This is a genomic window from Actinomyces naeslundii (genome assembly GCF_001956585.1).
In the GTDB taxonomy this organism is placed as follows: Bacteria; Actinomycetota; Actinomycetes; order Actinomycetales; family Actinomycetaceae; genus Actinomyces; species Actinomyces naeslundii.
The window spans coordinates 1-57,671 of sequence record NZ_MSRR01000001.1 but is presented as its reverse complement, the minus strand read 5'-3'; the positions used below and the strand labels follow the sequence as shown (position 1 = coordinate 57,671).

Sequence of the window (57,671 nt, the reverse complement as noted above, 5' to 3'; positions counted from 1 at the left end):
CAGGATGGTCCTTTTCGTACGAAATGGCGTCCGAAAATAGAATTGGAGAATATCAAGGCGTTTTTAATGCATTACAGGATGCGGGACAGTTTGCATCTTCGACAGTATTTGGTTTTGTAGTTGGGATGAACAATCCAAGTGGCTGGCTCATGATAGCGGTTTTATTCTTTGTGACCGGGATTGCTTTCGATTTCATTAGAGCACATTTACTTATTCCGGGAACCGGCAAGGCTGTCAGTTAGTACTGCATCGAACTCTGCTATAGTTTTCTTGGACACTGCCTGTTTAGCTCTACCCGGGTGCGGGGTGAAGGTCCCGGCCCGGTCCCGAGGCACCACAGGCCTCAAAGGGGCCTATCCAGGCGGGTTCACCGTCTTGGACGTGTTCCCGTTCCTAGTACTGCCGTGTGCTTAGGTGATCGGCTCGCCCTTGTCGTAGCCCAGATGGTCGCTCAAGCCAAGCGGCCAGGTCCTTCTCCAGGGTCTCCCTTGGTGCAGGGCCGGCAGCAGGCCATCAGCCCCGATCATCCTCACCTGCCCGGCACCAGGTCTGCTCGAACAAGCCGTCCTGAGCCCCAGCCGAGCGCACCTGGTAGACCACATCCCGCCCACCAGCAGAAGCCCTGTCGTCATCACCGGTAGCAGCCATCAGTGCCAGTCCCTCCACAAGGGCTCACGAACCATTGAACACGCTCGTTAGAGGCTGAGAGCATGCCGGCGTCGGCGACAATGATGAGCTCCTCATGCCGTGACCAGCCTGGAAGGCCTCCACGACGGGGATGATCGCGGTAGTCTCGGCCCGGTTGCTCTTCCAGCAGCCGACCTGGAGGGGGAACCCGTGGCGGTCGCCCAGCAGGCCCACGATGCTCTGCGGATCGACCCTCCTCTCCTTGGACTAACCCGCCTGCCGCAGGTCGTCCTCACGCTCAGCCTCGAAGTAGAGCGTGGTCACTCCTGCAGGCATCGGGCCAGTACCCTGGTGGCAATGACGTGATCAAACAGGGCCTGAGAGATCGCCTCCCGGTAGCCCCGCTCGACACAACGTCCCAGGGAAAGGTCCGTACGCTGACCGCATCCAGGCCCAGATCACCCAGGACACGGGGGACCTGGTCCCTGGAGGACGGCTCAATCAAACGCGCCAGCACCATCTGCTCAAAAGCCCGATCACCCCGACCGCCTCGCCCAGCCCCAGGTAGGTGCAGGCCCCGTGCAGGACCTCCCACAGCAGAGCCAAGCGCTTGGCCTCCACGTGGTACCCACAAGGCCGGTACGTCCGGTGACGGTTCTAGGGACTCCAGGTCCAGCAGCCCCTGGCCCTGCCAGGCAGCAATCTTCTGCCGCCCAGCCTCCATCAGGGCGGCCAGCCCGGCCTCGTCGTGGGCAGAGCCCCAGGTGCTCCACAATCCGGCGTACGCCGTTCTCCTTGACCGCGATTTGCATCGCCATGGTCCCCGAAGCAGTCCTGACCTTGCGCAGAAACGGGCTCACACCAGCACACCATACGGCCTCTTAGTGCTCCACCCCCCCCCAACACCGCAATACCAACGAAAACTCACACCGACCTCCCCGAAAACCACCAAGGTATCATGAGTCAAGGTAGGCGGCGATGATGCGTGAGGCGGTGGCCTGCGAGACGTCGTAGGCCACGGCGAGCAACGCCTGGGGCAGGTTGTGCCCCAGTTAGGTCAGAGCCAGACACACACAGGAACAGGCCCAGCACCCGGGCCCCGACCACCGGCAAATCGGGGTTCTCTGTGTAAATCCTCTCGCACAGGTCCACAACCTCGCTGCAAGTGATCCTCGTGCCACTACGTTGAGTCGACTTAGACACCAAAACTCTCCCAAGAGCAACGCCACCTTACTTAGCGACACACCCCTTTAAAACATTCTAAACACCCCCATGAATAAACCCCCTTTACCCCACTTTCAGCATCCCAACAATTAAAACTCAATATCTCTCAAGACATGCGCATTTTTAAACAATCGACACCGAAGAGAATGGGTCATCGTCAGCGTCATTACATGGGAGGTATTCAATCTCGTCCACGACTTTCTTAACCCGATCTTGTCCGTAGAGTTCCACAAGCAACGCCACAGTCATATCCAGGCCAGCCATCACCCCAGATGAAGTCCATCGATTTCCATCATGTACCCATCTAGCACGAGAAACCCAGGTCACATCATAACCAAATTGTTTAACCCAGGAAAATGCCCGCTTATTTGATGTAGCTCTACACCCGTCGAGCAGGCCAGCCGATGCAAGTATCGCCGCTCCAGTACAGACGGAGGCGATGACACTGGCCCCCTCACCCCATCTCCGGAGGCGGGAAAGGAATACTTTGTCATGAACGATTCTCCGAGCCCCCCTCCCTCCAGGGACGAGAATGATGTCGCTTTCGATCACATCATCATATGCTCTTGTTGCCGCAACACTTACACCTCGATAACTTCGCACACCACCGACGTGCGCCCCCACCATAGTGATACCAAGTTCAGGGAAACGCGACATCAGTCCGACCGGACAGCAGGCGTCGAGCAGTTCGAAATCTTCAAACAGAACTACAGTCACACTGAATTGCTTTTTTATAGACATAAAGAAACCTCGAAGATGCGAAGACTATTGAACGACGGAGCGACATCTACCGGAAGAGAATCAACCACTTTCCCGACAAGATCTGCACCACCTAGTTAACTAGATCCTCAATCAGTAGATAACTGATTTAAGGAGTCTAATAACTGCGTGAGGCTATGGTGTTCGTGACGCGGGTTGAGCGGCATGTGTTTGGTCATGATAGGCAGAAGCGTAGGAGCGATGGCAGTTGTAGTAGGAGGTCCGTGCTGCGACGGCATCGTCACGACACTGTCGCTGGAGAGCAGTAGGTGCTGACGTAGAGGCGCTTCCTGACTAGGATACGACTGCGGCGCTCGTCTTCGCCATCTTGGCGGGTTAAGAAGGGAAGGATCCTCCGACACTTCGAGGTGAAGGAGCTAGCGACCGCGGTGGAAACCTTGACCCGGTAACTGGCCTCGTTGCCGGTGACGACGCGCATGTACGAGCCTGGCGATGAAGAAGGCGAGGGCGTTACCTGGGAAAGGACGATTGTATCGGAACCTTCTCATCTCATCATCGACGGCCTCGGCGCAGACCAGCTGGGAAAGGTTGTCAATTGCGGCGGTCAACTGGTCCGATCGACCATCATTCTTAGAACCTATTGCGAACAGGCAGGGTCGGCGGCAGAGGCGGATGAGGTTGAAAGCCAGGTTAAACAGCGCAGCCATAGTCTCGGGATAGTTTGCGGTGCGCAGTTGGTGTCGATCCTCGTAAAACGACATCTCGGACCCAGCGGGGCCATTTCTCTATTCGCCAGTGGCACCGGACCAGACTGCGCTCTGCTAGGGCTGAGCATCGATCACAAGCAGGGAACAGATCAGGTGAACCACCTCCACTGACCTCCGCTTGCTGCCGCTGTTTTGCCCATATTCTTAGGGAATTTGTTGTCTTGGCGTGTCTAATATGGAGTTTTATTCATGGGGTTTAGACGAATATGATTTCGAGGACTGCTAACGGTTATCTGGAAAGTTTCCGATGATCTTCTGTGGCCGGTATGCAGGATCCTCCAGGTCCTTGGGTGTTCGCGATGACCCTTTCGATCTCGTATCTGATCTGCTTAACGGTTCGGTTATATTTCTTGTCGTCGGGGGTGAAGGGGCAGTTTCACGGGTTTTCTCCTCAGGGTGATCATGCCTCAGGGGATCGGCAAGGTTGGTGGGTGAGGGTGTGTGAGCCGTTTTGATGGGGGTGGTGTGTCGCTGGGACGGGGGCGCGGGCCCCGTAGGGACGATGAGATGAGTGGTGTCTAGTCATCTCCTCGTCCTGGGAGCTCGCGCTGATGTCATCCTCCACCACGTCTGCCCTGTCGCGCCAGCCCCTGGCCCAGGTTCTTTAGGAACATCACCGCCCCCCCCCCGGGATCGGCGGGGCGTGCGCCACAGCCTGTTCACGGTCCTGTCCCTGGCCGTGACGGGAGTGCTCGCAGGCTGCCGGAGCCTGACGGCCATCTGGGAGCACACCACCGACCTGACCCCGTCTGATCTGCGGTCCCTGGGCTTGGAGGCGGGGCAGGCCCTGCCGTCGGAGTCGACCATCCGGCGGGTGCTGCAGGACCTGGACCCCACCGACCTCAATACCCGTCTGAGGTCGTGGTTGTGCACTCGTACCGGCACCGTCGAGGGAAGAACAGTCATCGCGATGGACGGCAAGACCGTGCGCGGGGCCCGCCTGGGGCAGGCCTCGGCGCCGCACCTCCTGTCGGCCCTGGACCACGCCATGGGCGCTGTGCTGAGCCAGGTCCGGGTAGCGGACAAGTCCATCCAGAGGTCCCCGCCATCAGAGAGCTTCTCGAGCCCCTCGACCTCGACGGGGTAGTGGTCATCGCAGATGCCATGCACACACAGGTGGACACCGCCCAGTGGATCCGCGATCAGGGCGGCCGCTACGTGCTCACCGTCAAAGGCAACCAGAAGACTCTGCGCAGGACGCTCAAGGCCCTGCCCTGGAAGCAGGTCCCGTCCGTCTCGAGCGTCGACACCGGCCATGGGCGGCGGGTGCGGCGCTCCGCCCGAGGCCGTCCAGGCACCCAAGTGGGTGGACTTCCCCGCAGCGGCTCAGGTTCTCCAGGTCCAACGTACCAGGACCATCAAGGGCAGGAAGCACGTTGAGGTGGCATACCTGATCTGCTCACTGCCCATGGAGCAGGCCCAGCCTGAGCAGGTTGCCGCCTGGGTCCAAGGGCACTGGGGAATCGAGAACCGGCTCCACGTCGGTCCGTGACGTCGTCTTCGATGAGGACCGCCACCAGCTGCGCACCCGCAACGGCCCCGAGATCATGGCCGCCCTGCGCAACCTGACCACCCGGCATCATCCGTCTGGCCCACGGCGCCCAAGCCGCTATCGCCTCCACCACCAGATCCCTGTCACGACAACCAAAACGCGCCATCAAGCTCATCACCCAACCAACCACCTGACCCGACTTTGCCGACCCCCTGCGTATGGGACGGCTTTGGCGACGAGCCGGTCGAGAGCCATTGGCATCTATACAGGTCAGAGCGTTACGGGCCGGCTCCACATGCGAAAAGCGGTTTCAAAGTCGTCCCATGTGGACAAAGTCCGGCTCTTCTGAGCCGCCGTCTAGGCTGGGGGTGTGCGCACCTATCTCGATCACGCCGCCACATCCCCGGTCCGCCCCGAGGTCGCCCGGCAGGTCGCCGAGGACCTGACCAGTGGGCTCGATGGCTGGGCGAATCCGAGCGCGCAGCACACCGCTGGCCGACGGGTGGGGGCGCTGCTGGCGGAGGCGCGTGCCCGCCTGGCGGTCGCTCTGAGGGTGGATGCGCACGAGGTGCTGCTGACCTCCGGCGGTACGGAGGCCGATGCCCTGGTGGTCTCGGGCCGGGCACGAGCGCTGCCGGGCGGGCGTCTGGTGGTCTCTCCGATCGAGCACCCGGCGGTCTTGGACTCGGCGCGCACCGCCGTGGCCGAGCTGGGCGCGGGGCTGAGCCTGCTGGAGGTCGACGGCGCGGGGAGAGTCGAGCTCGACTCTCTGGCCCGGGCGGTGGCGCCGGCAGCCGATACCGGCCGCTCCCCCGCGTCCCTGGTCTCGGTCATGGCGGCGAACAATGAGACCGGCGTGGTTCAGGACATGGCGGCGCTGGTGGCGCGCGTGCGGGGGGCGAGCGGTACCGGGCACCCCGACGAGGCCGGCTACGTACCCGTCCACTCCGACGCCGTCGCGGCCCTGGGGAAGGTTCCCGTGGACTTCCACGGCTGGGGGCTGGACGCGATGAGCCTGACAGGGCACAAGCTGGGGGCGCCGGTGGGAGTGGGAGCGCTGGTGCTTCGCCGCGACCTGGCGTTGACGCCGGCTACGGGCGGGGGCCGTCAGGAGCGAGGGATTCGCTCGGGCACGCAGGACGTGGTGGCGGCCCGGGCGCTGGCCCTGGCGGTAGAGCTGGCGGTCGCCGAGCAGCAGGAGCAGGAGTCCCGGCTGGCGGTGCTGCGGCGCCGGATTCTGGAGGGTGCCGGGACGCTTCCGGGTGTTCACGCCACGCTGCCCGAGGATGCCGATCATGTGGCCTCTACGGCGCACCTGTGGTTCGAGGAGGCCGATGTCGAGGCACTGCTCATGGCCCTGGACCTGGCCGGGATCGATGCGTCCGCGGGCTCGGCCTGCCACGCCGGGGTCGCCCAGCCGAGCCATGTGCTCCTGGCGATGGGCTTTCAGGAGGGGCCGGCCCGCTCCACACTGCGCTGCTCCCTGGGCCGGGAGACGAGCCCCGACGACGTCGAGCGCCTACTCGCCGCTCTTCCCGCCGCCCTGGAGGGAGCCAGGCGGGCCTGGAAGGTGACGCACAAGACGGCAAGGACGCGCATTTAGCAGTATCTAGTCCGACACAGCAACCGAGGAGCACCGCATGCCAACCGCCTCGAACAAGATGATCGGCGACTTCAGCGGCAAGCCGGCAACGGCCGCCATGTACGCGGCAATCGAGTCCTCTGTCCTCTCGCTCGGCTCTGTCACGAAGCACCTGACGGCCCAGGTGAGCTTCTCCGTCAACCGGAAGTTCCTGTGGGTCTGGGCCTATGAGAAGACGGGCGACGGCACACTGTTCCTGAACGTGAGGCTCGACCGTCCCCTGGAGGATCCGCGCTTCCACCGCGTCGATCAGGTCAGTGCGAACAGGTGGAACCACCACGTCGTCGTCAAGACGATGGAGGCTGCGCAGAGCGACTGGCTCAGGGACCTCATTCGCGCCGGCCACGAGTTCGCTGCCCGTTGATCAGTCCTCAACAGCAGCGCAACAGCGCTCTGCACCCGACTATCCGCTCTTGAGCCCGATCTCTTCGTGATCGGGAACGTACTTGTCGATCGAGGACTGCGTTGTCCCGCAAACGACTGGTGCCCGCCAGCAGTCGTTTGCGGGAAAAGTACGTCCTGGACGGAAAACGCAGTTCGCGATCCTCCAGCGCCGCCTCTCACACGCGATCGACGAACTGGGCGGCGATCTCCCGAGGAACGGGGTCCCATTCTCGTACGTACCTGATGGCTCGCACACGCCCGTCTCTTCTCCCGGAGTCACGCAGTCGCCGCACCTCGGCACGATCCAGCGGGCTCTCCGAGAGCATGCGATCGATCGACAGGTGGTAGGTCTGCCGGAAGAACATTCGTTCCTGCTCGCTCTTCGTCATCGGACGCTCTCGACCGTCTGCTATCCGCCAGATCGCCAGCAGCATGGCGAAAATAACCAAGAAGGCCAACCACGCATCAGACATTGAGGCTCCTTTCGTGAACGATGAGACATGAGCACACCGACATGGACTGCCGCCCCCTTGTCGAGTCGAGCACGACGACCGGCATGATGCCGTTGTCCAGACGCTGCTGGAACGTGCTCAGGCGCAACCGTCGCATGCTCGCCCACCACGCTGAGAACGCGCTTGTACTCCCCCGACGGAAAACGAAGAACACCGAGCATCAGCACTGATCGCGCAGGGGCTGGCAGAAACCGCGGGCGCCGACGGCGTACTCGTCAGGCATGACATCTCCTCCCTCAGCGCCATCTATGCCGGGCGCCACGAGGTCCTCTGGGTTCTTCCGGTTGCCCCGTCGCGGTCGACCTGCGGTAGCCTGCCACGGCCGTAGCAACGGCTACCCGCTTGCCTGAAGGAGATCCTCGTGCGCGTCCTGGCCGCCCTGTCCGGCGGAGTCGACTCCGCCGTGGCCGCCGCGCGCGCCGTCGACGCCGGTCACGAGGTCGTGGGCGTCCACATGGCCCTGACCCGCAACCGCGCCCAGACCCGCTCGGGCTCGCGCGGCTGCTGCTCCATCGAGGACTCCGCCGACGCCCGTTGGGCCGCCCAGATCCTGGGGATCCCCTTCTACGTGTGGGACCTGTCCGAGGAGTTCGAGGAGCGCGTCGTGGCCGACTTCCTCGACGAGTACCGTGCCGGTCGCACCCCCAACCCGTGCGTGCGCTGCAACGAGCGCGTCAAGTTCGACGCCCTCCTCGAGCGCGGGCTTGCCCTGGGATTCGACGCCGTCGCCACCGGCCACTACGCGCGCCTGAGCGGCGGCGCCTCCTCCGGCCGCCCCGGCGACACCACGGGCCTGACGCTGCGCCGCGCCGTCGACACCGCCAAGGACCAGTCCTACGTCCTGGCGGTCTCCGGCCGCGAGGGCCTGGCCCGGGCCCTCTTCCCGCTTGGCGACGCGCTCTCCAAGGCGCAGGTGCGCGCCGAGGCCGAGGACCGCGGCCTTCCGGTGGCCTCCAAGCCGGACTCCTACGACATCTGCTTCGTGGCCGACGGCGACACCCGCGGCTTCCTGACCCGCTCGCTCGGCGCCAGACAGGGCGCCATGGTCTCCCCCGACGGCGAGGTCCTGGGAACCCACCAGGGCTACTTCGGCTTCACCGTCGGCCAGCGCAAGGGCCTGGGCCTGTCCCGCCCGGCCGACGACGGCCGCCCCCGCTACGTCATCGAGACGCGCCCGGCCACCAACGAGGTCGTCGTCGGCCCCGAGGAGCTGCTCAGCCGCAGCGCGGTCGATGGCGACGGACTCGTTCTGCTCGCCGATCCCGAGCCGCTCGCGGGCAGCCCGTCCGCCGACACCTCCGATCTCGACCGATCTCCGGCCGTCGGCTGGCAGGAGGCCAGCGTCCAGGTTCGCGCCCACGGCCGCCCGGTTCCGGCCCGGGTCCGCGTCGATGAGGCCGCCGGCCTCCTGCACGCCGAGCTGGTCTCCCCCCTGCGCGGCGTGGCCGCAGGACAGAGCCTGGTCATCTACGGCGGGGCCGACGGAGACCAGGTCCTTGCCCAGGCCACCGTCACCGCCGCGCAGGCCCCGGCCGCGCCCTCGCCTGAGACCAGCTTCCAGTCCTCGATTTCCCACCGCGCCGCCGTCGCGCGGAAGGACTAGGGTTGACACAACCCCCGGCGCCCAGCAGGACCAGCAGGAAAGGGACCTCCCACCATGCCAGCCGACACGCCCGCCGATTCTCCGTCGGACACACAGCCCGGCACCCCGCCTGACCTCTCCGCCCAGGACCCGGAACGCTACATCGCCACCGTCAAGCTCGGCCCCAAGTCGCAGATCGTCATCCCCAAGGAGGTCCGGGAGATCTTCAACCTCGCCCCAGGGGACAACCTGCTCCTCCTGGCCGACCGCACCCAGGGAATCGCCCTGGTGAACCCGACCGACTATGCCGACGTCGTCGCCGCCGCCTTCGACGCGGCCGCGCCCAAGAACGGAGGCGCAGTGACGACCAGGGCCACGGTGTAGTCACCACGCCCTGAGCGTCCGGGCACCGGGATCTGTCAGCCGCGTTCAGCACAGGCAGGTGTGCCGCTCGATGGCTCGCACCGCCCACTAGACCAGGATCGCGGCCAGGATCGCGGCCAGGATCGGCGCCACCACTACGGAGCCGATTCCCACCAGGCTGACCATCTGACGCACCGGCTCGAGGACCTGTTCCAGCGTGACGCCGAGCAGGTGCGCGAAACTGGCGAACCAGCCGGCAACAAGGAGTGTGGCCACTGCGGCCGACGTCAGTACCGTGATGCCGATCTGGATGCTCACGACGGCGGGCATGGCCACGAGCGCCATGCTCCCCACGACTCCCGCATTGCGGCAAGCCTGGGTACGGGCCTCCTCCATGAGCAGTGTGGCGAACATCAGCGGTACTCCTTCCTGAACAGGGCGTCCAGGCTCATACCGCGGTCCTGGCGCAGATCATCGGCGGCGCCCGCCAGCAGCAGACGGCCGTCCTTGCGGAAGACGACGGAGTCGATGAGCCGAAGCAAATATCTAACAGTTGATCGGTCATCTATTTCGCCTCTCGGCCGGCTCGTTTCCTTCTACGCTGTGCCCATGTCTCCGTCTCCCGAATCTTCCTCATCCCCATCCGACTCTCCGTCTTCGTCCCCGTCTCCCGAGCCCAGCTCATCGGCGGCGGCGCCCGATCCCGTTCCCAACCCTCTCGCCCCAGCTCCTCCCGTGCGACGTCGCAAAGGACGCCTGATGACCCTCGGCGTCGTCGTCGCCCTGGTCCTGGCGCTCGGCGGCGGAGGCATGTGGGCGCTGACACGCAGCTCCGACCCGCTCTCACTGGTCAAGGCGCCGATCCTCAAGGTCCAGCAGGACCTGTCCAACCTCGGCAAGGAGCCCACGGCGGCGTCCTTCGACGCGAGCGGCGCCACGGCCCTGGTCAGCAATCAGCTGATGATCCTGCGGGTGATCGCGGATCGCCGTGAGACTCTGGTGGCCCTGGGGCTGAGCTCCTCGGCCTCCCACGCCGTCTGGCAGGTCCCCCTCCCCGATGAGCTGGCGGGGCAGAGCCTCAGCTGCAAGATGGGTGCGAAGACCCTCGACTGCGGAGAGCGGGTCAGCATCGACCTGGCCTCCGGGGTCAACAGCCCCGCCAAGCCGTCAACGATCTCAGCCGCCGATCCAACCACCTCTCCCTCGCAGGAACCGGCCGAGTCCAGCACGTCGGCCGGTGATCCGGCCTCATCGACGGCACCGTCCTCTGCCGCTCCTGAGGCCTCCTCGGAGACCTCCTCCTCGGCATCCGCCGCGCCGCCCTCCGACGCCTCCGCGACTCCCTCCTCTGCCGGCTCCGCAGCCCCCTCCGCATCCGACGCCCCGACGTCGGCGCCGTCGACCACCTCGGTGCGGCTGGGCGATGCCCCCACCGGCGGGACGCCTCTGTCCGTCAGCTCAGACGGCACCGTGAGCGTCGACAAGACCAAGGTCTCCGGGCTGTCCCTCGAGGGCTCCAAGCCGGTGTGGGCGACCCGGGTCGAGGCGCCCCGCAAGATCGTCGGCGTCAGCCTGCCGGCCAGCCGCGAGGTCTGGGTTGTCAGCGACGGCGCCACTGTGGCCGCCCTCGACGGCACCACCGTGCTGTGGTCGAGCAAGCTGCCCGAGGGCGTGGGCGCCCTCAACGGCCTGGGAAGCGACACACCGCCCCGCTGGCAGACGAGCAAGGGGGCCATCGTCATGGCCCACCCGGACTCGCTGCGCGCTCTCGACCCGGTCGAGGGCACCACGATCTGGCAGGTCACCACCCCGGTGACCTCCTGGGCGGCCGGTGACGGATACGTCGTGGTCTTCAACGGCTCGACGACGTCGGTTCTGGCCTTCGACTCCGGTTCGAGCTCGACTCGCGCCACGGCGCTGCCGACCTCGGCCCCGGCCTCCGCAGACATCCCCGACCCGAAGGATCTTGAGAACGCCAGCCTCGACGTCCCCGGCATCTGCGCGGAGGCCTTCACCCGAGGGGGTCGGGGGATGACGAGGGCCGACATGGTCGAGCAGGCTCCGGAGAAGACGAAAGTCACCTTCTCCGACGGCAAGGCCCCCGGCACCGCCAGAGGTAACGGCGTGGGGGGCGGCTCGTCGAACACGATCGCCATGAAGTCGACCCAGCAGGGTCTGTTCGGCACCTCACCGGTGATGGTCGCCGTCCTGGACTGCAACGCCGACCTCCCCGACTACGGCTTCGATGTCCTTGTCGCCTACAACGCTGACAAGGAGATGGTCGGCTCCCTCATGATGGAGGGCAGCAACGAGATCGGCTACGTGCCCACCCCACGCATGGAGAACCTGCGTGTTGTCGGCGGCACCGTCATCTTCGACGAGCCGCAGCTGCGGCTCTACGGTGATGAGTCCTGCCGGACCTGCGGCGGCAGCGCCTCGGCGACGGTCACCGCGCAGTGGGACGGTCAGGCCCTGACGCTCGCCGACGTCGTCTACCACATTCCGGGTAGCCTGCCCATGAGTGGGGACCACCGGCGCCCGTCCCTGGCCGAGGTGCAGAAAGTCTATGACGCGCTCGCCTCAGGTCAGGACGACAAGGCGGCCGAGCACATCGATCCCACGATCCTGCCCTTCATGGATCAGCCCGCTGAGCGGGTGGCGACGGGTGACACGATGCGAACGGCCTTCCTGCCTGAGGGAGGCAAGGTGGTTGCCTGTCTGCTGGCCGGCCCCAAGGACTCCTCAGGCGCCTCGGTCGCCAACTCCATGGACCTGGATCAGGGAACGATCATCTGTCCAATCGCCCTGGACGATCCGTCTAAGCCGTGGATGACTCCCAGGCCGAGTACGAGTAACAGTGAGCAGAAGCAGTACGGGTCCTGGCTGCTGCTGAGCTCGGACATGGAGCGGTTCAGGATCACTCACCTGCAGTACAAGGTCAGCTGACGCCCCGTACGCGTTGTGGGGGTGCACCGTCGATGAGACGGTGCACCCCCACAGTGTCGTTGAAGGAACTGCTCAGCCGCGCAGCTTGGCGAGCTCCTCGACGAGCTGGGGCACGACCTCGGTGACGTCGCCGACGACGCCGAAGTCGGCCATCTCGAAGATGGGGGCCTCGGAGTCGTCGCAGATGGCGACGACGGTGCCGGCGCCCTGGATGCCGCTGGTGTGGTGGACGGCACCGGAGACGCCCAGGCCGATGTACAGACGCGGGGAGATGGTCTCGCCGGTCTGGCCGATCTGGGCGCTGCGCTCGATCCAGCCCTCGTCGCAGGCCACGCGGGTGGCGCCGACGGCGGCGCCGAGCGGCTCGGCCAGGGAACGGACCAGGTCGAAGTCACCATCCACGCCGCGGCCACCCACGACGACGGTGCGGGCCTCGGTCAGGGCCGGCCCGGAGGCGACGGAGGTCGCCTCGCGCGAGACGAGGCGCACGGCAGCGGCCTCGGCACTGACGGGCACCTCGAGGGGCTCGGCGGTCAGTGGCGCGCCGTCGGCGGCGGAGACCTCGGCGATCCCGGGGCGCACGGCGATGATCGGGGCGCTGCCGGCCGAGCCGACGGAGACGGTGGTGGACCAGGAGCCGGACAGGACCAGCTTGGAGGCGCGCAGCACGGAGTCGTCACCCGCACCGCCCGCCTCCAGGGCGGTGGCGTCGGAGACGCAGGCCGAGTCGAGTAGGACGGCGGCCCGCCCGGCCAGCTCCTTGCCGCGGTAGTCGGAGACGACCAGGACCGCGGCGGGCTGGACGGTGCCGACGGCCGCCACAACGGCGTCGGCCGCGGTGGCGGGCAGGTGGGCGGACTCGCCCAGGTCGGCGGTCAGCAGGCGGGTGGCTCCGGCGCCGGCCAGGGCCGCACGGGCCGGCTCACCCAGGGGCTGAAGTGCCAGGGCGATGACGTCGCCGCCGGTCAGGCCCCGAGCGGCGGTGAGCAGCTCCAGGCTGGGGCCGGTGGGGGCGGACTCGGCGGTCTCGAGGTCGACGAGGACGAGGAGGGGGGCATCGAGCATGGGAATCAGCTTCTTTCGCAGGTGGTATGAGGCGGGTGGGGCAGCGCTCCCGGTTCGTGCGCCCTGATTGAGGGCGGCGCCGAACTGAGTGTGCGGGCGCTGCGGCTCACCCTCAGACGAGCTTGTTCTCCACGAGCCAGGCGGCGAGCTCTCGGCCCGCCTCACCGGCGTCGGTGCGGATGATGCCGGCCTCGCGGGCGGGTCGGGCCTCGTCGTCGACGACTCTCACGGCCGGGTCGGCGACCTCAAGGCCGAGCTCGGAGGCCTCCCAGAAGTCGATGGGCTTCTTCTTCGCGGCCCGCATGGCGGCGAAGTTGGGGTAGCGGGGCTCGTTGGCCTGGTCGGTGACGCTGACGAGGGCGGGCAGCGGGGCGCTGACGACCTCGCGAACGGCGCCCACGGTGCGGGTGACGGTCACGGCGCCGCCCTCGACCTCGAGCTGGTTGGCCAGGGTCAGGGCCGGCAGGCGCAGGGCGGCGGCGAGGGCGCCGGGCAGCATCGAGGTCATGGCGTCCAGGGAGGCCATGCCGGTGACGACCAGGTCCACCTCGCCGATGCGCTCGATGGCCGCGGCCAGGACCCGGGCGGTGGTGACGACGTCGGCTCCGGCCAGGGCGTCGTCGGCGACGACAACCCCGGAGTCGGCCCCCATCTGGAGGGCGCGCCGCACCCCGTCCTCGGAGTCCTCGGGTCCCATGGTCAGAGCGACGACCTCGCCGTCGGCCTCCTCGGCCAGACAGACAGCGGCCTCGACGGCGTTCTCGTCGAGCTCGTTGAGGACATCCTCCTCACCGCGCACGAGGCGGCCGTCCTCAAGGCGGCGCTCGGACTGCACGTCGGGAACGTGCTTGATGCAGACCACGATTCTCATGGGCTCAAGGTTGCCATAACAGCAGCATCTCGCCACTGAGCGCTGAGTCACCCTGACACGGTGTCAGGGAGATGACTGGGTGACGAGGCGATGACGACGCCGTCGCATCTCGGCGCATAAACGCGACGCGGCGCACTCTCACGAGGGAGACCTCACTGCCCCTCAAGTGGTCGGGACCAGCGAGCGCCAGGACAATGGACCCATGCCTTCGACGCCAGAGCCCGCTCCAGCACCGCGCGCTGAGCTGCCAGCAGCTCCCGCCCACGGACTGGGCGTTACCCTCAGCGGTGACGGTGCGGACTTCGCCGTCCACGCTCCGCATGCCACGGCGATGGACCTGTGCCTGCTGACCATGGCCGCCGACGGCACCGTGGCGGAGGAGACCCGGATCGGGATGCACGGTCCTCAGCGCGGCGTCTGGAGCGCGCACGTTCCCGGCATCGGTGCTGGGCAGCGCTACGGCTACCGCGCTCACGGCCCCTGGAACCCGCATGAGGGGCTGCTCTACAACCCCCGCAAGCTGCTGCTGGACCCCTATGCCCGCGCCCTGGACGGACAGGTGGACCTGGTGCCGGCCGTCTACGCCCACGAGGTCACCGACGACCTGGTCCCTGCGGCCGAGCCCTGGCGCCCCTCGCACCTGGACTCGGCGGACAGCACCGTCGTCGGCGTGGTCACCGGTGACACCTTCCCGGTGGTTCCGGGACCGCGCGTCCCCCGCGAGCGCACCGTCATCTACGAGGCCCACGTCAAGGGCCTGACCTACAAGCTGCCCGGCGTGCCCAAGGAGCTGCGCGGCACCTACGCCGGACTGGCCCACTCGGTGACGGTCGAGCACCTCAAGGGACTGGGGATCACCACGATCGAGCTGCTGCCGATCCACGCCTCGGTGACCGAGCCCTTCCTGACCAAGCGGGAGCTGACCAACTACTGGGGCTACTCCACGCTGAGCTACTTCGCGCCCGAGCCCTCCTACGCCACGGCCGCGGCGCGCGCAGCCGGCCCGCAGGCGGTCCTGGACGAGGTACGCGGCATGGTCTCCATGCTTCACGAGGCCGGCCTGGAGGTCGTGCTCGACGTCGTCTACAACCACACCTGCGAGGGCGGTGTCGACGGCCCCTCCTTGAGCCTGCGTGGCCTGGACAACCTGGACTACTACCTGCACGCCCCCTACCTGCCGGCCCAGTACATGGATGTCACCGGTACCGGCAACACGCTGGACTTCCGGGCCACGGGTGCGATCCGGATGGTTCTGGACTCGCTGCGCTACTGGGTCTCCGAGGTGGGAGTGGACGGCTTTCGCTTCGACCTGGCGACCACGCTGGGGCGCCATGCCGCAGAGTTCTCGCCGCGCCACCCGCTGCTCACGGCGATCGCCACCGATCCGGTGCTCAGCACGGTCAAGCTCATCAGTGAGCCGTGGGACGTGGGCCCCGGAGGCTGGCGCACCGGCCAGTTCCCCGAGCCCTTCCAGGACTGGAACGACCACTTCCGCGACACCACGCGCTCCTTCTGGCTGCACGACGCCTCGGAGATCTCCAAGGGGCGCCTGGGCTCGGACCTGCGTGACCTGGCCACACGCCTGTCGGGCAGCGCGGACCTGTTCAGCCACGGAGAGTTCCCCGGCGGGCGCGGTCCTCTGGGCTCGGTCAACTTCGTGGCGGCGCACGACGGCTTCACCCTGCGTGACCTGGTGGTCTACGACCACAAGCACAATCTGGCCAACAAGGAGGACAACCGCGATGGCACCTCCAACAACCGCTCCTGGAACCACGGCTTCGAGGGCGACGTCGTCGAGGGCATCAACGGCGGGCCGATCGAGGTGCTGCGTCGTCGTTCCATGCGCAACCTGCTGGCCACCGTTCTGCTGAGCGCCGGGACGCCCATGCTGCTGGCCGGTGACGAGATGGGCCGCACCCAGCAGGGAAACAACAACTGCTACTGCCAGGACTCGGTGCTCTCCTGGGTCGACTGGAACCTGGAGGTCTGGCAGCGCGACCTGGTCGCCACCACGCGCTTCCTCATCCACCTGCGTCAGGCCCACCCGGTGGCACGCCCCTCGCGCTTCGCGACCGGTCAGGTCCTCGAGGGCGACACGATCCCGGACCTGGCCTGGTACCGGGGCGACGCCGCCCCCATGGACGGGGACTCGTGGCACGACCCGCACACCCGGGTGGTCCAGATGCTGCGCTCGGGCAGGCCGTGGAACGACGACGACATGCTCGTGGTCATCAACGGCGCGCTGGATCAGGTCGACGTCGTTCTGCCCGAGGGCCGCGGCACTGACTGGCACCTTGCCTGGGACTCGACCTGGGCGGTTCCCCAGCCTCACACGGCTCCCTTCTCCCAGGCGCGCCGTGTGAGCCGAAGCCCGCAGGACACCGACGCCGACGTCATTGTGGAGACCGACGGCTCCGGCGAGGTCAAGGACGTCAAGACGGTCGCCAACGGCTCCACCGGACAGCCCGCCGAGAGTCTCACGGACTGTCACCAGGACCGCCCGGGAGACACGACGATGCTGGAGGCGCTGTCCCTGCGTGTCTATTTCTCCGGTGAGATGTTGGAGACCCTCAAGGCGGGCAGCCAGACCGAACAGGTCGGAACGGTCGGCGAGCGATAGGGCAGCCGCACCAGACAGTCGATTCCGGCATAGGGTGGTGCCCGATGCCGGCGCTTCCTCCCCCTGTTGAACGTGCCTGGGACCGTCTACGGCCGGACCCGGCCGGACTGGTCCTGGGCTCAGTGTTCTTCGTCCTGGCGCTGACACCCTCGCTCATCCCCCGAGACATCCTCTTTCAGGGGGTGGCCTGCGGGCTGTGTGCGGCAACCGGCTACCTCGGAGACGTCTGGTTGTCGTGGAACTGGCGCACCTGGGTGAGCAAGGTGGTGCGGGTCCTGTGGGAGGCCAGCGGCCGGAGCCTGCCGTCCTGGGTGCCTCGGTGGAGGCGACGGGTGGAGATCGCACTGAGCGTCATCGTCGTTCTGGGACTCAACGCGATCCTGCTTCAGGCGGTCCGCTGGCAGCAGCAGGTAGCCGCCCTGACTGACTACCGCGCCTACACACCTGCGCAGTACCTGCTGGTCTTCCCGGTGGGCTTCGGCATCTGGACCGCCCTGGTCATGGTGGGGCGCGGCTTCCTACGCCTGGAGGCCTGGCTGAAGCGGCACCTGCCTCAGCGGCTTCCGCTGCCGGTGCGTTCGGTGTCCTCCTGGATCATCGTGCTGGTGCTGGTCTTCGCGCTGGTCAACCAGGCGATCCCGGGCATCATCATCCGGGGCGCGGAGTCGGCCTTCTCCGTGCGCAACAGTGCGGATCCGCCCTCGGCACCGCGGCCGACGTCGTCCAAGCGCTCGGGGTCGCCGGACTCACTCGTGGCGTGGGAGTCCCTGGGGGCCTACGGCAAGCGTTTCGTGGGCCGGGGCCTGAACGCCCAGGGCCTTGAGAGGGTGACCTCCCGGCCGGCCAGTGAGCCGATCCGCGTCTACGCCGGGCTGGAGAGCGCGGGAAGCGACGAGGCGCGGGCCGCGCTCGTCGTCGAGGAGCTGAGGCGCACCGGGGCGGCCTCCCGCTCGGCGATCTTGATCGCCCCGACGACGGGGACCGGCTGGGTGGACCCGGTAGCGGCTCTGTCACTGGAGGTGCTCTACGACGGCGATACGGCGATCGCGGCTGCTCAGTACTCCTACCTGCCCTCGGGTGTGCAGTTCATCGCCGACACGGACAGGGCCCGGGCCTCGGGCAAGGCGCTGGTGACGGCCATCGTGGCCTGGTGGAAGACGCTTCCGGAAGGCGATCGACCCCGGCTCCTGCTGTACGGGGAGTCGATGGGGGTGCTGGCCGGTGAGGCGGCCTTCGATGATCTGGCCGACGTCCTGAAGTCGGTCGACGGAGTCCTGTGGGTGGGGCCGCCCAACTCCTCGCAGCTGTGGCGAGACCTGGTGACACGACGCGATCCGGGCACGCGGGAGGTGGACCCCACCTACTCGGCCGGCTTGACGGTGCGCTTCGCCCAGGACGAGGAGGACATGGACTCCTTCGCGGGCGACACCACCTGGGGAGACCAGAGGATTCTCTACATCCAGCATGCGAGCGACCCGGTGGTGTGGTGGTCGCCGAGGCTGATCCGTGAAAGGCCTGACTGGTTGCAGGAGCGGGCGGGAACGGACCGCTCCCCCACCATGCACTGGATGCCCTACATCACCTTCTTCCAAGTGAGTGCGGACCTGCCGCGGGCGATGAATGTGCCCGCCGGGCACGGGCACCGCTACGGAGCCGAGATCCTCGACGGACTGGCCCTGGTCAGTCATGACAGCTCCTTCACTCCCGAGCGCGTGGCTCAGGCCCGCCAGGAGCTGGAGCGCGCCCTGGCCACCCAGCCCGCCGACGACTGAGCCCGGACCTGGACGACACCGGACCCGATCCGTCGCTGCACCGGTACCCCCTAGGATGAGGCCATGACTCAGACCCCTACCGTGGCCGAGGAGGCCCTGGCCAACGCCACCAATGACGCCTCCCTGGCCCGATCGATCGCCCGTTCCGCCGAGATCGAGGCCGATATCGCCGTTAACCCCGGCCGCTACCGGATGTTCACCGGGGTGCGTCCCACCGGGAACATGCACCTGGGCCACTACTTCGGCACCATGCACTCCTGGAAGACGATCCAGGACGCCGGAGTGGACACCTGGATCCTCGTGGCCGACTACCAGGTCATCACCGACCGCGACGGCGTCGGCCCCATCCGCGAGCGCGTCCTGTCCCTGGTCACCGACGCCCTGGCCGTGGGTGTGGACCCGCAGCGCTCAACGATCTTCGCCCACTCGGCGGTCCCGGCCCAGAACCAGCTGATGCTGCCCTTCCTGTCCCTGGTGACCGAGTCCGAGCTCCACCGCAATCCCACGGTGAAGTCCGAGCTGGAGGCCACCGACGGACGCGCCATGAGCGGCCTGCTGCTCACCTACCCGGTCCACCAGGCCACCGACATCCTCTTCTGCCAGGCCAACCTCGTCCCCGTCGGGAAGGACCAGCTCCCCCACCTGGAGCAGGCCCGTCTCATCGCCCAGCGCTTCGACAAGCGCTACGGACGGGCCGTCAAGGACCACCCGGTCTTCCGCCGTCCTGAGGCCCTGCTCAGCCAGGCCCCGATGCTGCTGGGACTGGACGGGGAGAAGATGAGCAAGTCCCGCCGCAACACGATCGAACTGGGCATGAGCGCCGACGAGACCGCCAAGCTCCTCAAGAAAGCCAAGACGGACTCCGAGCGCGTCATCACCTACGACCCCACCGGGCGCCCGGAGGTCTCCAACCTGCTGATGCTGGCCTCCCTGTGCGGGGCGGGCACGCCGGAGGAGATCGCCGAGCGCATCGGCGACGGCGGCGCAGGCACCCTCAAGAAGGTCACCACGGAGGCCGTCAACGAGTTCTTCGCCCCCATCCGGGCCCGCCGCGCCGAGCTGGCCGCCAACGAGGACTACCTCCTGGAGGTCCTGGGGCAGGGAAACGCCCGGGCCAATGAGGTCGCCGCGAAGACGCTCGACGACGTCCGCGCCGCCATGCACATGAACTACTGACGGCCGCTGAGCCCTCCGGCTCAACCGCCCCGATCGGCCCGGTTCGCGACGCGCGTACCGGGCCGATCGGCGTCTGGAGGTCGGATATGTGACTCAGATCGTTTCTCACCGTAGTCTTGCTCCTGTGACTCCAAACACGACGCCCAAGGCCGGCAAGAAGCAGTCCCCCCGCCCCTCCAAGTCCGCTGCCGCCCCGACCGACACGCCCCGGGCGCCTGAGGCGGAGTCCTCGGCGTCCTCAGGGCAGGCAGAGGATCAGACCGCTGCGGCGAGCACGCCGCAGCCGGCCCAGCGCTCGCTGATCGGCCGGATCCCGGTCACCGAGGTCTTCCCGGTCGTCGAGGACGGGCGCTGGCCGGCCAAGGCGGTCGTCGGGGAGGTCATCCCGATCCGCGCCACCGTCTTCCGCGAGGGGCACGACCGATACGGAGCCACCGCGGTCCTGGTGCGCCCCGACGGCAGCAACGGCCCGAGCGCCCGCATGCACGACATCGCCCCGGGGCTGGACCGCTACGAGGCGTCCTTGGCGCCCGACGCCCCCGGGGACTGGCGCTTCCGCGTCGAGGGCTGGTCGGACCCGTACGCCACCTGGAGCCACGACGCCGGTATCAAGGTGCCGGCCGGGATCGACGTCGAGCTCATGCTTGAGGAGGGCGCCCGCGTCCTGGACCGGGCAGCGGCCATCGAGGGCCGTGACGAGGAGGGCGTCAAGGCCCTCAACGACGCCGTGTGGATCATGCGCGACCCCTCCAACCCCGTGGACGACCGCCTGGCGGCCGGCCTGGCGGACTCGGTCAAGGCCGCCCTGGACCGCCTGCCGCTGCGCGACCACGTCTCCCCCACCGCCGAGTACCCCCTCCAGGTGGACCGCGAGCGCGCCCTGATCGGCTCCTGGTACGAGATCTTCCCGCGCTCGCTGGGCTCGGGGGTCAGCGAGGACGGCACCTGGCACTCGGGGACGCTGCGCACCGCCGCCGAGCGCCTGGACCGCATCGCGGCCATGGGCTTCGACGTCCTCTACCTCACGCCCATCTCCCCGATCGGCCTGACCAACCGCAAGGGCCGCAACAACACTCTGACGGCCCGACCCGGCGACCCCGGCTCCCCCTACGGCATCGGCTCGCCCGACGGCGGCCACGACGCCATCCACCCGGACCTGGGCACCTTCGAGGACTTCGACGCCCTGGTGGCCCGTTCGCGCGAGCTGGGCATGGAGGTGGCCCTGGACCTGGCGCTCCAGTGCTCCCCGGACCACCCATGGGTGGCCGAGCACCCGGAGTGGTTCACGGTCCTGGCCGACGGCTCCATCGCCTACGCCGAGAACCCGCCCAAGAAGTACCAGGACATCTACCCGCTCAACTTCGACAACGACCCCGAGGGCATCTACCAGGCGATCCTGGGGGTCGTGCGCACCTGGATCGCGCACGGGGTGACGATCTTCCGGGTGGATAACCCTCACACCAAGCCCCTGGCCTTCTGGCAGCGGCTCATCGCCGAGATCCACACCGAGTCCCCCGAGGTGCTGTTCCTGGCCGAGGCCTTTACCCGTCCGGCCATGATGCGCACCCTGGGCATGATCGGCTTCCATCAGTCCTACACGTACTTCGCCTGGCGCAACACCAAGGAAGAGCTCATCGAGTACACGTTGGAGCTCAGCAAGGACACCGCCCACCTGCTGCGCCCGGCCTTCTGGCCCACCACGCACGACATCCTCACGCCCTTCATGACCAACGGGAAGGTGCCAGCCTTCAAGCTGCGCGCCGTCCTGGCAGCCACGCTCTCGCCGACCTGGGGCATCTACTCCGGCTACGAGCTGGCCGAGTCCACGCCCCGCCCCGGCTACGAGGAGCAGATCGACAACGAGAAGTACGAGTACAAGCCGCGCGACTTCGCCACTGCCCGTCGCAACGGGATCGAGGACCTGCTCACCCGTCTCAATGCCGCCCGATCCTCTCACCCGGCCCTGCGCCAGCTGCGAGACATCTACTTCCACCCCACCAGCGATGACCAGATCATCGCCTACTCCAAGCGGGTGGATGCCTTCCACAGCCCCACCGGCAAGGACGACGTCGTCCTGACCGTCGTCAACCTCGACCCGCACGGGGCGCGCGCCGGCGAGGTCTACCTCAACCTAGAGGCCCTGGGGCTTCCAGGCTGGGTCGACGCCTCACGCCCGGTGGTCAAGGTGACTGACGAACTCACCGGAGACACCTACGACTGGTCCGGTCAGAACTACGTGCGCCTTGACCCCTTCGCCGGGCAGGTCGCCCACGTCTTCTCCGTGGAGCCGCTGTGAGCACGGACCCGATGAGCACCGGCCCGATGCCCGCCGGCAACGAGCCACCGGCCGCAGTACCGGCCAGCCCCTTCGGCCAGCCCGTGCCGGGGAGTGTCCCCGTAGCGGCCCCCATGGCCGCTGCCGGCACCGGAGCCATGGCGGCGCTCCCCACCCCCAGCGGCGGGATCCCCATGCCGATGACGGTGGCACCGCAGATCCCCGGCGTACCGGTCCTGCCCGCCCAGGCCCGCCCCGGTATCAGCGCGGACCCCGAGTGGTTCCGCACGGCCGTCTTCTACGAGGCGCTGCTGCGCTCCTTCGCCGACTCCGACGGCGACGGCATCGGGGACCTGCGCGGGCTCATCTCCCGCCTGGACTACCTGGCGTGGCTGGGCGTGGACTGCGTGTGGATCCCGCCCTTCTACCCCTCGCCCATCCGTGACGGCGGCTACGACATCTCCGACTACACGGCCATCGACCCGCGCTACGGAACGATGGAGGACTTCCGCGAGCTGGTCCACCAGGCCCATCAGCGCGGGATCCGCATCGTCATCGACATGGTCGTCAACCACACCTCCGACGCCCACCCCTGGTTCCAGGCCTCCCGCTCGGACCCCGAGGGCCCCTACGGGGACTTCTACGTGTGGGCCGACGACGACTCCGGCTACGACGACGCCCGCATCATCTTCGTGGACACCGAGGAGTCGAACTGGGCCTACGACGTCGAGCGAGGCCAGTTCTACTGGCACCGCTTCTTCTCCCACCAGCCCGACCTCAACTACCGCAATCCGGCGGTCATCGAGGCGATCCACGACGTCATCCGCTTCTGGGCGCGCACCGGGGTCGACGGCTTCCGCCTTGACGCCATTCCCTATCTGACCGAGTCTGAGGGCACCAACTGCGAGAACCTGCCAGGCACCCACGAGATCATTGCCGGCATCCGCGAGATGCTCGATCGGGAGTTCCCCGGGACGATCACGCTCGCCGAGGCCAACCAGTGGCCCGACGACGTCGTGGAGTACTTCGGCACCGAGGAGGCGCCCGAGTGCACCATGTGCTTCCACTTCCCGGTCATGCCACGCATCTTCTACGCGCTGCGCCAGGGCTCGGCCGAGGCCATCCGCTGGGTGCTGGAGAAGACCCCCGACATTCCCGCCCACGGGCAGTGGGGGACCTTCCTGCGCAACCACGACGAGCTGACCCTGGAGATGGTCACCGACGCAGAGCGCGACCAGATGTACGCCTGGTACGCCCCCGAGGAGCGCATGCGCGCCAACATCGGGATCCGGCGGCGCCTGGCCCCGCTCCTGGACGCCTCGCGCTCCGAGGTCGAGCTGGCCTACGCCCTGCTCCTGTCCCTGCCGGGCAGTCCCTGCCTCTACTACGGCGACGAGATCGGCATGGGCGAGAACATCTGGCTGGAGGACCGTGACGCCGTGCGCACTCCCATGCAGTGGGACGACTCCCCCAACATGGGCTTCTCCACCGTCGTCGACCCCGGTGCGCTGACGCTTCCGCTCATCCAGGCCCCCGGCTACGCGCACCTGACGGTGGCCACTGAGATGGCCCGGCCCGACTCGCTGCTGCAGTTCACCCGGCGGATCCTGCACCTGCGCCGCGCCCATCCCGTGCTGGGTCGCGGGAACTTCCTCCTGCGCCCCACCAGCGATGACGCCGTCCTGGCGCACACGCGCTGCGACGAGGCGCCGGTGGAGGGGGCAGAGACCCTTCTGTGCGTCTCCAACCTCTCGGCCACCCCCCGGTCGGTGACGATCGAGGTTCCTGAGCTGGCGGGCAGGGGCACCACGGATCTGTTCGGGGGCTGCGCCTTCCCGCCCGTTGACGAGCGCGGCCGCCTCACCCTGACGCTGGGAGCGCGCGGATACTACTGGCTGTCCGTTGACCGGACTGAGCCCGACGACGCCCCCCAGGGCGACCACGACAACCACCCGACCGAGGAAGTCTGATGCCAAACGAGCCGATCTCCGCCGCACCGCAGCCCGCCACCGTGCCGGCACACTCCCTGCGCAGCGCCCAGGCCCCGTCGACCTGGCCCACCAATGCCGAGATCCTCGCTGCGCTGGGACCGTGGATGCTCCAACGGCGCTGGTTCCCGCTCAAGGGGGACGCCGCACCGCCCCTGGGCTCCCTGCGCGTGATCGCAACCTGGGAGCCGGAGGAGGGGGTGCGAGACCTCGTCATCGCCGCCCTACGGGGCAACCAGGCCGAGACCGGTCACCGCGACGGGATGGTGCTGCTGCACGTACCGGTGGTCCTGGAGGCCGCCGAGGCGCTCGACTCCTTCGCCACCCCCGGTGAGGCACCCGGCAACCACGGCCTGCTGGTGACCACCGGCTCTCAGGGGTCACCCACGCAGGTGGCGCTCGTCGACGGCGCCCACCACCCGGCCTTCTGGCGGGCCTGGGCCCTGAGCACGCTGAAGGCGGGCACCGTCCTGAGCGAGGCCGGAGCCCTGGCCATCGCCCAGCGGGCGCCGAGGCTGCGGGTGACCACCGGGGAGCAGTCCAACACCTCCGTCATCCTGCCGGCCCCTTCCGACCCCGCCGAGGCTCTTGGGGAGCAGGACGCCGCCACCGGTGACCTCATCGTCAAGCTCCTGCGGGTCCTGGAGCACGGGCGCAATCCCGACGTGGAGCTGTCGGTGGCCCTGGCCCGCAGCGGCTGGGACCAGGTGCCAACGCCGGTGGCCTGGTCCACCATGACCTGGACGCGCATGGGCGGCTGCGGCCAGCCCGCCCTGGAGGAGTCCACCGACTCGGCCGTGGCCTGCAGCTTCGTCCCCCGCGCCGACGACGGCTTCGAGCTGTTCTGCTCACTGGCCTCCACCGACGACGTCGACGGACCGGTGCGGGCCCGCGCCGTGGAGCTGGCCCGGGATCTGGGACGCACGACCGCGCAGATGCACCACCACCTGGCCGCCTCCCTGGGCACGAGCCGGCCGCCCTCACCTGCCGAGCTCGCGGCCGCCCTGCGCAAGCGCGCCCGGTGGGCGCTGGAGGAGGTGCCCGAGCTCTCCGGCCACATCCGCGCCCTGGAGCTCAAGGTGGAGCAGGCCTTGGCACGTCTCGAGGAGCTCCCCGCCCTGGAACCGACCACCCGTATCCACGGGGACTACCACCTGGGGCAGGTGCTTCACGAGATCGGCGGCCAGCAGCGCTGGTACGTCCTGGACTTCGAGGGCGAGCCCCTGCGCCCCCTGGCCGAGCGCTCCGACCCCGACCTGCCGGCCCGGGACGTGGCCGGCATGCTGCGCTCCTTCGACTACGCCGCCGCCGTGGGCAAGGCACCCCACCCCGACTGGCTCCCCGCCGTGCGCTCCGCCTTCGAGGAGGGCTACCGCCTGGGACGCCAGGAGACCGGCTCTCTCGCCCCGTCGCCAGCGGCATCCGGCGACCAGGAGCAGGCCGAGGCCTCGTACCAGACGGTCCTGACCTGCCTGGAGCTGGACAAGGCCCTCTACGAGGCCGTCTACGAGGCCCGTAACCGTCCCGACTGGCTGGGCATCCCCATGGCGGGGATCGAGTCGGTCCTGTCCAAGCACGCGGAGGGCTGAGCACGCGACGATCCTCCATCCCCCTCATCCCCATCGGTCCGACGTCCAAAAGCACCCGCTAATCACCGAACGCATGGAAGAGTTGCTGTATGAGCGCCAACACCCCTGAGAACGACCCCAGATCCCAAACTCCGGCCGACCTCGCCCCCGTCCCCGTGGACCCCTGGGTTCTGGCCGACGTCGCCTACGCGCGCTACCACGACCCGCACGAGGTCCTGGGCGCCCACGTCGGCGAGAACGGAGTCACCATCCGCACCGTCCGCCACCTGGCCGACGACGTCGTCGTCGTCACCAAGGACGGCACCTTCCCGGCCGTGCACGAGCAGGACGGCGTGTGGGTGGCGGTCCTGCCCGGCCAGGAGATCCCCGACTACCGCATCAAGGTCACCTACGGTGACGAGACCACCACCGTGGACGACCCCTACCGCTACATGCCCACTCTGGGCGAGATGGACACCTACCTCATCTCCGAGGGCCGCCACGAGGAGCTGTGGGAGGTCCTGGGAGCCCACGTCAAGCGCTACGACGGCCTCATGGGCGAGGTCGAGGGAACCGCCTTCGCCGTGTGGGCACCCAACGCCCGCGCCGTGCGCGTCGTCGGCGACTTCAACTACTGGGACGGCACCGCCACGGCGATGCGCTCCCTGGGATCATCCGGCGTGTGGGAGCTGTTCGTGCCCGGCGTCGGCGTCGGCGCCCGCTACAAGTTCGAGATCTGCTTCGGCGACGGCTCCTGGCACCAGAAGGCCGACCCGATGGCCCGTGCCACCGAGGTCCCTCCGGCCACGGCCTCGGTGGTCACCGACCAGTTCCACGAGTGGGGCGACCAGGATTGGATGGACAAGCGCGCCACCACCGACCCCCACAGCGGCCCGATGAGCATCTACGAGGTTCACATCGGCTCATGGCGCCAGGGACTGGGTTTCCGCGGCCTGGCCGAGGAGCTGGTCCCCTACGTCAAGGAGGCGGGCTTCACCCACGTCGAGTTCCTCCCGGTGGCCGAGCACCCCTTCGGCGGCTCCTGGGGCTACCAGGTGACCAGCTACTACGCGCCCACCTCGCGCTTCGGCACCCCGGACGACTTCCGCTACCTGGTGGACCAGCTCCACCAGGCCGGCATCGGCGTTATCCTGGACTGGGTGCCCGCCCACTTCCCCAAGGACGAGTGGGCTCTGGCCCGCTTCGACGGCACCCCGCTGTACGAGGACCCCGACCCGCAGCGCGGTGAGCACCCCGACTGGGGCACCTACGTGTTCAACTTCGGACGCAACGAGGTGCGCAACTTCCTGGTCGCCAACGCCCTGTACTGGCTCCAGGAGTTCCACGCCGACGGCCTGCGCGTCGACGCCGTGGCCTCCATGCTCTACCTGGACTACTCCCGCCAGGACGGCCAGTGGCACCCCAACCAGTTCGGCGGCCGCGAGCACCTGGAGGCCATCAGCTTCCTGCAGGAGGCCACCGCCACCGCCTACCGGAAGAACCCCGGCATCCTCATGGCCGCCGAGGAGTCCACGGCCTGGCCCGGCGTCACCGCCCCCACCGAGTACGGCGGCCTGGGCTTCGGACTGAAGTGGAACATGGGGTGGATGAACGACACCCTGCGCTACCTGGCCGAGGACCCGGTCAACCGCCGCTACCACCACGGGGAGCTGACCTTCTCCCTCGTCTACGCCTTCTCCGAGCAGTTCATCCTGCCGCTGAGCCACGATGAGGTCGTCCACGGCAAGGGCTCCCTGCTGTCCAAGATGCCCGGAGACCCCTGGCAGGAGCTGGCGGGTCTGCGCGCCCTGTACGCCTACCAGTGGTCCCACCCCGGCAAGCAGCTGCTGTTCATGGGCCAGGAGTTCGGGCAGGGAACCGAGTGGAACGCGGACAACTCCCTGGACTGGTGGATCCTGGACGACCCGGGACACCAGGGGCTGCTCGCACTGGTCGGCGACCTCAACCGGCTCTACCTGGACTCGCCGGCCCTGTGGTCGGAGGACTTCTCCCACCGGGGATTCGAGTGGATCGAGGCCGGCGACGGCGACCACAACGTCCTGTCCTACCTGCGCAAAGGCACTGACGCCAACGGCAAGAGCGACCTCATGGTCTGCATCATCAACTTCGCCGGCACCCCGCACGAGGGCTACCGGGTGGGCCTGCCCTTCGCCGGGGACTGGGAGGAGGTCCTCAACACCGACTCCGAGGAGTACGGCGGTTCCGGCGTGGGCAACCTGGGCCATGTCGAGGCTGAGGAGCTGCCCTGGAACGGACGCCCGGCCTCGGTGCGTCTGCGGGTTCCCCCTATGGGCGCGGTCTTCCTGCGCCCGGCGAAGGACTGACCCAGTCTGAAACCACGCACTGCGGTGGGGCGAGAGGCTCGAGTGGCTCTCGCCCCACCGCGGTCTGCTGCTCATAACGTGATCAGAACCTTGAACTCGACCCCGCACCATCACCTATAAGCCGGTAGTCTGGGCACTGTCTCGCACAGGAGCGCGGCCCCTGGCGTCCTGTGCTCTCTGCGCAGACCGGGCGGCCCGACCCTCGTCGATGTACGCTTGTTTTCAGTCCGCTGCAAGAATCTTGCAGTCGGCGACCACGAAGCCTGACAAGGGAAGAAGAATGACACAGAAGCTGGTCACGAGCGCCCCCGCGCAGGTGCGCGCCGTATCTGGTCGACCCGCTACCGCGGCCACCCTTATGGAGGTGTGGCAGGGCCTGTCCTCCGCCGTCGTCGACACTATCGCGGACGACTGGTACGCCACTGAGCAGAAGTACAGCGCCGGACGCCAGGAGCACTACTTCTCCGCAGAGTTCCTCATGGGCCGAGCCCTGCTCAACAACCTATCCAACCTGGGCATGGTCGATGAGGCTCGCGAGACCGTCGGCTCCTTCGGCGTGAGTCTCTCCGACGTCCTGGAGCAGGAGCCCGACGCCGCCCTGGGCAACGGCGGGCTGGGCCGCCTGGCCGCCTGCTTCCTGGACTCCTGCGCCACCCTGGACCTGCCGGTCAACGGTTTCGGCATCCTCTACCGCTACGGCCTGTTCAAGCAGGTCTTCGAGGACGGCTTCCAGACCGAGCACCCCGACCCGTGGATGGAGGAGGGCTACCCCTTCGTCATCCGCCACGAGGAGGCCCAGCGCCTGGTGCGCTACCGGGACATGACCGTGCGCGCCATCCCCTACGACATGCCCATCACCGGCTACGGCACCAAGAACGTGGGCAACCTGCGTCTGTGGAAGGCCGAGCCGCTCGAGGAGTTCGACTACGACGCCTTCAACTCCCAGCGTTTCACCGAGGCCATCGTCGAGCGCGAGCGCACCTCGGACATCTCCCGCGTCCTCTACCCCAACGACACCACCTACGAGGGCAAGGTCCTGCGGGTGCGCCAGCAGTACTTCTTCTGCTCGGCCTCCCTCCAGCAGATCGTCGAGAACTACGTGAAGCACCACGGCGAGGACCTGTCCGGCTTCGCCGACTACAACGCCATCCAGCTCAACGACACCCACCCGGTGCTCGCCATCCCCGAGCTCATGCGCCTCCTCATGGACGAGCACCACCTGGGCTGGGAAGCGGCCTGGGACGTGGTCACCAAGACCTTCGCCTACACCAACCACACGGTGCTGGCCGAGGCTCTGGAGACCTGGGAGATCTCCATCTTCGACCGTCTCTTCCCGCGCATCACCGAGATCGTCCGGGAGATCGACCGCCGCTTCCGCCTCGAGATGGCCGAGCGCGGCCTGGACCAGGCCACCATCGACTACATGGCCCCCGTCTCCGGCGACAAGGTGCGCATGGCGTGGATCGCCTGCTACGCCTCCTACTCCATCAACGGTGTGGCTGCGCTGCACACCGAGATCATCAAGCGCGAGACCCTGGGCGAGTGGCACGCCATCTGGCCCGAGCGCTTCAACAACAAGACCAACGGCGTCACCCCCCGCCGCTGGCTGCGCCAGTGCAACCCCAGGCTGTCCGCGCTCCTGGACGAGGTCACCGGATCGGACACCTGGGTCAAGGACCTCACCGTCCTGGCCGAGCACACCGACTCCGTCGACGACTCCGTCTACGATCGCCTGGCAGAGATCAAGCACGCCAACAAGGTCGACTTCGCCGCCTGGATCGCCCAGCGCGAGGGTGTCGAGATCGACCCCGAGGCGATCTTCGACGTGCAGATCAAGCGCCTCCACGAGTACAAGCGCCAGCTGCTCAACGCCATCTACATCCTGGACCTCTACTTCCGCATGAAGCAGGACCCGAGCCTGGAGGTCCCCAAGCGGGTCTTCATCTTCGGGGCGAAGGCGGCTCCCGGCTACATCCGGGCCAAGGGCGTCATCAAGCTCATCAACGCCATCGCCGAGCTGGTCAACAACGACCCGGTCGTCTCCAAGACCCTCAAGGTCGTCTTCGTCCACAACTACAACGTCTCCCCGGCCGAGCACATCATCCCGGCCGCCGACATCTCCGAGCAGATCTCGATGGCCGGTAAGGAGGCCTCGGGCACCTCGAACATGAAGTTCATGATGAACGGCGCCCTGACCCTGGGCACGCTCGACGGCGCCAACGTGGAGATCCTCGAGGCGGTGGGCGACGACAACGCCTACATCTTCGGCGCCACCGAGGACGAGCTGCCCGGCCTGCGCGAGAGCTACGACCCCGTGTGGCACTACGAGAACGTCCCCGGTCTCAAGCGCGTCCTGGACGCCTTCACCGACGGCACCCTCGACGACAACGGCTCGGGCTGGTTCGCAGACCTGCGCCGCAGCCTCCTGGAGCCCTCCTACGAGCCGGCCGACGTCTACTACGTCCTGGGCGACTTCGCCTCCTACCGCGAGACCAAGGATGCCATGGCGGCCGGCTACGCCGACACCCGCGCCTGGCAGCGCAAGGCCTGGGTGAACATCACCCGCTCGGGCCGCTTCTCCTCCGACCGCACCATCAGCGACTACGCCCGTGAGGTCTGGAAGATCGACCCCGAGCCGATCGCCTGATTCCGCTCCCTCGGCATAGGCGAGTGCCCCTCACCGGTACGGTGAGGGGCACTCGTGTCTGTGGGCCGTCGTCGGTACAGGCCCCCAGTAGAGCCTCTCAGTAGAGCAGGGAGGCCAGGCGGCGGCGGGCCTGGGCCACCTCCGGGGAGGTGGCTCCGATGATCTCGAAGAGCTCGAGCAGACGCAGGCGGGCGCTCTCACGCTCCTCCCCCTGATGGGTGCGCACGGCCTCCAGGGCCCGGCCCAGCGCGGCGTTGACGTCGCCCAGGGCCAGGGCGGCGTCGGCCCCGGCCAGGGCCGCCTCGAGGTCGGCGGGCGCGGCGTCGGCCGCGGCGAGGAGCTGGTGAGGGTCCTGACCGTCCATGCGGGCCATGAGGCGCACCTGGTTGCGGGCCACCTTAAGATCGTCGTCGCCCGGGTTCTGGGCGATGGCATGGGTGTAGACCTCCTCGGCGGCGGCGAAGTCTCCGGCCTCGATGGCCTCCCGAGCAGCCCGCTCGACCTCCGTCTCCTCGGGCTCGGCCTGGGCATCGGTGCTCGCGGCGGCGTCGACGGCGATAGTGCCACTGACGCCGTTGGCGGCGGCGACCTCCAGCAGCTGGTCGATGACCGCGCGCAGCTGATCCTCCGCGACAGGACCCTGGAACATGGGCACTGGCTGCCCGGAGATGAGGGCCACGACCGTGGGGACGGCCTGGGCCTGGAGGGCCTGGGCAACCTCCGGGGCGGCGTCGACGTCGACGCGCGCTACCTGGAAACGTCCGGCGTACTGCCCGGCGAGCTGCTCCAGGAGGGAGGCCAGCTCGGCACTGGCCTGGCTGCGCGGACTGTGGAGGACGACGATGATGGGGACCTGGGTGGAGACCTCGGCGACGTCACGCAGGCTGGAGGCGTCGACGTCGACCACCAGCGGCACAGGCAGGCCGCCACCTGCACCTCCGGCAGCACCGGACGTGGGAGTCGGGGTGCCTCCGGCCGAGCCGGCCGGCTTGGTGGCGGGGGCGAAACTGGACAGGTCGACGGCGCCGAACATGCTCATGAGCAGCTGCCTTCCTCGGGCCGTAGCCCGGTTGCTTCATTGGTCTGGATCTTTCGGTGTCTTGGAGCGCCGGCGCGGCGAACAGGCCCAGCCACTGGTCAGAGGCCCGAGCGCGCCAGCGGCCCGGCTCCGAGTGATCACGGAGCCGGGCCGGGAACCGGAGGCGCTCAGGACGGTTTGGCCGTCGCCGACGCCGTGGGGGCCGGCGTCTTGGAGTCATCCCGATCCACCTTCATCAGCGCGGTCTCGGCGCCCAGAACGGCCACCTTGTCCTTGCTTCCCTCCTTGGGGATGGAGAAGGCGACCATGGAGTCGTAGGTGGCGGTCACGGTGCCGACGATCTTCTGGTTGCCACCCATGAGGGCGGCGACATCACCCTGCAAGGTGAGGTCGGAGCCATCAACTGTGCGCTTGTAGACCACCGTGTAGGTCAGGGTGGTGAAGACCAGTGCCCCGCCATCGCCCTCCTCCATCTGGAGCCCCTGGAAGCCGTCCTTACCGGCGGTCGCCGTGACGGTGACCTCGCCCAGGGAACTGAGATTGGTGGTTCGGGCGGCCTGGACCTTCTGACGCAGCAGGTCATCGGGGAAGGCCTTGCCGTTCTCGCCGTCGGGGTGGTTGAGTGCGTCGACGTAGGCGTCGAGGGCCGCCTTGGGGGTGGAGACCAGTCCCGTGGAATCGGCAGTCACCTGCTTGGCACGCTGGGCCGACTGCTTGGTCAGAACAGGAATGTTCTTCTTCTCTGAGAACCCCTGCACCCAGGCCCAGACCTTGAACTGGTCACGGGCCGAGTTCTGCTCCAGGGAGATGAGTGAGGGACTGGCCCCTTCCGAGGCCGCCGCGGCGTTACGGGGGAAGCCGACGGTCTGGCCCACTCCCCCACCCTGGATCGTGGTGGTCATGGGGTGGATGAAGTCGTTGTTCCCGCTGGCGGAGGCTGTGGCGTACTCAGCCGCGCGGATCCGAGCCGCGGGGCCGGTCATGACCTCCTTGAGCTTGTCCGCGTTCTTCTCCTTGTCCGCAGTCGCCAAACCGGTCTGGACGCGCTGGAGGATCTCCGAGAGCTGCTTGTCGTTGAGGACCGGCTCGGCGATCGGGGTGCCGGAGGCCTGGGTCTGGGCGGTCTTGGGCTGAGACTTCGAGCAGGCGGCCAGGCTCAGGGCGAGGGCGGAGGCGCCGCCTGCGCTCAGCAAGGCTCGACGGGTGGGCTTCATGCGTGCTCCTGGTTGTCGGGGTCCGCGGTCGGGTCTGGCTCGCCGAGAGGCTCGGCGTCGGCGGCCTGGATGACGGCGGGGTCTGCCGCAGGAGGCAGCTCGACGCCGTCGGAGTAGGAGGGCCACGACACAGTGGTCGACGTCGCAGGCGCATCCGCAGCACTGGGCGCGGAGAAGGAGGTTCCCCGAGCCTGCTCGATCGCCTCGACGCTCTGGCCCTGCGTCGCGTCGGTTGCCTCCGGCTGGTCGGCCACGGGCCAGGGCTGTGCCTCCGGCTGGGCAAAACCGGTCGGCATCTGGAGACTCGGGTCCTGCGAGGGCGCCGAGACCGTCATCCCCTCGATCTCGGCAGTATCACTCTCAAAGGCCCGCTCGATGTCCGGCTGGCCGGCGACGTGACTGGTGTGGTGGTCCTTGGGGGCGAAGCGCGAGTGGTCCTGGACCTCATCGCGTTGCTCGGGCTGCGGCTGCGCGCTCGGAGCCGCATGGCTGTGATGGCTCACGTGGCTGAAGTGAGCGGGAGCCTCGGTGAGCTCCTGCCCTCCGGTGAGTCCCGACTCACCGGTTGAGTCGACAGGATCCGGGACGATCGCCAGAGCCTCACCACCCGCGAGGCCCTCCGGCTCACGGGCGGCACGGTGCTGCTGAGTGGCGGCCTCATCAAGACCGGGAACAACTGATGAGCCCCGGGTGAACCCCGCGTCCGCCAGGCCCTCCTGGCCGACGCTGCTCTCACCGTAGGCATCTCTGATTCCACCGCCTGATTCGCCGCTGACGCCCTCTGCGTAGCCGGTGTCAGAAGACATGTCAGGCGCTTGGGGCACCGCAGGAGCCTCGATGCCGTCGAGGTAGACACGACCAGTGCGCGGGTCGGTCCAGGCCTCGCCGGCGGCCTCAGCACGCTCCTTCTCCCTCAGCTCTCGGCGCGTGAGCCGACGGTCGGGATCAGTCACCTGGGGGATGCCCTCGGTGGAGACGGAGTCCGCATTGGCGATACGGGCGGCACGCTCGGCCGAAAGGGTTCGCCGCTCGACGTCGGCGCGACGCAACTGGAGGTCGATGAAGAACAGGAAGGCACCCGCCAGCACGAACAGGCCGCCCAGAACCAGACCGCCGTAGAAGTACCAGGGCGTCTCCACCTGCCGCGACCAGCTGATGGTCAGGCTGGGCGCTGCGGCCTTACCGTCGGTCATGGCCATGACGACGATCTGCTCATCGACGGTCTTGCGCGGCAGTAGCGCGCGGTCGGCCGACTCCGCGGTGTTGAAGGTGACCGACGAGCCGCCGGTCTTCTCCCCGAGCCAGAGGTCAGAGCCCGAGGCGTTCACCGCGCTGGCCTTGCGCGCCGAGCACTGCGAGGAACCGGCCTGCGCGGAGGCGGAGGGCTGAGCAGAGGGCTGAGAGGAAGCCGCCGCGGAAGGAGAAGGAGCAGGGGTGGCGTTGGCAGGGGGGCAGTACTGGGTCTCGTCCTTGGAGGACAGGGTGCCGGCATCGGCGTCGATCCCGGTAACCGCCGTGTAGGGAAGCGCGTTGTCGGCGTCGGGGCTCAGCCAGGCGTCGACGTCGGCCGCGCGCGCTATGAACAGGTGGACGTCCTTGCCGTCGGAGGACTTCGCGGTCACGGCAATATCCGACTCCGTGCCGCTGAGGACTCCGGGCGCCGTCATGACGTAGGGCTGGGAAGGACCGGAGGCGAGCTTCGCCTCGACCTTGGAGCTGGGTTTCCAGATGGTGGCCGAGCAAACGGCCAGGGCGATGAGGACCAGCCCGAGGACGGTCACCACCACGCTCAAGATACGTCGACTCACGACGCGGGTCTCCTATGCTCGCGGACACGGTTGACGACGGCTGGCTACAGAGCCGGACATCGCTACGAGCGCTCACCATGCGCCCGTCAGGCACCAGAATCGCATGGCGGACCCCACGAATGCACCGACCTCGGCGCAAAATCACAACGGTGCACGCGCTGAGCGAAGCGAACCGACTCGAGGTCCAACCGGCAGAAAACGCCCCGTTCGCCCACCAACCCGTGCCCCCTTCTCGGGGACGGGCCGGAGGAACGCTCCGAGAGGCGGCACTCCTTGAACGGGTCGAGTCCCCACACACCGGTCATCGATCTCTCAAACATGCTGCTCACACCACTCGAAACCGAGACCTCACCTACTGGATTGTGCGTATCGTCACGCTTTAGTGACCACCGTCCCGATCACGTCCAATCGTTACGCTTGGGCTGGTGGTGAGCGTCCCCGGCTCGCCAGGAGGAGGAACCCGACGTGGCTGAGGAATACAGCGAATTTGCCATCACGATGCGCGGCTACGACCGCGCTCAGGTTGATCGGAAACTGGAGCAGCTCTCGCGCCAGCTGGCCGACGCGCGTCGTGAGGTCGCCAGCCTTGACCAACGCGCCATGACGCTGGCCGGCGAGCTGGCTGATGCTCAGCGTCGCCTGCGGGAGGCCGACAAGCCGACCTACGCCGGCCTGGGCTCGCGGATCGAGCAGCTGCTGCGCAGCGCCGAGGAGCAGAGCGCCTCCGTGCTGTCCAAGGCCAACGCCGAGGCCGATGCCCTGCTGACCCGCACGCGGACCAATGCCAAGAACCTCTCCGAGCGCAGCGCCTCGGAAGCGGCGACCCTCCTGGCCGACGCCCGCCGCGAGGCCAGTGAGCTGCGCTCCCGTTCCCAGGGGGAGGCCTCTACTGCTCTCGCCAATGCCGAGGCCCGCGCCCAAGAGCTCGTCTCCTCCGCCTCGCGCAAGGCCGCACAGATCGCCGCCGACTCCGAGGCGGCCGTCACCGAGATGCGAGCCACTGCCGAGCGCGAGGCCGCCCTGGTCCTGTCCCAGGCCCGCAAGCAGGCCGCCGAGATCGCAATCACCTCCGAGCGTGACGCCACCGCCAACCGCGAGGCCGCCGCGGCCGAGGCCGACGAGCTGCACAAGACCTCGACGGCGAAGGCTGACGAGATCCTCTCGGCCGCCAAGCAGGAGGCCGAGCTCACCGTCGGCAAGGCCCAGCGTGAGGCCGAGGAGATCCTCACCTCCGCACGCAACGAGTCGGAGACGCTGCGACGCTCAGCCACCGACGAGGCCGCCGCCGCCCGCTCCGAGGCCACCGAACTGCGCCAGCAGGCGACTTTGGAGATCGCCGCGGCGCACGAGCAGGCCGCCCAGGAGGACTCCGACGCCCATGAGGCAACCCGCGAACGCATCCGGGAGATGCAGGAACAGGCCCAGATCCAGGCCCAGGAGGCCGAGGAGCGCCTGCAGGAGGCGCTCTCCCGCGCCGAGGAGGTCCGCTCCCGCACCGACGCCGAGGCCCGCAAGCGTCAGGAAGAGGCGGTCGCCCAGGCCGAGGAGACCCTGGCCCAGGCCCGGATCGAGGCTGAGCAGATCGTCAGCGACGCCCGCGCCGACGCCGATGTCACCGCTCAGGTGGCCGCCCGTCAGCTCCAGGAGCTCGAGCGCCAGCGCGACTCGGTCTCCGCCTACCTCACCGAGATGCGCGGTGTCCTGGGCGGCGTCCTGCCTCAGGCGCCTACCTTCAGCGACCACGTCGCGGCCCTGCCCCAGGAGGCTCAGGAGCCAGCTCAGCAGCAGACCTCCGCCGCATCAGCGGAACCAGCGGCCAGCGGCAGCAGCGCCAACAGTGCCAATGCTGCCAATGCAGCCGGTGCAGCCAGCGCCAGCAGCACTCACGCCTCGGGTTCCAGCAGCTCCTCGGCACCGTCAGCCACCTCGGCTCCCGCACCAGCTGGCAATACGGCTGCTGCGGCCTCGGGCGGCCGCAAGCAGGACGGCGCGCAGTCATCCCCGAAGAACGCCCAGAAGGGCGGCACCGGCCGCATCGAGAACGTGCCGCCTCCCGGCAAGAGCTCGGGCGGATCCGGCAACGCCGGCAACCGCCACCCCCGGCAGGGCAAGGGACGCCGCTGAGGCGCACTCGTGACAGCCGACGACGCCGCCCGGCTCGGGGAGGAGTCATCAAGCAGCTCCGGCTCTGGTGACTCAGCGAACTCCGACTGGGCGGCGTCGCGTCGTCGGGCGGCCGCCCAGCGGGCCCGTATGCTCCAGGAGCGTCAGAATGCCGAGCACGCCCGGGCAGCGCGCATCGTCGAGCTCTTCCTCAGGGTCGCCCGCGACGAGGGACTTGAGGATGTTCCGCTGCGGGTGCGAGGGTACGGCGGCGGAAGCGCCCGCACTCCGCTGCGCGGCTGGTACCTGAGGGCAGACGAGACCGTCGGCATCGACACCCTGGGTCGCTTCTACATCCTGTCGATGCCACTGAACCTGTCCCAGCGGCTGCGCGGGGTCAGGCCGGAGAGCCAGCCGGTGCCGATGACCATCGGTGAGGGCGGACGCGACGGCGACATCGTGCCGCTGCGCTTCGCGCTGGACCGTCTGCTGCCGGGCTGGGAGGAGCGCTCTGCCGAGCCACTGGTATGACTGCCGGCGTTCCTCCCGCCCTCCGGCTACCAGAGGCGGCGCTCCCAGCAGGAGGTGTGCCAGTGGCGCCGTTCCTCCAGGCCCCGATCCGCTCCGAAGAGCGACTCGTTGCTCCAGGCCACCACGTGCGCGCTACCGGCTGGAATGACACGGTGGCAGCCGGGGCAGGTGTAGGGCTTGTTCCCACCGCGCAGGTAGCGCACGGTGAAGTCGGCCCCGCCGGGACCGGTCTGGGTGCGCGGCACGGAGGCGAGACGGTCCATGCTCAAGGGGATGTGCCCCTGCCCGTAGGGACGCTTGGATCTGCGGCGTGCCATACCCCGATCTCATCACATCTGGCTCCCGCCCCCAAGCCGGGAACGGGAGCCGGATGCGATGGCGGAGGTCTGCGGGCCCCCGCGAGAGCTGGAGCGGGAGACCGGACCGGACTCACCCCTTGACCGAACCGGCCATGAGTCCGCCGACGAAGTACTTGCCCAGCAGGATGTAGACCGCCAGGGTGGGGACCGAGGCGATGAGGGCGCCGGACATGGAGGCCCCGTAGTCGGCCAGGATCGATCCGTGGGCCAGGTTGTTGAGTGCCAGCGTCACCGGCCCGGACTGCGCCCCTCCACCGAAGAACAATGCGAACAGGAAGTCGTTCCAGGCGGAGGTGAACTGCCAGATGAGGACGACGACGAAGCTGGGCACCGAGATCGGCAGGACCACCGACGCGTAGGTGCGCAGCATGCCGGCACCGTCGACCCGGGCGGCCTCGATGAGCTCGTTCGGGATGGTCTCGTAGTAGTTGCGGAAGATGAGTGTCGTGATCGGGATGCCGTAGACCACGTGCATGAGGATCAGCGTAGGGATCCCGAAGCCCAGGTCGGCGCTGGTCACCAGCCTCATGAGCGGGATCATGACGGCCTGGTAGGGGATGAACATGCCGAACAGGATGAGGGTGAAGACCACGTTGGCCCCGGGGAACCGCCACTTGGACAGCACGAAGCCATTGGCACTTCCCAGCATCGCCGAGATGATCGAGGAGGGGATGACAAGGGCCAGCGAGCGCAGCAGCCCGCCGCTGAGCTGGTTCCAGGCGTTGGACCAGTTCTTGGTGACCCAGACCTCGGGCAGGAACCAGGTGCGGGAGGGGTCGGCGTCGGCGGATCCCTTGAAGGAGGTGACCAGCAGGACGTAGACGGGGATGAGGACCAGGGCCACTGAGGCCAGCAGCAGGATGAACCGGACTGTCTGGCCCCAGCCGGGACGGCGCGAAGCTCGCATCGGAAGATTCTGTGTCATGGCCGCTCACCTCCTGCCCTTGGCGTCATGGATGAGGTAGGGGATGACGGCGATCGCGACCAGGACCAGCAGGATCGTGCCGACGGCGGCGGCGTTGGAGTAGTCGTTGTCCGTCATGAAGTTGAACATGTCGATGGCCGGGACCTTGGTGGAGTAGGTCCGCTGGTCGGTGATCGACATGATGAGGTCGAAGGACTTCAGGGACATGTGCCCGATGATGATGACGGCGCTCAGGGCGATCGGCGTCAGCTGGGGGAAGATGATCGACTTGTAGAGCTGCCACTCGCTGGCGCCGTCGACCCGGGCGGCCTCGCGCAGGTCGTCGGGGATGCCGCGGAAGCCCGCCAGGAAGAGAGCCATGACGTATCCGGCCAGCTGCCACACGGCCGGCAGCGCGATGGCCAGGATCCCCCAGGTGGTGTTCTGGGTCCATGAGTTCTCCAGGAACCTCAGACCCACCATCTCGAAGAGGCGGTTGAGTCCCGAGGCCTGCTCGCCCTGGGCGGAGTTGAGCAGCCACCGCCACACCACACCGGAGGCCACGAAGGACACGGCCATGGGGAACAGGAAGATGGAGCGGAAGATCCCCTCCCCCTTGATGGGGCGGTCCAGGAGCCAGGCCCACAGGAAGCCGACCACGAGGGTCCCGGCCAGGAAGGTGACGGTGAACAGGATGAGGTTGACGAAGGAGTGCCGGAAGTCGGGGCTGCCGAACAGGGCCGTGAAGTTGCTCAGTCCGACGACGGTGGTCCCCCTGCGCCCGGAGACCTGGCCCGCGGTGTGCATGTCCAGCAGGGAGGTATTGATGTTGATCCCGATCATCCCGTAGACGAAGACGCTGACGAGGATGATCGAGGGCGAGATGAGAAGGAGGCCGGGCCCCCACTGCTTCCAGCTCGCCCGACGGCGCCGCACGGGGACGCTCTTGGTGCTCACAAGGTTCTCCTGATGCATAGGTGATGGAGGGATCCGCCCGTGGTGGCGACGACCACGGCCGGATGATCGCGAGAGGTCGGACCCGGGAGCGGGAGCAGGCCGGAGCGGACGCACGGCCCACCCCACTCCCGGGGCTCCGGTCAGGAGACGGCGGCCTTGAGGTCGGACTGGAGGGCGGTGACGTCGGAGGCGCCCTGGGCGAACTTGGTCAGGGCGTCGTTCATCGCGTTGGTGGCCTTGGCGGGCAGGGCTGCACCATGGGCGATGGAGGAGACGATCTTGTCCTTGGCGAAGGACTCCATGGCCGAGCGCTGGTACTCGGAGAACTTGCCCTTCTCCTCATCGCTGAGGTCCGTGCGGGCGGGGATGGAGCCCTTGACGGTGTTGAAGGCGATCTGGCCGTCCTTGGAGGAGATCGCGTTGAGCCAGTTCTTGGCGCCACCGGGGTGCTTGGCGCCGTCGGGCAGGGTGAAGGAGTCGGCCAGGAAGTCGAAGACGCCGTCGGTGCCCGGCACCGGGAAGTAGACGTAGTCCTGACCGGCCTTCTTCCCGGCGGCGTCGAAGCCGGCCACGGCCCAGTCGCCCATGACGTTGAAGGCGGCCTTGCCGTCCATGATGGGCTTCATGGCGGGCTCCCAGTCCTCGGTGTAGAGGGAGGAGTCAGTGAAGCCCACGATCGTCTTGTAGTGCCCCAGCGCCTTGGTGACCTCAGCGCCGCCCCAGTCGGTCTTGCCGTCGAAGAGCCCGTTGTAGGCGTCCACCCCGAGGTCTGCGATGAGGATGGTCTCGAGCAGCTCGAGCTGGGTCCAGGCCATGCCCATGGTGATGGGGGTCAGGCCGGCGGCCTTGACCTTCTCCATGTCGGCGATCCAGGCGTCGATGGTGGTGGCCGGCTTGTTCGGGTCGAGCCCGGCGGCCTTGAGCGCGGGCACCGAAGCCCACACGACGTTGGCCCGGTGGATGTTGGAGGGCACCGAGTAGATCTTGCCGTCGGAGTCCTTGAGGCGGTCCATGAGTGTGGCGGGGAATGCCTCGTTGAGCTTGAACTCCTCGTAGAGGCTGGCGACGTCCAGCAGGTAGCCGGCCTCGATGTGGTCCTTGATCTCGGCGCCGGCGTGGGCCTGGTAGGTGTCCGGCGGGTTCTTGGCAGCCAGGTCCGCGGCGAGCTTCTGCTTGGCCTGGCTGCCGGCGCCACCGGAGACGGCCTTGTTCTCGAACCTCGTCTTGGGGAACTGCTCGTTGAAGACCTTGACCAGGGCGTCCAGGCCGAGCTTCTCCGAGCCGGCCGACCACCAGGTGACGACGTCGACCTGACTGGCGTCCCCCTCACCGGCGGCTCCGCCCGACTTCGATCCGGAGCTACCTGAGGTCGCGCAGGCGGCCAGGGTCGCGACGACTGCTGTGGTTCCCAGCCCCGCCAGTACCGAGCGGCGGGAGAGGTAGTGGGTGGAACGCATGGGACTGCTCCTTAGAAACGACGGTGTCTCATGACCACGGCACCATTGCCGTGGTCAGCGGGAAGAGATGACGTCTAGTCATCTGACCTCAGCAGGAGAGATTAGACCTAAGTTGAGCGGAACTCAAACGTATATTGCGCAAACAATCATTAATCTGGTCGACTGTCGCAGGTCTATACCAGTGATGTCAATGATTCACCGACCGAGATGTGCACGCGAGCATGAAAAAGGTCCTCGCCGCTCACTGAGCGGCGAGGACCTGGTGAGCGCTGAACAGACTCAACGGCTCCGAGTGGTCCATACCAGACCGCGGACGAGGCGGCCCCAGCAGACCCTCAGGCTGAGCCCGTGCTCTGAGCCGGCTGGCTGAGAGCGCTCAGATCAGTCCCATGGAGGCCACGGTGTTCTTCTCCTCAACGAGCTCGGCCGCCGAGGCGTCGATCTTGCCGCGGGAGAAGTCGTCGATCTCCAGTCCCTGGACGATCTTCCACTCACCGTTCTCCGAGGTGCAGGGGAAGGAGGAGATGATGCCCTCGGGCACGCCGTAGGAGCCGTCCGACATGACCGAGGAGGAGGTCCAGGACCCGGAGGTGCCCAGCACCCAGTCGTGCACGTGGTCGATGGCGGCAGAGGCGGCCGAGGCGGCCGAGGAGGCACCGCGGGCGTCGATGATGGCGGCGCCGCGCTTGGCGACGGTCGGGATGAAGTCGTCCTCGACCCAGGCGCGATCGGCCAGGATGTCGGTGACGGGAGCGCCCTTGACGGTGGCCTGGGTCAGGTCGGGGTACTGGGTGGTGGAGTGGTTGCCCCAGACGGTGACCTTGTCGATGTCGGTGACGTGGCAGCCGGCCTTGGTGGCCAGCTGGGCCAGGGCGCGGTTGTGGTCCAGACGGGTCATGGCCGTGAAGCGCGAGGAGGGGATGTCGGGGGCGTGGGACGCGGCGATGAGAGCGTTGGTGTTGGCGGGGTTGCCCACGACGAGCACCTTGATGTCATCGGCTGCGCCGGCGTTGAGCGCCTCACCCTGGGGACCGAAGATGCCGCCGTTGGCGGAGAGCAGGTCCGCGCGCTCCATGCCGGCCTTGCGGGGCATGGAACCCACGAGGAAGGCGATGTTGGCGCCCTCGAAGGCAGCCTTGGGGTCGTCGAAGATGTCGACGCTGCCCAGGGTCGGGAAGGCGGAGTCGAACAGCTCCATGGCGGTGCCCTCAGCGGCCTTGACCGCCGGCGGGATCTCCAGGAGGCGGAGGTTGACGCGCTGGTCCGGACCGAGCAGGGCACCGGAGGCGATGCGGAACAGCAGCGCGTAGCCGATGTTGCCGGCCGCACCGGTGACGGTGATGTTGACGGGGGCGTTTGCCATCGAGGACTCCTTCGAGACGTGTGTCGTCACGGGCCGCAGGCGGCAGCCCGGCAGGACAACGCTATGACGTCCGCGCAGGTGAACACACCCGTCCACCACATTTCGTGACTCTCACCACTCCCCTGGGTCGTAGAGGCGAAGATCCTCCTGGTCCCCAGTGATCTCAACGAGATAGTCACCGCCCCTGACAACGCCCGTCCCGATCGATACGCTGGGGGCCTCCCCCAGCCCGTTTCTCGCCTCCAGGACCGTGATGAGCTCACGCCGATCCCCCGCGCCCATTCCTGCGCCACTGCGCCGCGGCCTTCCGTCCCGCCCCGCGGTCTCCTCGCCTGCGGGGCGCCGTGCGGGGGCTATCTCCTTCGGTCTGACGCTGCTGGGCGCCCTGGGATCGGGCTGGTGCCTCATCTCCACCGGACGTGCCCTGGGTGCGCTCCTGAGCTCCTCGTCGGTTGCGGGCCTGCTCGCCCAGGCGCTGGCCGCGGCCGTCCTGAGTGCCACCTGCCAACTGCTCGCCCAACGGGTCTCCCGCTCCAGCGCGCTGAGCGAGGAGGCTCATCTGCGCCGCCTCACCCTGGCCCACCTGCTGGGCCTGGGGCCCGCGCGCGCCGCCGACATCCGCAGCGGCGCCACCGCCTCCTTGCTGACCGACGGCGCCGAGCGCGTGGCCCTCTACCGACAGACCTTCCTGGCCCCCACCCTGGCTGCGGCCGCCGCGCCCCTGCTGGTGCTCATCGAGCTGGGGGCCGCCGTCGACGTCCTCCCCGCCCTGGTGCTGGGCGTGGCCATAGTCGTGGTGCCGGCCTTCATCGTCTTCGCCCACTCACGGCTGCGGGCGTCGTCGTCGGGCTCTCGGCGGGCGCGCACACGGCTGGCCGCCGAGTACCTCGATGCCATCCAGGGGCTGCGCACCCTCACCCTGGCCCGGGCCGCGGAGCGCACCAGCGCCCGTCTGCGCCTGGAGGGAGAGACGAACCGACGCGCTGTCATGGACCTACTGGCGGGCAACCAGCTCGTCATCCTGCTCACTGACGGCCTCTTCTCGCTCTTCCTCATCACCGCCGCCGCGGGACTGGCCCTGGTACGTCTGAGCACCGGAGCGATCGACGTCGGTGACGCACTGGCGGTTGCCCTGACCTCCTACGTGCTCCTGGAGCCGCTGGACCACGTGGGCGCCTTCTTCTACGTGGGCATGGGCGGTATGGCCAACCAGCGCGCCATTCGCAAGATCCTGTCGCGGCCCCTGCCCCGCTCCACCGCGAGAACCGGGGCCAGGACTCAGCCCTCAGCCGCCGCGCAGGCCTGCGTCGTGCTCGACGACGTCGAGGCCGCCTGGGGCGAGGACCCGGTGCTGGAGGGCGTGAACCTGACCGTGCGTCGCGGCGAGCACCTGGCGGTCGTGGGCCCCTCGGGAGCAGGAAAGTCGACGCTCATGGCGATGCTCGCCGGGAACCTGCTGCCTAGTGACGGGTCCTTGCGTGTCGAGGGCACCGAGCTGAGCGCCGCCACCCAGGACCAGGTGCGTTCGGCCTCCGCGCTGGTGGCGCAGACGACGTGGCTCTTCACCGGAACGATCGCGGACAACCTGCGCCTGGCTCAGCCCTATGCGACGCCGTCGCAGATGTGGCACGCCCTGGAGGTGGCCCGTCTGGACAAGGAGGTGGCACTCATGCCCGAGGGACTGGAGACGCAGGTCGGTGAGGCCGGGCTGGGGCTGTCGGGCGGGCAGGCCCAGCGCCTGTCCCTGGCGCGCGCGTTCCTGGCCGACCGCCCCGTGCTGCTGCTGGACGAGCCCACCAGCCAGGTGGACCTGGCCAGCGAGGCGGCCATCGTCGAGTCCATCGAGCAGCTGGCCCGGGGCCGCACCGTCATCACTGTCTCACACCGTGCGGGGGCGCTGACCACTGCGGACCGGGCGGTGAGGGTCGAGGCCCGCGGAGTCCATGAGGTGAGCCCGGCCCAGGATCCCGGGCCCGCCCACGCGTCAAGTGGTCGGGCAGGTACCGGGACCGAACCCCACGAGGCCGGAGACACCGCCCCGGAGGCAGCGGCGGGCGACCACGGGGAGGAGCGGGCATGACTGCGTCCAAGCGCCCATCTGGGTCACGACCGCACGAGGACGGCGGATCGGATCGGCGCAGCACCACCGGCCGGGCCAGCTCCTCCACGCAGCGACTCCCCTCGCGGGCGACGCTGGTGCGCTGGCTGCTTCAGGTCACCCGCCCGGTTCTGTCACCACTGCTGGGTTCCACGCTGTGCCGCATCACTGACGTGCTCAGCGGCGTCGCCCTGTTCTCCTTGGGGGCCTATGCCGTGGCCCAGACGGGGCTGGCGATGGCGACCGGCGCGCCGGCACCCGCCATCTGGCCAATACTGGCCGTCATGGCGGGGCTGTCGCTGCTCAAGGCGGCTCTGCGCTACGCCGAGCAGTTCCTCGGCCATCTGGTGGCCTTCAAGGCCCTCGAGCTGCTGCGCGGGCAGATCTTCCGCTCCCTCATCCCCCGCTCGCCCCGGGTCAGTGCAACGTCACGCTCGGGCGACCTGTTGTCTCGCGCCACCAAGGACGTGGACCGCATCGAGGTCTTCTTCGCCCACACCTTCGCTCCGGCGGTCTCCGCCGCCGTCACCCCGATCGTGGTGCTCACGGTCATCGGTCTCAAGGTGTCCTGGCCGGTGGCCCTGGCGGCGCTCCCCTTCGCGGTGCTCCAGCTGCTCATCGTGCCCCGCCTGGGCTTCACCGCCTCCCTGGACGCCTCCCGGTCAGCCTCCGCGGCGCGGGCGGACCTCACCCAGCACGTCACCGACACCGTCCAGGGCATGAGCGAGGTCGTCGGATACGGACGCAGCCAGGAGCGTCTTGATGAGATGGCCAGGATCGACGCCGAGATCGCCGGTGCCGCACGACCAACCGGCCAGTGGGCCTCCGTGCGCCGGGGCATCAACCAGCTGGCGAGCCTGACCGCGCCGATCGTCGTCATCATGGTGGGGGCGATGCTTCCGGCCACCAGCTCCGGTGCGGGCATCCCCCTTCTGGCTGCCGCAGCGGCGGCGGTACTGCGGATGACCGAGACCGTGCGCGGCGTCGAGGAGCTCGCCGGCGCGCTCAACGCCTCCTTCGCCTCGGCAGAGAGGGTGTGGGAGGTCGTCAACGCCCCTGTGGAGGTGCACGACGGCGATCAGGAACTGACCGGTGGTATCTCCCACGAGGTCCTGTGGCAGGGCGTCACCTACTCCTACCCCAGTACCGCCGCGCAGGCCGTCCGCGGGGTGAGCGTCAGGGCCAGGGCCGGCAAGTGGACCTGCATCGTGGGAGCCTCCGGCTCGGGCAAGTCCACACTTGCCCAGCTGGCGGTGCGCTTCGACGAGCCGGACTCGGGCCGCATCCTCATCGATGGCCAGGACGTGGCCGACCTGAGCGCCATCAGCCTCTATCAGGAGATCGGCATGGTGGATCAGCGAGTCCACCTCATGCGAGCCACCATCGCCGACAACGTGCGTCTGACGGCGCCGTCGGCCAGTGACGCCCAGGTGGTCCGGGCCTGCCGGGCGGCCTGCATCGACGAGGACATCGAGGCTCTCGAGGACGGCTACGACACCCTCGTCGGTGAGCGGGGCCAGTCCCTGTCCGGAGGTCAGCGACAAAGGCTGGCACTGGCACGGGCCCTGCTCGCTCGCCCCGGAGTGCTCATCCTCGATGAGTTCACCTCCCATCTGGACCCCGACCTGGATGAGCGGGTGCGCATCGGGGTGCGCACCTATCTGCCACAGGCCACAATCATCGAGATCACTCACCGCCTCCAGTGGTCCGAGCAGGCCGATCACGTCGTCGTCATGGATGCCGGGACGGTCGTTCAGGCCGGTCCGCCGGCCAAGCTCCTGGCCGAGCCCGGGCCGCTGCGCACGCTGACCGCCCGCGGTCGCTGAGAGTAGCGGCAGGTACTGGAGACTCAGGCGGATACGACGATCGGGCGCCGAGAGTCGCTGTGACTCCCGGCGCCCGATCGGGTGATGCTCTGCTCGGCTCTACTCGCCGGAGCGAGTGGCTGCGGCCGAGGCCTCGAGCTCCTCGGGGCTGACGACCCCTTCGACACTGACGGCGTGGAGGTAGGCCATGCCGTCGAAGGAGAGCTCACGGACGTTCTCCGGGTCGCCCTCGTCATTGACGGATCCGCCCGCCATGCGGTCCACGATGATGGCGATGGCGCCGTCACCGGTGACGTTCGTGGCGGTACCGAAGGAGTCCAGGGCGATGTAGGTGGCGATCATGAGGGCCACCTGCTGGTCGTTGAAGCCGAGCATGGAGGACAGCAGACCGGTGGCCGCCATGATGGCGCCGCCGGGGACACCCGGCGCGGCCACCATCGTGATGCCGAGCATGAAGATGAAGCCGATCCACTGGGTGGTGCTCACGTGCAGGTCCTGGGTGAGGACGATTGCGAAAGCGAAGGAGAAGATCTTCGAGGTCGACCCCGCCAGGTGGATCGTGGCGCACAGGGGAATGGTGAAGGAGGCCACCGCGTCGGAGACGCCGTTCTTCTTCGTCTGACGCAGGGTGACCGGGATCGTGGCCGCGGACGAGGAGGTGCCCAGGGCCGTCAGGTAGGCCGGCAGCATGGTGATCAGGGCCTTGAGCGGGTTGCGGCGGCCGATGAGTCCCGCGGTGAGGAACTGGATACCCAGGATGACGACCTCGAGGATGAGGACCACGACGACGACCCGCAGGAGCGCCTTCATCACCGCTCCGGCCGCCCCGGTGTAGGTGAGGTTGAGGAAGATACCGAAGATGTGCAGGGGCAGCAGCGGGATGATGAGCCGCTCGATGAGGCGGGTGATGATGGCTCGGAACTCGATGAATCCCTTGCGCAGCACGCCCCGGGGCACCATGGACAGGCCGATGCCCAGGACGAAGGACAGCAGCAGGGCGGTCATGACCTCGACGGCCGGCGGCATCTCCACCGTGAAGTAGCTGCTCAGAGCCCCCTCCGGCTTGGAGACGTCGGCCAGAGAGGTTCCGGCGAGCAGCCGGGGGAAGGTAGCGGCGCACACCACGAAGGTGAGGAAGCCTGCGAAGAGGGTCGAGGCGTAGGCCAGGGCCGTGGTGATCCCGAGCCACTTGCCGGCCCCGCGTCCCAGATCGGCGATGGCGGGGGTCACCAGGCCGATGATGATGAGCGGGATGGAGAAGCTGAGGAACTGGCTGAACAGGTCGGAGAAGGTCGCGAAGACGTTGCCGACGGGCTTAGGAATGATCGGGTGACCGCCGATTCGGAGCGACCCCACGATGAGGGCCAACAGGATCGCACCGATGACCCAGGTCAGGATGCTGTGGCTGAGGCGGTGGCCCAGGGATGGTCGGGTCGAGGGATTGCGTGACATACGGGACCTTCAGGGTGTGAAACGAGATGACAAGACGTCTTGAATGGGGCCAGCGTGCCATACCGCTCGGTCGCGGCGTCGCACCGGACCGAGGAATGAGCGCTCCGTGGACCCAGATCACAGGGAGCGACGCGCACCGTCGGCAGGAGAGCTCATGCGGTGCACGGCTCGCGTCGCCCCTTACAGGACACGGGGCAGATTGGCGTACGGGGACAGGAGGAACAGGACGGCGGCCAGCCCGATGCCGAGGATGACGTCGAACAGGCGGCTGCGTGCCGCCAGCCAGGTGCCGTCGGGTCGCTGGATCCTGACAATGGCCAGCGCCAGGATCCCGGTGGCCGCCCACAGGACGGCGATGCGGCGGTGTCCCAGCAGCGCGAAGGCGGGGACTGCCGCCAGGCCGAGGGCCACGAGGACGACGCAGATGGTGCGGTAGGGCTCCTTGTGCTCGGCCTGCTGGGGATGCGGGTCGTGAGTCACGGTGGCGAGCCTATCGGCGCGCGGGGGCGTCGGTCCACGACCTTCTTCACGGGGCGCCCCGCGCCCGTCGCAGGACCAGACGGGCGCGGGGCCGAAGCGGTCAGTGGGCGAAGTGCCGGGTGCCGGTGAGGTACATGGTGACTCCGGCTGCCTGAGCGGCGTCGATGACCTCCTGATCGCGGATGGATCCGCCTGGCTGGACGACGGCGCGGACCCCGGCGTCGATGAGGACCTGGAGGCCGTCGGCGAAGGGGAAGAAGGCGTCGGAGGCGGCCACGGCCCCACGAGCGCGCTCCGGTGCGGCAGCCGCGTCACCGGACGAGTCCCCCAGGACCTCGGAGGCGTCGGCCCCGCCGACGGCCCCCTTCTCCTTCGGGGCGCCGTTGACTGCGGCGTCACCGGTGGAGCGGGCACCCAGGGTGTTGGCGCGTTCGACGGCCAGCTTGCAGGAGTCGACGCGGTTGACCTGTCCCATCCCCACGCCGACGGTGGCGCCGTCGTGGGCCAGGAGGACCGCGTTGGAGCGCACGGCGCGCACCGAGCGCCAGGCGAAGGCGAGCTCGGCCAGGAGCGCGTCGTCCGCGACGGGCCCTGCGGCCAGGGTCCAGGTCGCAGGGTCATCGCCGTCGGCGCTGAGCACGTCGCGCTCCTGGATGACGGCGCCGCCTGAGACCTGCTTGATCTCGTAGCCCTCGCGCTGGGGGGCCTCGACGACGAGCAGACGGAGGTTCTTCTTGGTGGACAGGATCTCCACGGCCTCCTCGTCGAAGGCGGGGGCGGCGACGACCTCGGTGAAGATCGGCTTGATCTGGCGGGCCATCTCGGCGGTGACGGTGGCATTGGTGGCGATGACGCCGCCGTAGGCGGAGACCGGGTCGCAGGCGTGAGCCTTGCGGTGGGCCTCGGCGACGTCTCCGGCAGCCGAGACGGCGATGCCGCAGGGGTTGGCGTGCTTGACGACGGCGACCGTGACGGCCTGGCCGTGGTCGTAGGCGGCGCGCACGGCGGCGTCGGTGTCAGTGTAGTTGTTGTAGCTCATGGCCTTGCCGTGGAGCTGGCGGGCCCCGGCCACTCCCCCGCTCGCCCCGGCGGTGCGGTAGACGGCGGCGCGCTGGTGCGGGTTCTCCCCGTATCGCAGGCCCGCCAGGCGCTCGTAGCCGACGCCGACGTAGGCGGGCAGCGCCGCAGGCTCCCCCGAATCGGTTCTGTCTGCGGCGTCGGCAGTGTTCGCAGCACCGTCGGCCTCGACCTGCGCGGCCAACCAGGTGGACACGGCGGCGTCGTAGGCGGCGGTGTGGGCGAAGGCCTCGGCGGCCAGCCGGCGGCGGGCCGCCAGGGTGAATCCGCCCTCGCGCACGGCGGCGGTGACATCGCTGTAGTGATCAGGGCTGGTGACGACAGCGACAGCGGGGTGGTTCTTGGCCGCGGCGCGCACCATGGTGGGCCCGCCGATGTCGATCTGCTCGACACAGGCGTCGAAGGGGGCTCCGGAGGCGACGGTGTCGGAGAAGGGGTAGAGGTTGACGACGACCAGGTCGATGGGGGTCACGTCCAGGGTCCCCAACTGGTCGAGGTGGTCGGGCTTGCGGCGATCGGCGAGGATGCCGGCGTGGACGGCCGGGTGGAGGGTCTTGACGCGGCCCTCGAGACACTCGGGGAAGCCGGTGACCTCCTCCACCGGGGTGACAGCCAGGCCCGCGGCGGCGATGGTGGCGGCGGTGGAGCCGGTGGAGACGATCTCGACGCCGGCGTCGGACAGGGCCTGAGCCAGGGGGACGAGACCGGTCTTGTCGTAGACGGAGACGAGGGCGCGGCGCACGGGCACGCGGTCCGGGCTGACGAGCCCCTCGGTGGGGACGTGGGCGGTGGGAACCGTCTGGTTCGTGGACTGCGAGGACTGGGACGACGACGGGGACATGGCGCTCCTGGTTCGGCATGAGGAGGTACGGGACGCCCAGGCGGACGACGTCCCGTTCATGGACGGCCTCGGCCACTCCCCGGTGGTGCCCCACCCTCGCCAGTTGCGGCCGCCCCCATCCTATCGGCTGGTGTCCGCCAAGCCACCAGAACCGAGCGCAGCCCGCCCCTGACCCGCGCAATGTCGCTACCGGTGAATCCGCCTACCGATCGGCCTGTTTCCTTGCGGGCGCCTTTAGATACGTCATACAGTCCACAACATGACTGCGCCCATTAACATCGCAGCAACACCGGTATACCGCGGGGTTCCTCCCGAGCGGTGGCAGGAGGCCGCCTCCGCCTACCGGCGCTGGTGGAGCCGCCACTCGGGTCTGTCCAGCGCTCTGAACCTGGTGGTGCGCGGAGCCTACGCCCTCATGATCCTGCTGCTCATCGCCGCCCTGATGACGGTGCCGCGGCTGGCCTACGCAGTCGTGCCGGCGGCGTTCATGACCGTGTGCCTCATGGTGGTGGCCCTGCTGGCCCGCACGAGGACCATCGGCTGGCGCTCCGTGATCCTCATGTACGGCGTCGGCGCCGCCTGGTCGCTCATCGTGGCCATGATCATGAGCGCGGTACGCACCCGTGCAGGGCTGTCCGTCATGGGCAACGGGATGAGCATCGCCCTGACCATTGCCCTCGATGTGCTCAGTCCCCTGGTACCCCTGGTCCTCGTAGTGTTCCTGGCCCCGGGAAGGATGCGCCGCCTGGCGGCCTCCGACTGGGCCCTGCTGGGTTTCGCCGCCGGTGCCGGCCTGACGGCCGTCAAGGACGGCATCCGGGCTCTTGAGGAGAACGGCCTGCTCTCCTCGGTCCTGGGCAACGGACGTCTGCCGTTCTCCTTCAACCCGTGGACCTCGGGGTCGATGACCCAGGAGGGAAGCAACGTCCTGGCGGTCAGCAACCAGGTGAGCACCGCGAGCATCACGATGGCGGTGGCCGTGGCCATCACGCTGTGGCGGCTCAAGGACTCACCGGCCTTCGAGGGTGCCAAGAACCTCGTGTGGCTGCGGGTCGTGGCCTGGATCCTGCCGGCCTTGGTCATCCTGCAGTCAGTGAGCGACCACGCCACCTACATCGCCAGGATCGCCCAGCATCTGGGCCAGAGCGACTCCGGCGGCGGTTTCCCGGCACTGCTCATGTTCCTGTGGCGGGTCAATGGCGGAGGCCTGAGCGCCATCCCCCTGTCCGTCATCCTCATGGCCGCCTGCCTGCTCCTGGACGCCCACCGCCGCGCCTACGCGGGCGTGCACGGCTGGACGGTGGCCGGGGCGCCGGCTCCCCGCTATCCCAACCTCACCGAGGCGCCGCCGTTCGTACGGGCTCTCATCGTCTCGGTGGTAGCACTGGCGAACTTTACCTGGGGCGACCTGGCCGTCACCTGGGGTGCTTACGGGGACCTGCGCCAGGGGCGTCTCTACGCCATGCGGGCCGGGCGGGCCACCGCCGAGCAGGTGCGCGGCGTGCGGGCCGACGCCATGGAGGCCACGACGCCGGGCGCCGAGCCGAATGCCCGTCAGGGCTTCCGTCTGGGGATCCTGGTGGTCAGCGTCGTGCTGTTCCTCCTGTGCTGCATATATGAGGTGCGCACCGTCTGGCAGCTCGCCCCCGAGCTCAAGGACACCGAGGACGACCTGTTCCTCTCGGCCCTGCCACGGATGTTCTCCCAGTGGTGGAGCTCCCTGAACGGCACCCAGGGGCTGCTGTGCGCGATCGGTGTGCTGGCCGCTGCGGCCATGAGCCTCTCACTGATCCTGACTCTGGGGTCGCCGAGGCGCCGTATCAGCACCGCACCCTCGTCCACCGGCCTCATGAGCTACCTGATCACCCTCACGCCCGGACAGGTGGCCCTGGCCCTGCTGGACTTCGCCATGACCTACATGCCGCGCTCCGCCCTGAGCGCGAGCCCGGCGGGCGGCGGCACGGACCTGGCCGCCGAGCTCTCGGTCAACCGGCGGATCAGGGCCGCCGAGAGCTTCTCCGAGAGCCAGGATCTGTTCACGGCACGCACCAAGCGGCAGGTGGCGGTCGAGGCCGACATCGCCCGTCTCCAGAAGCTCGCCGAGTCCCTGGGCGTCGTCGGCGTCGATGCTCTCGAACCCAGCCGGATCGATGAGACCGTCGCCGACCTGGCCGCCTCCGGGGCGGACTCACGCGTGGTCGGCGAGATGCGCGACCTGGCCGCCTCCGTGGCCGAGCAGCAGGCCGAGATCCTGGAGATCTCGCGCCGACTGAACACCAGCAACGGCGAGCAGTTCGCCATCCTGGAGGGATTCCGGATCACCGACGCCTTCCGCGGCGGCGCCATCGACCAGCGGCCGGTCGACAGCCCGGTCCACGCTCTGGCACTCTCCCCCAGCGGGGCCCAGCTGGTCGTCATCGAGTATCAGGGGGCCGCCCCGACCATCGATGACGACGACGAGACCGACATTCCTCCTCGCCGGCTGCCGGGCCGGGCCGCGCACAAGTCGGCCGACAACGTCCTGGAGCACCTGGCCTCCGACGAGCGCGTCACCCGGTTCTTCCGTGAGACGCCCGAGTTGTGGCAGTCCCTCAAGGAGGGGCGCACGAGCCTGGAGGCGAATGTCCTCTACACCCCCATTCCCGGAATGACCTACCGGGCGGGGTCGGCGGTCCTTGCGGTGACGCCCGAGCTCGTCGAGTCCATGGACACGGCGATCAGCGCCCTGAGCGGCGCGGACGCTCCGGCCCGCTAGATTCCAGACGGGCATCCTCAGAGTTCGCACCAGCAGGCGCTGTGGGCGCCACGAGGTTTGTGGCGCGAGCCCGCAGAGGCTGACAGGGACCGTGGTGATCCCTGGCCGGCCTCGGCCGCAGAGCAAGGTAGACGGCCAAGCGGATCGGGAACTGCGTTCTCGATCCAGAACGTACCCATCCCGCAAACCACTGACGTCCCCCCTCAGTCGTCTGCGGGAGAACTCAGTCCTCGATCAAAAGGTACGTTCCCGATCAGCGCAGTGCACTGCCGCCCCCCGCTCCGCGTGGACCGTAACAGCCCTCGAGGGGAGCACCGGCGCTACGCCCGGTCGTCCTGCTCGTCGACGTCCTCGTCCGCAGCGGCATCTCGACGGCGGTAGGCCGCAGGCAGGACCGACTCGGGCAGGGTGCCCCGGGCCCAGGCGCGCGTATAGGGGTGGGCGAGGACCGCCATGGCCGCCAGGCCGACCCCGACCTCGACGAAGACAAGGATCACGGTGTAGAGGACCTGCGGGCCGACGTCGGTCATCCGGCCCGGCCCCACGGAGCCGGAGGCGGCCACGCACAGCAGGCCCACGCCGCCGGCCACGACGAGGGCGGCCAGGCCAGCGGCGCTGACGGCGTAACGCACCCGCAGGGCGTTGAGAACCGCTCGACGTCGCCAGGCGGCCACCATGGCGCCGGCCGTCACCACGAGCGGAAGCCACAGGCCCACGGTGCTCAGAGGCGTCGCCGGCAGCAGTCCCAGCAGTGGCAGGGTGGGAACGTTACCGGCCACCACACGGTCGGGCGCGAAGACAGTCCCGGTGCCGACGCTGAAGCCGGCACCGATGAGCCAGGAGCATGCCCAGATGAGCAGGGTCGGCACCCAGCCGACCTGAAGCAGAACCAGGCCGGCTATGGAGACGAATCCGCCCCTGGCCAGGGAGTCGTGCAGGACCGAGACCCGGCCGGCCCCCACGAGGACGGCAGCGACCACCACCAGGAGGCTCAGCAGCGCCAGGGCGCGCGCGGCGCCGTAGGCCAGTGACAGAGCCGGCTCTACCCAGTGCGGGCGGCGGTCCCACCAGCGGTTCAGGTCCGCCCAGCCTTTGCCGGCACGCTGGAGCTGAACGGCGACGACGACGCCCGTGATGACGGTGATACCGCCGACGGCCGGCCAGGTCTCCAGTCCTGCGGGGCCGGTCAGGCAGGCCAGGACTGCGACGGCGGTCGCGGCGAGGATGATGGCCGCCCCGGCCGCCGGGCGGGTGGGGCGGGCACGCCGCACGCAGATCCAGGTCCAGCCCGCCTGAGCCAGGGTCAGTCCCAGCAACGGCAGGCTGAGGGTGCCCTGGTCCTCGGAGGACGAGGTGACCATTCCCCCGAAGCCGAGGCTCCACAGCGCGGTTCCGGCACGCAGGGCCTCACCTGCGCTCAGGGCGGCTGCGGCACTGAGGCTGGAGGACGCCATGGACACGGCGACCGTCAACAGCACCACCACCAGCCAGACCACACCGACGGACTCGACCCCCACACGCAGGGACCACAGGGTCCAGGACGTCAGGCTGGTGACTCGCGACCGCTCCAGGCTCAAGCGCTCACCTCATCGGACAGGGCGCGGTAGAGCTCGCGGGCGATCTCGGCGGTCTGGCTGGGGGTGTGCCCCACCCGGACGCCGGCGGCCTCCAAAGCGGTCTTCTTGGCCTCGGCAGTACCGGAGGAGCCGGAGACGATGGCCCCGGCATGCCCCATGGTGCGCCCCTCGGGGGCGGTGAAGCCGGCGACGTAGGCGACCACCGGCTTGGTCATGTGCTCGCGGATGTAGGCGGCGGCGCGCTCCTCGGCGTCGCCCCCGATCTCACCGATCATGACCACCAGGCGGGTGTCGGGGTCGGCCTCGAAGGCAGCCAGGGCGTCGATGTGGGTGGTGCCGACCACCGGGTCCCCGCCGATGCCGATGCAGGTGGTGAAGCCCAGGTCGGACAGCTCGTGCATGAGCTGGTAGGTCAGGGTTCCGGACTTGGAGACCAGTCCCAGGGGGCCGGGGCCGGTGATGTCGGGCGGGGTGATGCCCACGTTGGAGCGGGCCGGGGAGATGATGCCCGGGCAGTTGGGGCCGATGATCTGGACGCCGTGCTCGGCCGCATAGGCGCGCATCCAGGTCGCGTCGGCCACCGGGATGCCCTCGGTGATGACGACGACGAGGCGCACGCCGGCGTCGACCGCCTCGACGACGGCGCCCTTGGCGAAGGCGGGTGGGACGAAGACGACGCTCACCTCGGCGCCGGTGAGCTCCTTGGCCTCGGCGACGGTGCCGTAGACGGGGACCTCAACGGTTCCGGCCTGAACCTCACCGGCTCCAGGACCGATGGGGGCGACGTCGAAGGCGACGGCGGTGCCGGCCTTGCGGGGGTTGACGCCGGCGACGACCTTCGTGCCGGCCGAGAGCATGCGGTTGGTGTGCTTGCGGCCCTCCGAGCCGGTCATGCCCTGGACGATGACGCGGTCGGTCTCGGTCAGGAAGATGCTCATGTCTCAGGCCTCCTTGGCAGCGGGCTGACCGCTGATCTGCTCGGCGATGGCGGTGACGACGTCGGCGGCCCCGTCCATGGTGTCGACGACGGTGACGCCCTCGATAGCGGCCTCGGCCAGGATGGCGCGACCGGTGTCGGCATTGTTGCCGTCCAGGCGCACGACGACGGGCTTGGGCAGCCCTCCCAGGGACTCAACGGCGGCCACGATGCCCTGGGCGACGGTGTCGCAGGAGGTGATGCCGCCGAAGACGTTGACGAGGATGGTGCGCACCTGGGGGTCGGAGGCGACGACCTCCAGGCCGGTGGCCATGACCTCGGCCGATGACCCGCCTCCCAGGTCAAGGAAGTTGGCGGGCTTCATGCCGCCGTGACGCTCGCCGGCACCGGCGACGACGTCGAGGGTGGACATGACCAGGCCGGCGCCGTTGCCCAGGACCCCGACCTGGCCCTCGAGGCGCACGTAGTTGAGGCCGGCCTCACGGGCGCGGGCCTCCAGGGGGTCGGTGGCGGCGGAGTCGACGAGCTCGGCGTGGGCGGGGTGGCGGAAGCGGGAGTTGTCGTCGAGGGTGACCTTGCCGTCCAGGGCGATGATGCGGCCGTCGGCGGCCTTGACCAGGGGGTTGACCTCCACGAGGGTGGCGTCCTCGGCGGTGAAGACCGCCCAGAGGCGCTCGATAACGGCGGCGACGTCGTCGGCCAGAGGGCCGGCCTCGAAGCCGGCGGCCTGAACGATCCGGTGGGCGACGGCGGGGGTAATGCCCTCGAGCGGGTCGATACCGACGCGGGCCAGGGCCTCGGGGCGCTCGGCCGCGAGGGTCTCGATGTCCACACCGCCCTCGCGCGAGCACATGGCCAGGTACTGACGCTCGGCGCGGTCCAGGAGGATGGAGAAGTAGTACTCGGCATCGATGTCGACGCCGTCGGAGATGAGGACGGCGCGCACGGTGTGGCCCTTGATGTCCATGCCCAGGATGTCGCGGGCGCGGGCCTCGGCCTCCTCGACGGTGCGGGCGAGCTTGACGCCGCCGGCCTTGCCGCGGCCGCCGGTCTTGACCTGGGCCTTGACGACCACCAGCTCGCTACCCGCCTCCAGGAGGGACTGCGCGGCGCTGCGCGCCTCCTCGGGGGTCGTGGCCACGGCGCCGTCGAGCACGGGGACGCCGTGCTGGCGGAACAGGTTCCTGGCCTGGTACTCGTAGAGATCCATGCAGCTGATCCTCTCGGGGCATGTGGATGGCTTGAGGGCGCGGGCCGACGTCGGCCGGGCGGGCACCGGTATTGAGCCTAACGTCCCGGTGCCGCTCGGGGAGGTCTGACACGGGGACGAAGCGGCCGCGTCTCACGGGGAACGGTCGCGGCGTCTCACGGCGGGGCGGGGAGCGCCGTCGAGGACGTACTTTCCCCGCGAGGACTGCGTCTTCCCATAGATGACTGAGGGCAGAACCCAGTCGTCTGCGGAAAAGCGCAGTCCCCGATCCGGAAGTACGTCCTCGATCCCGCGCTGCGCGCACGAGCCGGGCACAGAACGCGAATTACCATGGATTGACACGGGGATAAGGAGCTCGAAGGGAGAAGGTCATGCCCGCACTGACGGCAACGAGTGTGCTGGTCGGCACCGTGATGCTGCTCGGCGCCTGGAGCGGCAGGCGCTGGGGCCGACGACGCAAGCACGTCCTCGACACCGAGGCCCACAGGTTCCGCATCCGCCGAGGCAGCTAGAACTATGACTCCCACTCGCTCAAACGCTGTGCGATCTCCTGGGCGAACTCGTCGTCCGCTCCCAGGATTCGTTCAACATCGCTGAGCAGCTCACGGTACAGAGCCACGGCTTCCATGATCTTGCCTGAGTTCTTCAGGGTGCAGATGTAGTTGTTGCGCGCCGTGAGCGTGTCAGGATCATCGACTCCCATGACGCGCTCGTAGTCGACAATGAGCTTCATGTAACCAGCAAGAGCCTCATCAAAACGTCTGGCACGCCCGAGTGCCCAGGCGAGATCATCGCGTGCATCAAGGACATCCGGGTCGTCAGGATCAGCACTCGACAGCCGCGCTTCAAGGATCGATTGATACACCAAGACAGCCTCATTACACCGGCCTACAGCATTGAGCATCTCCACAAGATTATCCCGAGACAGCAATGTGTCGGGGTGGTTGGGGCCCTGCACTCGGAACTGATCGGTCAGCACCGCCCGATAGGCCTCAATGGCTTGCTTCACCCGCCCCGCACTCTGCAGCGCCACAGCAAGATTACGACGAGTCGCCAGAGTGTTGGGGTGGTCGGGCCCCAGTACCCGCAGGTGATCA

General features: G+C 68.4%; 43 protein-coding genes, 3 pseudogenes and 1 riboswitch (1 of these 47 running past the window's edge). Of the genes and pseudogenes, 24 read left to right on the top strand and 22 right to left on the bottom strand.

The features are described 5' to 3' along the window. Window positions 1-242: the 3' portion of an MFS transporter gene (locus tag BKH33_RS00225; RefSeq protein WP_004564631.1), read on the top strand. The gene continues 1,018 nt to the left of window position 1, outside the view; only the last 242 of its 1,260 coding nucleotides appear in the window; the start codon falls outside the window, past its left edge; it ends in the stop codon at window positions 240-242. 452 nt (window positions 243-694) lie between these two features. Here the strand turns inward: BKH33_RS00225 and BKH33_RS14340 are convergent. Together BKH33_RS14340 and BKH33_RS00205 are read right to left on the bottom strand one after the other, a co-directional pair. Beyond that, a pseudogene (locus BKH33_RS14340) lies at window positions 695-1,487 on the bottom strand (IS1634 family transposase); the annotation flags it as partial. Between the two features lie 487 nt (window positions 1,488-1,974). Next, window positions 1,975-2,568 (bottom strand): DJ-1/PfpI family protein, encoded by a 594-nt coding sequence (locus tag BKH33_RS00205; RefSeq protein ID WP_198482867.1) that lies wholly within the window; start codon window positions 2,566-2,568, stop codon window positions 1,975-1,977. 479 nt (window positions 2,569-3,047) lie between these two features. Here BKH33_RS00205 and BKH33_RS13460 point away from each other — a divergent pair, with 479 nt between their 5' ends. The 6 genes and pseudogenes from BKH33_RS13460 (at window position 3,048) to BKH33_RS00190 (ending at window position 6,836) form a co-directional block, all read left to right on the top strand. After that, window positions 3,048-3,449, top strand: a complete 402-nt coding sequence (locus BKH33_RS13460; RefSeq protein ID WP_143229044.1) for a hypothetical protein — start codon at window positions 3,048-3,050, stop codon at window positions 3,447-3,449. A gap of 532 nt (window positions 3,450-3,981) precedes the next feature. Next, complete coding sequence (locus BKH33_RS14010) at window positions 3,982-4,425, top strand: transposase family protein (protein ID WP_232621501.1); 444 nt, start codon at window positions 3,982-3,984, stop codon at window positions 4,423-4,425. Beyond that, window positions 4,425-4,553: pseudogene (locus BKH33_RS14005) on the top strand (ISAs1 family transposase); the annotation flags it as partial. The gene BKH33_RS14010 and the pseudogene BKH33_RS14005, both read left to right, overlap by 1 nt. A 40-nt stretch (window positions 4,554-4,593) precedes the next feature. Next, window positions 4,594-4,830 (top strand): hypothetical protein, encoded by a 237-nt coding sequence (locus tag BKH33_RS14000; protein WP_232621571.1) that lies wholly within the window; start codon window positions 4,594-4,596, stop codon window positions 4,828-4,830. Window positions 4,831-5,200: 370 nt separating this feature from the next. Beyond that, window positions 5,201-6,433 (top strand): cysteine desulfurase family protein, encoded by a 1,233-nt coding sequence (locus BKH33_RS00195; protein WP_076142416.1) that lies wholly within the window; start codon window positions 5,201-5,203, stop codon window positions 6,431-6,433. Window positions 6,434-6,470: 37 nt separating this feature from the next. Next, entirely contained in the window at window positions 6,471-6,836 is a 366-nt protein-coding gene (locus BKH33_RS00190; protein ID WP_003780328.1) for a DUF5655 domain-containing protein, read from the top strand. Window positions 6,837-7,032: 196 nt separating this feature from the next. Here the strand turns inward: BKH33_RS00190 and BKH33_RS00185 are convergent, their stop codons facing one another. After that, window positions 7,033-7,329: a hypothetical protein gene (locus tag BKH33_RS00185; RefSeq protein ID WP_003780330.1), complete on the bottom strand. Its 297-nt coding sequence runs from the start codon at window positions 7,327-7,329 to the stop codon at window positions 7,033-7,035. 400 nt (window positions 7,330-7,729) lie between these two features. Between BKH33_RS00185 and mnmA the strand changes: the two genes are divergently transcribed. Next, window positions 7,730-8,971: a tRNA 2-thiouridine(34) synthase MnmA gene (gene mnmA, locus BKH33_RS00175; protein ID WP_003780338.1), complete on the top strand. Its 1,242-nt coding sequence runs from the start codon at window positions 7,730-7,732 to the stop codon at window positions 8,969-8,971. A gap of 54 nt (window positions 8,972-9,025) precedes the next feature. Continuing rightward, window positions 9,026-9,334 (top strand): AbrB/MazE/SpoVT family DNA-binding domain-containing protein, encoded by a 309-nt coding sequence (locus BKH33_RS00170; protein WP_003780332.1) that lies wholly within the window; start codon window positions 9,026-9,028, stop codon window positions 9,332-9,334. Window positions 9,335-9,421: 87 nt separating this feature from the next. On the opposite strand, the gene BKH33_RS00165 is transcribed toward BKH33_RS00170, so the two are convergent. After that, window positions 9,422-9,727, bottom strand: a complete 306-nt coding sequence (locus BKH33_RS00165) for a hypothetical protein (protein WP_003780335.1) — start codon at window positions 9,725-9,727, stop codon at window positions 9,422-9,424. After that, window positions 9,727-9,846: pseudogene (locus BKH33_RS13455) on the bottom strand (ABC transporter ATP-binding protein); the annotation flags it as partial. The pseudogene BKH33_RS13455 and the gene BKH33_RS00165, both read right to left, overlap by 1 nt. A 226-nt stretch (window positions 9,847-10,072) precedes the next feature. On the opposite strand from BKH33_RS13455, the gene BKH33_RS00160 reads away from it, so the two are divergent. Next, window positions 10,073-12,259 carry a PQQ-binding-like beta-propeller repeat protein gene (locus tag BKH33_RS00160; protein WP_003780339.1) on the top strand — a complete coding sequence of 729 codons (2,187 nt, stop codon included), beginning with the start codon at window positions 10,073-10,075 and terminating at the stop codon, window positions 12,257-12,259. Window positions 12,260-12,331: 72 nt separating this feature from the next. On the opposite strand, the gene BKH33_RS00155 is transcribed toward BKH33_RS00160, so the two are convergent. Next, entirely contained in the window at window positions 12,332-13,324 is a 993-nt protein-coding gene (locus BKH33_RS00155) for an electron transfer flavoprotein subunit alpha/FixB family protein (RefSeq protein WP_076142414.1), read from the bottom strand. Between the two features lie 112 nt (window positions 13,325-13,436). Continuing rightward, window positions 13,437-14,195: an electron transfer flavoprotein subunit beta/FixA family protein gene (locus BKH33_RS00150; protein WP_043539161.1), complete on the bottom strand. Its 759-nt coding sequence runs from the start codon at window positions 14,193-14,195 to the stop codon at window positions 13,437-13,439. Window positions 14,196-14,397: 202 nt separating this feature from the next. On the opposite strand from BKH33_RS00150, the gene glgX reads away from it, so the two are divergent. From glgX to BKH33_RS00110, 8 genes are all read left to right on the top strand, one after another. Continuing rightward, on the top strand, window positions 14,398-16,815 hold the full coding sequence (gene glgX / locus BKH33_RS00145) for a glycogen debranching protein GlgX (RefSeq protein ID WP_076142412.1): 2,418 nt from the start codon (window positions 14,398-14,400) through the stop codon (window positions 16,813-16,815). A 44-nt stretch (window positions 16,816-16,859) separates the two neighbouring features. Then, complete coding sequence (locus tag BKH33_RS00140; RefSeq protein ID WP_003785109.1) at window positions 16,860-18,587, top strand: alpha/beta hydrolase; 1,728 nt, start codon at window positions 16,860-16,862, stop codon at window positions 18,585-18,587. Between the two features lie 63 nt (window positions 18,588-18,650). Continuing rightward, complete coding sequence (gene trpS / locus BKH33_RS00135) at window positions 18,651-19,763, top strand: tryptophan--tRNA ligase (protein ID WP_003785107.1); 1,113 nt, start codon at window positions 18,651-18,653, stop codon at window positions 19,761-19,763. A 124-nt stretch (window positions 19,764-19,887) separates the two neighbouring features. Further along, entirely contained in the window at window positions 19,888-22,059 is a 2,172-nt protein-coding gene (locus BKH33_RS00130; protein ID WP_100219069.1) for an alpha-1,4-glucan--maltose-1-phosphate maltosyltransferase, read from the top strand. A 26-nt stretch (window positions 22,060-22,085) separates the two neighbouring features. Continuing rightward, the gene (gene treS, locus BKH33_RS00125) at window positions 22,086-24,008 is read left to right on the top strand and encodes a maltose alpha-D-glucosyltransferase (RefSeq protein ID WP_076142432.1); all 1,923 of its coding nucleotides are present in this window, start codon (window positions 22,086-22,088) and stop codon (window positions 24,006-24,008) included. Further along, window positions 24,008-25,615 (top strand): phosphotransferase, encoded by a 1,608-nt coding sequence (locus BKH33_RS00120; protein WP_076142410.1) that lies wholly within the window; start codon window positions 24,008-24,010, stop codon window positions 25,613-25,615. The genes treS and BKH33_RS00120 overlap by 1 nt, the downstream gene beginning before the upstream one ends. A gap of 89 nt (window positions 25,616-25,704) precedes the next feature. Beyond that, window positions 25,705-27,939, top strand: a complete 2,235-nt coding sequence (glgB, locus tag BKH33_RS00115; RefSeq protein WP_076142408.1) for a 1,4-alpha-glucan branching protein GlgB — start codon at window positions 25,705-25,707, stop codon at window positions 27,937-27,939. Window positions 27,940-28,219: 280 nt separating this feature from the next. After that, the gene (locus tag BKH33_RS00110) at window positions 28,220-30,586 is read left to right on the top strand and encodes a glycogen/starch/alpha-glucan phosphorylase (RefSeq protein ID WP_043539839.1); all 2,367 of its coding nucleotides are present in this window, start codon (window positions 28,220-28,222) and stop codon (window positions 30,584-30,586) included. Window positions 30,587-30,683: 97 nt separating this feature from the next. On the opposite strand, the gene BKH33_RS00105 is transcribed toward BKH33_RS00110, so the two are convergent. The 3 genes from BKH33_RS00105 to BKH33_RS00095 all read right to left on the bottom strand — a co-directional run bounded on the left by BKH33_RS00105 (window position 30,684) and on the right by BKH33_RS00095 (window position 34,647). Continuing rightward, complete coding sequence (locus BKH33_RS00105) at window positions 30,684-31,625, bottom strand: tetratricopeptide repeat protein (RefSeq protein ID WP_076071637.1); 942 nt, start codon at window positions 31,623-31,625, stop codon at window positions 30,684-30,686. A 167-nt stretch (window positions 31,626-31,792) separates the two neighbouring features. Continuing rightward, window positions 31,793-32,839: a DUF8094 domain-containing protein gene (locus tag BKH33_RS00100; RefSeq protein WP_003780793.1), complete on the bottom strand. Its 1,047-nt coding sequence runs from the start codon at window positions 32,837-32,839 to the stop codon at window positions 31,793-31,795. Next, on the bottom strand, window positions 32,836-34,647 hold the full coding sequence (locus tag BKH33_RS00095; RefSeq protein ID WP_076142406.1) for a hypothetical protein: 1,812 nt from the start codon (window positions 34,645-34,647) through the stop codon (window positions 32,836-32,838). Before BKH33_RS00095 ends, BKH33_RS00100 begins: the two co-directional genes overlap by 4 nt. 465 nt (window positions 34,648-35,112) lie before the next feature. Between BKH33_RS00095 and BKH33_RS00090 the strand changes: the two genes are divergently transcribed. Together BKH33_RS00090 and BKH33_RS00085 are read left to right on the top strand one after the other, a co-directional pair. Beyond that, the gene (locus BKH33_RS00090) at window positions 35,113-36,771 is read left to right on the top strand and encodes a DivIVA domain-containing protein (protein ID WP_076071633.1); all 1,659 of its coding nucleotides are present in this window, start codon (window positions 35,113-35,115) and stop codon (window positions 36,769-36,771) included. Window positions 36,772-36,780: 9 nt separating this feature from the next. Next, the gene (locus BKH33_RS00085) at window positions 36,781-37,281 is read left to right on the top strand and encodes a hypothetical protein (protein WP_076081308.1); all 501 of its coding nucleotides are present in this window, start codon (window positions 36,781-36,783) and stop codon (window positions 37,279-37,281) included. A 26-nt stretch (window positions 37,282-37,307) separates the two neighbouring features. Here the strand turns inward: BKH33_RS00085 and BKH33_RS00080 are convergent, their stop codons facing one another. The 5 genes from BKH33_RS00080 to BKH33_RS00060 form a co-directional block, all read right to left on the bottom strand. Continuing rightward, window positions 37,308-37,598, bottom strand: coding sequence for a hypothetical protein (locus tag BKH33_RS00080; protein ID WP_076142404.1), 291 nt, complete (start codon window positions 37,596-37,598; stop codon window positions 37,308-37,310). Between the two features lie 112 nt (window positions 37,599-37,710). Next, window positions 37,711-38,565, bottom strand: a complete 855-nt coding sequence (locus BKH33_RS00075; protein WP_003782869.1) for a carbohydrate ABC transporter permease — start codon at window positions 38,563-38,565, stop codon at window positions 37,711-37,713. A 6-nt stretch (window positions 38,566-38,571) separates the two neighbouring features. After that, on the bottom strand, window positions 38,572-39,501 hold the full coding sequence (locus BKH33_RS00070) for a carbohydrate ABC transporter permease (RefSeq protein ID WP_003782867.1): 930 nt from the start codon (window positions 39,499-39,501) through the stop codon (window positions 38,572-38,574). Between the two features lie 140 nt (window positions 39,502-39,641). After that, complete coding sequence (locus BKH33_RS00065) at window positions 39,642-40,958, bottom strand: ABC transporter substrate-binding protein (protein ID WP_003782864.1); 1,317 nt, start codon at window positions 40,956-40,958, stop codon at window positions 39,642-39,644. A gap of 376 nt (window positions 40,959-41,334) precedes the next feature. Then, window positions 41,335-42,321, bottom strand: a complete 987-nt coding sequence (locus BKH33_RS00060; protein ID WP_076067737.1) for a malate dehydrogenase — start codon at window positions 42,319-42,321, stop codon at window positions 41,335-41,337. A 253-nt stretch (window positions 42,322-42,574) separates the two neighbouring features. Here BKH33_RS00060 and BKH33_RS00055 point away from each other — a divergent pair, with 253 nt between their 5' ends. Then, window positions 42,575-44,401, top strand: a complete 1,827-nt coding sequence (locus BKH33_RS00055) for an ABC transporter ATP-binding protein/permease (RefSeq protein ID WP_076142402.1) — start codon at window positions 42,575-42,577, stop codon at window positions 44,399-44,401. Continuing rightward, window positions 44,398-46,245, top strand: coding sequence for an amino acid ABC transporter ATP-binding/permease protein (locus BKH33_RS00050; protein WP_003782806.1), 1,848 nt, complete (start codon window positions 44,398-44,400; stop codon window positions 46,243-46,245). Before BKH33_RS00055 ends, BKH33_RS00050 begins: the two co-directional genes overlap by 4 nt. Window positions 46,246-46,344: 99 nt before the next feature. On the opposite strand, the gene BKH33_RS00045 is transcribed toward BKH33_RS00050, so the two are convergent. The 3 genes from BKH33_RS00045 to purH all read right to left on the bottom strand — a co-directional run bounded on the left by BKH33_RS00045 (window position 46,345) and on the right by purH (window position 50,095). After that, a complete protein-coding gene (locus tag BKH33_RS00045; RefSeq protein WP_003782813.1) occupies window positions 46,345-47,697 on the bottom strand; it encodes a dicarboxylate/amino acid:cation symporter in 1,353 nt (450 codons plus the stop codon). A 180-nt stretch (window positions 47,698-47,877) separates the two neighbouring features. After that, window positions 47,878-48,177 (bottom strand): DUF3017 domain-containing protein, encoded by a 300-nt coding sequence (locus tag BKH33_RS00040; RefSeq protein WP_043539261.1) that lies wholly within the window; start codon window positions 48,175-48,177, stop codon window positions 47,878-47,880. Between the two features lie 100 nt (window positions 48,178-48,277). Continuing rightward, window positions 48,278-50,095, bottom strand: a complete 1,818-nt coding sequence (purH, locus tag BKH33_RS00035; RefSeq protein ID WP_076142400.1) for a bifunctional phosphoribosylaminoimidazolecarboxamide formyltransferase/IMP cyclohydrolase — start codon at window positions 50,093-50,095, stop codon at window positions 48,278-48,280. Window positions 50,096-50,122: 27 nt separating this feature from the next. Further along, window positions 50,123-50,212: riboswitch (ZMP/ZTP riboswitch) on the bottom strand. 142 nt (window positions 50,213-50,354) lie between these two features. Here purH and BKH33_RS00025 point away from each other — a divergent pair. Further along, on the top strand, window positions 50,355-52,850 hold the full coding sequence (locus BKH33_RS00025; protein ID WP_003782804.1) for a hypothetical protein: 2,496 nt from the start codon (window positions 50,355-50,357) through the stop codon (window positions 52,848-52,850). Window positions 52,851-53,170: 320 nt separating this feature from the next. On the opposite strand, the gene BKH33_RS00020 is transcribed toward BKH33_RS00025, so the two are convergent. The 3 genes from BKH33_RS00020 to sucC are packed head-to-tail and all read right to left on the bottom strand — an operon-like array spanning window position 53,171 to window position 56,574. Then, the gene (locus tag BKH33_RS00020) at window positions 53,171-54,427 is read right to left on the bottom strand and encodes a cell division protein PerM (protein ID WP_003782811.1); all 1,257 of its coding nucleotides are present in this window, start codon (window positions 54,425-54,427) and stop codon (window positions 53,171-53,173) included. Beyond that, on the bottom strand, window positions 54,424-55,365 hold the full coding sequence (gene sucD / locus BKH33_RS00015; RefSeq protein ID WP_003782828.1) for a succinate--CoA ligase subunit alpha: 942 nt from the start codon (window positions 55,363-55,365) through the stop codon (window positions 54,424-54,426). Before sucD ends, BKH33_RS00020 begins: the two co-directional genes overlap by 4 nt. Window positions 55,366-55,368: 3 nt before the next feature. Next, window positions 55,369-56,574, bottom strand: coding sequence for an ADP-forming succinate--CoA ligase subunit beta (gene sucC, locus BKH33_RS00010; protein ID WP_003782821.1), 1,206 nt, complete (start codon window positions 56,572-56,574; stop codon window positions 55,369-55,371). 371 nt (window positions 56,575-56,945) lie between these two features. Here sucC and BKH33_RS13835 point away from each other — a divergent pair, with 371 nt between their 5' ends. Next, window positions 56,946-57,086, top strand: coding sequence for a hypothetical protein (locus tag BKH33_RS13835; protein WP_003782817.1), 141 nt, complete (start codon window positions 56,946-56,948; stop codon window positions 57,084-57,086). Between the two features lie 2 nt (window positions 57,087-57,088). Here BKH33_RS13835 and BKH33_RS00005 read toward each other — a convergent pair. Beyond that, the coding region (locus tag BKH33_RS00005) for a tetratricopeptide repeat protein (RefSeq protein WP_143229043.1) at window positions 57,089-57,671 on the bottom strand (583 nt) is incomplete at its 5' end.

Bases quoted from the DNA above. Each gene is read 5' to 3' on its own strand.
- purH (WP_076142400.1), bottom strand. From the start codon at position 50,095: ATGTCCCCGTCGTCGTCCCAGTCCTCGCAGTCCACGAACCAGACGGTT.
- BKH33_RS13460 (WP_143229044.1), top strand. From the start codon at position 3,048: ATGTACGAGCCTGGCGATGAAGAAGGCGAGGGCGTTACCTGGGAAAGG.
- BKH33_RS14000 (WP_232621571.1), top strand. From the start codon at position 4,594: ATGGGCGGCGGGTGCGGCGCTCCGCCCGAGGCCGTCCAGGCACCCAAG.
- BKH33_RS00170 (WP_003780332.1), top strand. From the start codon at position 9,026: ATGCCAGCCGACACGCCCGCCGATTCTCCGTCGGACACACAGCCCGGC.
- BKH33_RS00055 (WP_076142402.1), top strand. From the start codon at position 42,575: ATGAGCTCACGCCGATCCCCCGCGCCCATTCCTGCGCCACTGCGCCGC.
- BKH33_RS00080 (WP_076142404.1), bottom strand. From the start codon at position 37,598: ATGGCACGCCGCAGATCCAAGCGTCCCTACGGGCAGGGGCACATCCCC.
- BKH33_RS00100 (WP_003780793.1), bottom strand. From the start codon at position 32,839: ATGAAGCCCACCCGTCGAGCCTTGCTGAGCGCAGGCGGCGCCTCCGCC.
- glgB (WP_076142408.1), top strand. From the start codon at position 25,705: ATGAGCGCCAACACCCCTGAGAACGACCCCAGATCCCAAACTCCGGCC.
- BKH33_RS00140 (WP_003785109.1), top strand. From the start codon at position 16,860: ATGCCGGCGCTTCCTCCCCCTGTTGAACGTGCCTGGGACCGTCTACGG.
- BKH33_RS00110 (WP_043539839.1), top strand. From the start codon at position 28,220: ATGACACAGAAGCTGGTCACGAGCGCCCCCGCGCAGGTGCGCGCCGTA.
- BKH33_RS00045 (WP_003782813.1), bottom strand. From the start codon at position 47,697: ATGTCACGCAATCCCTCGACCCGACCATCCCTGGGCCACCGCCTCAGC.
- BKH33_RS00050 (WP_003782806.1), top strand. From the start codon at position 44,398: ATGACTGCGTCCAAGCGCCCATCTGGGTCACGACCGCACGAGGACGGC.
- glgX (WP_076142412.1), top strand. From the start codon at position 14,398: ATGCCTTCGACGCCAGAGCCCGCTCCAGCACCGCGCGCTGAGCTGCCA.
- BKH33_RS00155 (WP_076142414.1), bottom strand. From the start codon at position 13,324: ATGCTCGATGCCCCCCTCCTCGTCCTCGTCGACCTCGAGACCGCCGAG.
- BKH33_RS00185 (WP_003780330.1), bottom strand. From the start codon at position 7,329: ATGTCTGATGCGTGGTTGGCCTTCTTGGTTATTTTCGCCATGCTGCTG.
- BKH33_RS00105 (WP_076071637.1), bottom strand. From the start codon at position 31,625: ATGAGCATGTTCGGCGCCGTCGACCTGTCCAGTTTCGCCCCCGCCACC.
- trpS (WP_003785107.1), top strand. From the start codon at position 18,651: ATGACTCAGACCCCTACCGTGGCCGAGGAGGCCCTGGCCAACGCCACC.
- BKH33_RS00120 (WP_076142410.1), top strand. From the start codon at position 24,008: ATGCCAAACGAGCCGATCTCCGCCGCACCGCAGCCCGCCACCGTGCCG.
- sucD (WP_003782828.1), bottom strand. From the start codon at position 55,365: ATGAGCATCTTCCTGACCGAGACCGACCGCGTCATCGTCCAGGGCATG.
- treS (WP_076142432.1), top strand. From the start codon at position 22,086: ATGCCCGCCGGCAACGAGCCACCGGCCGCAGTACCGGCCAGCCCCTTC.
- BKH33_RS00025 (WP_003782804.1), top strand. From the start codon at position 50,355: ATGACTGCGCCCATTAACATCGCAGCAACACCGGTATACCGCGGGGTT.
- BKH33_RS00150 (WP_043539161.1), bottom strand. From the start codon at position 14,195: ATGAGAATCGTGGTCTGCATCAAGCACGTTCCCGACGTGCAGTCCGAG.
- sucC (WP_003782821.1), bottom strand. From the start codon at position 56,574: ATGGATCTCTACGAGTACCAGGCCAGGAACCTGTTCCGCCAGCACGGC.
- BKH33_RS00060 (WP_076067737.1), bottom strand. From the start codon at position 42,321: ATGGCAAACGCCCCCGTCAACATCACCGTCACCGGTGCGGCCGGCAAC.
- BKH33_RS00160 (WP_003780339.1), top strand. From the start codon at position 10,073: ATGACCCTCGGCGTCGTCGTCGCCCTGGTCCTGGCGCTCGGCGGCGGA.
- BKH33_RS00075 (WP_003782869.1), bottom strand. From the start codon at position 38,565: ATGACACAGAATCTTCCGATGCGAGCTTCGCGCCGTCCCGGCTGGGGC.
- BKH33_RS00065 (WP_003782864.1), bottom strand. From the start codon at position 40,958: ATGCGTTCCACCCACTACCTCTCCCGCCGCTCGGTACTGGCGGGGCTG.
- BKH33_RS00190 (WP_003780328.1), top strand. From the start codon at position 6,471: ATGCCAACCGCCTCGAACAAGATGATCGGCGACTTCAGCGGCAAGCCG.
- BKH33_RS00165 (WP_003780335.1), bottom strand. From the start codon at position 9,727: ATGTTCGCCACACTGCTCATGGAGGAGGCCCGTACCCAGGCTTGCCGC.
- BKH33_RS13835 (WP_003782817.1), top strand. From the start codon at position 56,946: ATGCCCGCACTGACGGCAACGAGTGTGCTGGTCGGCACCGTGATGCTG.